This window comes from Mesorhizobium sp. P2_E9, assembly GCF_056403815.1.
Window position 1 is genome coordinate 341,627 of sequence record NZ_JBFUET010000002.1, and the last position, 56,670, is coordinate 398,296.

The following is a 56,670-nucleotide window of genomic DNA, read 5'->3' on the forward strand; positions in this document are numbered from 1 at the left end:
GATCTCGCAGATCGCCGAAACGGTGCTGCGGGATCTTGGCCAGCATCGATTGCTGCCATGCCTCATTGCTGTAGAACACATCCGTCATCGCCGTCCTGAAATAGCCCGGAGCGATGGCGTTGACCCTGATGCCGAGATCCGCCCATTCCGCGGCAAGAGCGCGCGTCATGCCGAGCAGGCCGGACTTCGACGAGCCATAGGGCACCGCGGTCGGAATGCCGACTTCGGAAGTCAGCGAGCAGAGGTTGATGATGGCGCCCGGCCGGCCGGCGTCGCGCATCTGCCGCGCCGCGGCCTGGGCACAGAAGAACGCCCCTTTGAGATTGGTGTCGACGATCCGGTCCCACAGCGCCTCGTCGACGTCGAGCGAAGGCCGAACCTCTTCCATCCCGGCATTGTTGACGAGGATGTCGAGACCGCCAAGCAGGCTCGCGGCCTCGGTGGTGGCAGTCCGGCACCGATCGACATCGGTGACGTCGAGCGCAACGGCATGCGCCACCCCGCCGGCCGCACGGATGGCCGCTGTCGTCTGCTCGAGGGAGACCAGGCTGCGCGCGGTGACCGCGACGTCGGCGCCGGCCGCGCTCAGCGCCTCGGCAATGCTGCGGCCTATGCCACGGCTGGCACCGGTGACAAGCGCTTTCCTGCCGGCAAGATCGAACAGAGAAGCATTGCGCATGTGATCCTCCTTGCCGGTGTCGGTTCCCGCTTCGATGCCGAAACTATCAGATCAGGTTACATATACAAGCATATACAAACCGTTTCGGCTACGCTACTCCTGACAGAAATTCGCCGCACCACCGCGCCCGCCGGTGACCTGGCTTGCCCCGGGACGATGCCGCGAAACCCGATGTTTGAGAACCCGGCCGAAGACGGAAGTTGCTTGGCCGACCGCAGAGGAGCCTGCTCGTGTCGAAAGCCTCAAATATGGTCCGAACCGAAGTCACGCGCCTGTCGCCTTACAATTCCGGACTGACCATCGCCGAGGTCATGCAGCGATACGCGCCAGTCAGGATCGCCAAGCTGGGCTCGAATGAAACCCGCTTGGCCCGAGCCCGACGCTCGCCACGATAATGCAGGCCGGTGCCGAGATGTTCCGGCTCTACCCGGATCCGGCCGGGCGCGAGCTGCGCCAGGCTATCGCCGCCAAATATGAAGTCGGCGAGGATCAGGTCATCCTCGGCAATGGCTCGGAGGATCTTCTCTCCGTCATCAGCCGCGCCGTGCTGCGGCCCGGCGATGCTGTCGTCACGCTCTATCCGTCGTTCCCGCTGCATGAGGACTATGCGACGCTGATGGGCGCGAGCGTCAAACGCGTGGCCGTCAACGACGATCTCACCATCGATGTCGACGCCCTGATCGAGGCGGTGCGCGAACGGCCCCGCATGCTGCTGTTTTCGAACCCGATGAACCCGGTCGGCAGTTGGCTCTCCGGCGGCGATCTGTCGAGGGTTCTGGATGCAGTCGGCGACGAGACGCTTGTTGTCGTCGACGAAGCCTATGCCGAATATGCCGAGGGCGAGGACTACACTTCGTCCCTGCCCGACCTCGGCAAGCGCGACCTGTCGTGGATCGTGCTGCGGACATTTTCCAAGGCGTTCGGGCTTGCCGGGTTGCGGATCGGCTTCGGCATCGTCGGCGACCCGGAATTGCGCGCGCTGCTCGACAGGGTGCGCACGCCGTTCAACGCCAATGGCGTTGCACAAGCCGCCGCGTTGGCGGCGCTCGTCGATGAGGAACACCTCGCCAAGGTTGTCGCTCTGGCCAAGACGGAGAGAACCCGTGTCGAGAATTTCCTTAGCAGCAAGGGCCTCGAAGTCGCCCCTTCGCGCGGCAACTTCCTGTTCTTCAACTGCCGGCACAATGCCAGCGCATTCGTCGAAGGCCTGCTGCGCGAAGGCGTCATTGTCAAACCCTGGAAGCAGGAAGGTTTCGACAGCTATGTGCGCGTCAGCATCGGCTCGCCAGCGGAGAACGACCACTTCATGGCCGCTCTGTCGCAACTGTTGTGATTTCCCGAAAGCCATGCTGAATTGCCTGGCGCGTCAGGCGCGATATTCGAGGGTCTGCCGTTTCCCTCATGGAGTTTCTTACAGGTGGCGCATTCGCTTTCGCCCAATGGCTTCAGCCCAGCCTCTCTGACCTCCCGGCCACTTTGACGATGTCCAATATGCTCGAAAGCAGCCCGCCCCGGAGCCTCTACCGCGAAACGGCCGGCGGCACCGGCAATTACCCTGCCCTTGCCGGCGCGCGGCGGACAAGGGTCGCCATTGTCGGCGGTGGCTTCACCGGCCTTTCGACCGCCTTGCATCTGGCGGAAGTCGGCGACGACGTTGCCGTGATCGAGGCCCAGCAGCCGGGCTGGGGCGCATCGGGCAGGAATGGCGGCCAGGTCAATCCCGGTCTGAAATATGACCCCGACACGATCGAGGCGATGTTCGGCCCTGAGCTTGGGCCGCGGATGATCGATTTCTCCTATGGCGCGCCGGATTTCACCTTCGGCCTCATCAAGCGCCTGTCGATCGCCTGCGAGGCACGGCAGAACGGCACCATACGCGCGGCGATCCGGCCGAAGCCGGAAACCGCGGTGCGGACCACGGCCGCGCAATGCGAACGGCGGGGCATGCCGGTCGAGATGCTGGATGCGCAGGCGATGGCGGTGCGCACCGGAACCGACAGATACATATCCGGCATGTTCGACGCCCGCGGCGGCGACCTCCATCCCCTAAAATACACACTTGGCCTGGCAGCCGCAGCCAAGAGCGCCGGCGCGCGGATTTTTGGTGGCAGCGAAGTCCTCTCGCTGAAGAGGGAGGCCGGACGATGGCTCCTCAAAACTGCCAATGGCTCGGTCAGCGCCGAGAAGGTGCTTATCGCGACCAACGGCTATACCGGCCCCCTTTGGCCGGGCCTCGAGCAGTCGCTGGTTCCGGTGTTCAGCGCGATCGCGGCGACCGAACCGCTTGCGCCGGCGGTCGCGGCCGCGATTCTCCCCGAAAGACCCGTCCTCTACGAAGCCGGCAACATCACCGTGTACTACCGCATTGACGCCCAGAACCGTCTGCTCATGGGCGGCCGCGGACCAATGAAACCCATCGGAGATGCTTCCGCCATCCGCTACCTCACCGACTATGCGCAGCGGCTGTGGCCGACACTTGCGGGAACACGCTGGACGCATGCATGGAACGGCCGGGTTGCGATCACCAAGGATCATCTCCTGCACATTCACGAGCCGGAAGGCGGCGTGCTGATCTGCCTTGGCTACAATGGCCGTGGCGTCGCCATGGCCTCGGCGATGGGCGCTGCCCTGGCGCAACGTCTGCAAGGTAACGAGGCGCCGCCGTTTCCCATGCCGATATCGCCGCTCAAGACAATCCGGTTTCACCGCTTCTGGCCGGTCGGGGTGAAGGCGGCGATCCTTTCGGGGCGGCTGAAGGACCGGTTCGGCATCTAACGCGAAGAGTTCGCCCAGCCCGACAACTCCGTGGGATCGCAGGCCTGGCCTTTCGGCCAGCGGTTTTGCGTCGACGCCTTTTCATACCCGAACGCGAAGCCGAGCCGTTTTCGCTCCCGGAACGCTCCCATCATGCCGATCAAATTATAGGCACACTTGCCGATTGACAAAAATCATAACAGGCGACCAAGATCATATGACCATCAACGATATTTGGTCCCGAGGTTGCCCCTCGGCATTGGCGAAAAGGAGAGCCAGATGCCCGTTCAGCAGAGAGTGACCCATCGTTCGAAACAAAGCCCCGCCAGCTCCATCCCTTGCCACCGCACTGCTAGGCCTCAGCCTGATCACACTGCCAGGCGTCGGCCATGCCGACGGGATCACGCTCAAGGTTTTCGGCGGCTCGGCCCTCGACGAACTCGCGCCGCGCCAAGCGCCGGACGAGCAGAAGAAAATCCAGCAGCAGGTCATCGACGGCTTCCTCAAGGCCAATCCCGACGTCACCGCGGTCGAGTGGGACGCCCAGGGGCCGCAGACCGATTCGATCCAGCGCCTGATGACCGCCAAGCTGGCAAACCAGGAAATAGACCTGATCGCCTGCCCGGCCTTCTACACCAATGGCGCCTATGTCAGGCGCAAGCTGGTGATGCCGATCACCGACAAGATCAAGCCTTTCCAGGATAGGATCGACGCCGCCGCACTCGGCGCCTTCACCATCAGCGGGCAGGTCTATGGCGTGCCGATCTCGACGCTCTCGACATCGACGATCTTCTACAATGTTGATCTGTTCCAGAAACTCGGCATCTCGGTTCCGCCGACCTATGACGACCTCAAGGCCGCCGTGCCGAAGTTCAAGACGGCGGGTGTGATCCCACTGCTGCATCAGGGCTCCAACACCGTGATGTGGCCGATGTGGTATTTCGAAACCTTCTCCCAGGCCTCGGGCGATGCCATCGGCAAGACGCAGAAGAACCTCGAAGGCACGGCCAAATTCACCGATGCGCCCGATGTCGAAGGCTTCAAGCTGATCAAGCAATGGGTCGACGACGGCATCCTGTCGAAGGATTCGCTGTCGGTCGACCAGGACGGCATGCGGGCAGCCTTCGCCGCCGGCAAGAGCGCCATGTACTATGGCGGCACCTGGGAAATCCCGTCGCTTCAGACCAGCGTCAAGGCGTTCAAATGGGGCGTCTTCGCCTTCCCGAAAATGGACGGCACGCCGGGTGCGCCGGGCCATGGCGGCGGCGCCGACAACGGCATGTGCGTCGCCTCGTCGATCCCGCCCGAAAAGCTCGAGGCGGCGGTCAAGTTCATCGAGTATCTGACACGGCCGGAGGTGGCGACGCTCTATCTCGCACCGGAGCAGCCGATCGCCGCTTCGATCAAGGGCGTGCCGCAGGTCGAGGACGCCTATGCCGTCGAGCTGCGCAAGCAAGCCTTCCCGAGCACGATCAAGTTCCTCGACTGGATCTGGCCTTCGGAAGTCGCGTCAGCCACGGCCTCGGCCATTGCCGGCATCGTCGGCGGCACGACGACGCCCGAGGATGCCGCCGCCTCGATCCAGACAACCTTCGACGACCTCAAGGCGCAAGGCAACTGGCCGCCGAAGTAAGAGCGGACTGAGCGAGCGCGCATCCAGCCGAGTGATGCGCCAAGCATGAAAACAGAGGTCGCCCGCTTCGGGGCAGCCTCATCAATCGGAGAGACCACATGACGCAAACCCGTGCCGAGCGGCAGCGCTTCTCGATCGGCCATCATCTGAACAGCTGGGACCTGACCGGCCTTCCGCTCCGACCAGCCATCAAGTTCCTGGCCGAACAGGGTTTCGGCTGGTTCGAGATCCTCGCCTTCACCAGCCTGTCGGACCAGTACGCCCGCAAATACATGCAGCTCGGCAACCAGGCGCCGATGGGGGTCACCACCGACACCGACATCCTGCGGCGTTACGCACTGCTCTCGGAAGGCCAGAGCGAGTATGGCATCAGGCTCTCCTCCTTCTACGTCAACGCCATCTTCACCAACCCTGTCGCCTGGCCTTACGAACGCGACGTGCTGGTGGCGCTGACCCGGATGCTGAAGGGGTTTGGCTCACCGGTCCTGGTTCTCGGCGGCGGTCCCTCGGAAGCGATCGCCGGCCCCCACACGGCCGACGACTACCGCGCCTTCTGCCGCGCACTCGAAGATATCGGCAGGCGGACAAAAGATCTTGGCATCGAGACGGTCTATCACCCGCATCTCGACACCTTCATCGAGCGCCGCGACCAGCTCGATCGCATGATGGACGAGCTCGACACCAATCTCGCCGGCCTCTGCATCGATCCGGCGCATCTTGCCCACACCAATTCCGATCCAGTCGACGCGGTCCGAACCTACATCTCGGCCGTACGCTACATGCATTTCAAGGACACCAGGGTGGACCCGGCGCTCAAGGGCTATGACCGCTATGGCGCCTTCTGCGAACTCGGCGCCGGTGTCGTCGATCTCACCGGCATCGTCGATGTGCTGCTGGACGCAGATTACGACGGTCTCGCCATCATCGAGCTCGATGCGTCGAAGAAGACGGCGGAGCAAAGCACGCTGGAAAGCATCGCCTATGTCAGGGACACGCTCGGCCTTGTGCTGACGCCGCAAGGCGCCAAGGCCGCATGACCGCGCGATCACAAGAAGCTGCTGCTTCTGGCCGCTCCGATCCCTGGCGCTTTCTTGCCGGGGACGGTGCGGTGGCCTTCTTGATGATCCTGCCTGCCGCTATCCTGTTTTGCCTTTTTTACCTCTGGCCCTTCGTCAATGGTTTCTGGCTCAGCCTGCACAATTGGGACGGGTTTTCCGACCCGACCTGGGCAGGCCTTTCCAACTATCAGCGCCTCCTGCACGACCGCATCTTCCTCGGCGCGCTGCGCAACAATTTGATCTTCGTCGTTGCCGTCGTCATCCTGAAGAATGTGCTCGGCCTCGGGCTGGCGCTGCTGCTCAATCGGGCGCTGGTCGGGCGTGCCTTCTTTCGCGCTGCTGCCTTCGTGCCGGTGACGATGTCCTTCGTCGCCGTCGGGCTGCTCTGGTCCTGGATCTACAATCCGGTCTTCGGCCTGCTCAACGGCGCGCTCGACCTGTTCGGCCTCGGCGGGTTGAAACAGTCCTGGCTTGGCGATGCCGACATAGCGCTCTATTCGATCATCGTCGTCGACGTCTGGAAATGGCTTGGCTTCCACGCCGTCATCTATCTCGCCGGGCTGCAGACAATCCCATCGGAACTCTATGAATCGGCCAAAATGGACGGCGCCGGTCCACTGCAACGTTTCCGGCACGTCACCGTGCCGATGATGATGCCGATCATCTTCATCAACACCATTCTCGGCCTGTCCGGCGCCTTCGTGCGCAACTTCGACATCGTCTACGTGCTGACGAAGGGCGGCCCGAACCACGCCACCGAAGTCGTTCTCACCTACATGATGAGCAAGGCCTTCCAGGACGGCGCCATGAGCTATGCCGCGGCGATCGGCTACGTGCTGTTCCTGATCGTCGGGCTGGCCAGCGTCGGCCTGCTCGCGCTGATGCGGCGGCAAAGGCTGGATGTCTGATGAGCGCCGCAGCCAAGCCTTCGCTCACCTTCGATAACGGCGCTGCCCGCCGGCCACGGCGCCTCGACGCGCGCGGCCTGCTCGAAGTCGCGGGCATCTACGCGGCCCTCGCTTTGGTGCTCATCGAGACACTCTATCCCCTGCTTTGGGTGCTGTTCGGCTCGCTCAAGACCAAGGAGGAGATGCTGAGCAACATCTGGGGCCCGCCGTCGAGCCTGGTGCTGCAGAACTATGCCGATGCCTGGCGCATAGCCGGCATGGGATCGCGCATCGTCAGCAGCGTGCTGGTCACCGGTTCAGCCCTGATCATCCTGGTCGTCGTGGCAACGCCCTGCGCCTATGCATTGGCGCGGCTGCGGTTTCCCGGACGCGGCCTGGTGTTGGGGATAGCGGTGGCGGCCATGCTGGTGCCGCCGCAGGTGATGGCCATCCCGCTGTTTATGGTTGCGCGCGACCTCGGCCTGATCAACAACCGGCTCGGCGTCGCCTTCGTCTATGCGGCGACATCGCTGCCGCTGTCGGTCTTCATCCTGCGCAGCTTCTTCGTCACGCTGCCCGCCGATCTCGAGGACGCCGCGCGCGTCGACGGTGCGAGCCGGCTCGAAATCCTGATCCACATCATGCTGCCGCTGGTGCGGCCGGGCGTCGCGCTGATCCTGATCTTCGGCTTCATCGAGATCTGGAATGATTTCTTCCTGGCCTTCCTGCTGCTGCGCGACCCTTCGGTGCAAACCATCCCGCTCGGCCTGGTCAGCTTCTTCCAGCAGTACGATTCGCTCTGGACACTCTATTTCGCCGCGTTGACGATCACGACACTGCCGGTAATCGTCGTCTTCCTCGCCATGCAACGGCAGTTCATTGCCGGCCTGACGGCCGGCGCCGTGAAGGGTTGATATGCAGGATCGGGTTATCGGCGTTGGCGTCATCGGTTGCGGCGAGATCGCCCAGCTGATGCATTTGCCCTATCTCATGGAATTGCCGGCGTTTCGCATCGCCGCTCTATGCGACATCTCGCCCGGCACCGTCAACAAGGTCGGCGAGCATTACGGTGTCGCCGCCCGCTATACGGACCATCGCGCTTTGCTTGCCGATCCCAATGTCGATGCGGTCGTGATCTGCACTTACGACCATGGCGAAATGGTCGCAGACGCGATCCGCGCCGGCAAGCACCTGATCGTCGAGAAGCCGCTGGCCTTCACACCGGAGGAAGCGCGCCCGCTGGTCGAGCAGGCCGAACGAAGCGGTCTCGTCGCGCTTGTCGGCTACATGAAATTCTACGATCCCGGCTACGAGACCGGGCTGGAGCGCATTGCCGCGATCGGCCGGCCGAAGTCGATCCATGTCCATGATTTCGCCGGCCGCTTCGACCGCTATGGCCAGCTCTACACGCAGACGCGCATCGCCGATGTCGCGGCCGAAATGCTGGCGGCGGGACGCGATGCGGTCGCCCGGCGCGTCGAGGCGGCACTCGGCGCCGATCATGCCGGCTATCGCGACCTCTATCTGCTGCTGCTCGGTCTCAGCAGCCATGACCTTGCCGTCATGCGCGGCGCCTTCGGCACGCCGGACCGCGTCGTTCATGCGCAACAGACCGGTCCGAACCAGTTGCTGGCCGTACTCGATTATGGCGGCGTACCTTGCCTCTTCGACATGGCACTCGCCCAGTATGAATGGTGGGACGAGTGGATCCATGTCCATGGCGAGCGCGACGAGGTGCGGATCGAATTCCAGAACCCCTATTTCCGCAACGCCTCGGCAATTGTTCGCGTGCGCGAGGCGACAGGCGAGGCCGCATCCGAGCGCATCATACCGGGTGTCCCCGACACCTCGTTCCGCCGCGAATGGCAGCATTTCGCCGACTGCATCCTGGCCGGAGCACAGCCGCGCACCCCCCTTTCAAGCGGCCTCGCCGATCTCGACCTTGCGGTCCAGATCATCAAGGCAATGCCGCCGAAAAGACTTTGAGACGCCAGCTGAGGCGTGAGATCAAGGTTAGCGAAATTTCGGAAACGCGTTGCCGGCCGGCGCGTTGGCCCAGCTCTGCAAGGTCTGGCCGCCGTCGATCAGCCAGTCGACGCCGGTGACGTGCCTTGCCTCGTCCGAAGCGAGGAACGCCACCGCGGCCGCGACATCGTCCGGCTGGCCGATGCGGCGCAACGGGATGCGGTCGGCGAAATGCTGGACGCTGCTCTTGAAATCGCCGTCGCCGGAAGCCGGCACGCCGAGCGTCGTCTCGATCACGCCGGGGCAGATGGCGTTGACGCGTATGCCGTAGGGCGCGGCATCGAGCGCCGCGACCCGCGTCAGCCCGACCACGCCATGTTTGGAGGCGACATAGCCGGCGCCGCCCGCAAGCACGTCCCAACCGGCCATGGACGAGCCCATATTGACGATCGAGCCGCCGGTCCCAGCCTTGATCATCGCCTGGAGCGATGCCTGCAGGATGAGGAAGACGCCGCGCAGATTGATGCGGATGATGGTGTCCCAATCCTCGACCGGCAGTTCGTGCACCGGAGCGACGGCGCCGGAAATGCCGGCATTGTTGAACACCACATCCAGCCCGCCAAATGCCTCGACGGCCGTTGCGACGGCGCCGCGCGCAGTCTTCTCGTCGGTGACGTCGGCTTCGATGGCGATGGTGTTGTTGCCGAGAGAGCGAGCCAGCTCACGGGCCGCCGCGCCATTGCGGTCGACAATGGCGACGCGCGCGCCTTCGTCGAGGAAACGCCGGACCGCGACACTGCCGATGGCGCCGGCGCCGCCGGTGACAAGGACCTTCTTCTGGTCGAACCGTTTCATCCCTCGGTCTCCGGCTGTGGATAGGAACGCCATGAATGCTCCGGCACGAAGCCGATCGTTTCGCGCGCATGGACCGTGTCGAGCACGGAACCGAAACCGGCGATCGGCCGCGACAGGGCAACGCCTGGATAGGCCCGGCGCACCAGCGCTTCGGTCTCCTCCTCCATGAAGGTGTCGGCAGCACTGAGCAGGACGCGCAGATGACCGTCGCCCTGCCATTCGAGCGCCCGCAGGAAGCCTTGCCCAGCGTCGCGCGCGTCGAGATAGGCCCACAGGTCGCGGGCGCTGTCGGCGGTGGCGCGGCGCGGACCGACGCCGGCGAAGAAGGATTGCGGGGTCTGGATCCATGGCATGCGGATGCTGACCGCCGAAAAGGCACTTCTGCGCACCGCCGCGTCGACGATTTCCTCGCCCAGCCATTTCGACAGGCCATAAGGGTCCTGCGCGCCGACTGGATGGTTCATGTCGACCGGCAGATAGGGCGGAACGACCGTCTTCTCGAAGAAAGGATAACCGAAGACGCTGAAGGACGAGGCATAGACGAAGCGGCTGATGCCAGCCATGGCGGCGGCCTCGACGACATTGTAGGCGGTCGCGACATTCGTCTTGAACACCTCGCCGCCGGCCCGCCCGGTCGGCCGCGGAATGGCGGCGACATGGACGACAGCATCGCAATCGCGCACCAGCTGCAGGGTCGACCCCAGATCGGTCAGGTCGGCGGTGGCATGCCGCCACGGTGCCGTACCCGGCGCCACGGCATCGATGCCCGTGACATCATGGCCGGCCGCGACCAGCGCCGCCGCAACATGGCGGCCAAGCAAGCCACTTGATCCGGTAACGATCGTCCTCATGTCTCAGCCCTCGGCCCGGCTCAGTCCGGATAATTGAATATCATTGATGGTCATACAAATCGAACACCTGATAAGTGTTTCTTGTCAACGTGATTTCATGGCAAAAAGCAATGTGGGCCTGTCTCGGAGCGGCTTGCGCAGGCTCGGCAACCAAGCTTTGCGTCGAACGGGATTGACTTGGCATCCGCCAGGGTTTTTTGTATGAGTATCAACGATCGACCAAAGGAGTCCGCCATGGCCGTGGACGTTTTTTCCTCACATCGGCACGATGACGCCATGCGCCTTGATCCGCAACGCGCAGCCATTATCGTCATCGATATGGTCAACGAGTTCTGCAAACCGGGCGGGGCCATGGTCCTGCCGGGATATGAGACGCTGGTGGCGCCGCAACTGGCGGTCATCGAAGCAGCGCGTGCGCGCGGCGTGCCGGTGATCTGGGTTCACGATGCGCACCGGCCCGGCATGCGCCGCGAGCGCGAATGGGTCAAGCGCACGCCACATTGCGTAGAAGGGAGCTGGGGGCCGGAGATCATCGACGACCTCGGCGCCCGCGATGACGAAATCCATGTCATCAAGCGGCGCTACTCGGCCTTCTTTCAGACTGATCTCGATCTGACGCTGAAGGATATGCAGGTCGACCAATTGGTCATCTTCGGCGTGGTCACCAACATTTGCGTGCGTTCGACCGTCCACGACGCCTTTTTCCAGGGCTATGAAGTGGTGGTGCCAAGCGATTGCTGCGCCGCGACCGGACCGCGTGAGCAGGACAGCTCGCTCTACGACATAGCGACGCATTTCGGCGTGGTCAGCGATTCGGCTGATGTCGTCGCGGCCCTTCGCGATGGCACATCGCTGCAACCGACCGAAGTCGCGGCTTGAGCTAGAGCCAGCGGCATCCAAGACAGGCAACAGGAGTGCGGTTTGACGACCGAAAAGAAATCCGAGAAAAGCGCGACACCGAAGCGACCGAGCGGCAACGCGGAACCATTGAGCCGCGAGCAGGTGCTGGAGCGGTACGCCGGGACCGGATACGCGTTGGACCAGCACCCGGCGCACGTCATCCGCAAGGCGCATCAGCGCGCGACGCTGCGTTTCCAGCAGGTCATGGCCGGCGAAGACTTGTCGCCGACCCAGTTCGCGGCCCTTGCCACGATCCTCAAACATGGCGAGGTCTCGCAGAACCATCTCGGCCGGCTGACGGCGATGGACCCGTCGACCATCAGCATCGTCATGCGCAAATTGCTCAAACACGGGCTGATCACGCGCAGCGCTTCCGACACCGACCAGCGCCTGTCGATGATCGCACTGACCGAAAAAGGCACCGAATACACGCTCGAGCGGCTCGCACGCAGCGTCGAGGTCGGACGGCGTTTCCTGTCGCCGCTGTCACCCGCCGAGCAGGTGACGCTGCTTCGCCTGCTCAAGCGCATCAATGACGACGACCCGTCGAATGGCGACGGCGGCAAGTAGGCCGCGTCCTTTTCCATACCAGCAGAAGTGAGAACCTATGTCGTCCGACCCCAAGTCGTCTGCCAACACGCTCGTCGTCCGCAATATCGGCCTCATGCTGAGCGGTGACCTCGGCCAGCCGATCCTCGACGCCGACACCATCGTCGTGACCGATGGGCGCATATCAGGCATTGGCAAGGCTGGTGATGTCGACGGCGGCAAGGCGGCGACCATCATCGATGCGATGGGCTGCGCGGTGGCGCCGGGGCTTATCGACAACCATGCTCATCCGGTGGCCGGCGACTGGACGCCGCGACAGAACCAGATCGGCTGGATGGATTCGACCGTGCATGGCGGCGTCACCACGATCATTTCGGCAGGAGAGGTCCACACGCCGGGCCGTCCGCGCGACCTGGTCGGGCTAAAGGCGCTGGCGATCGCGGCGCAGCGGACCTTCTCCAATTTCCGCCCCAACGGCATGAAGATCCTGGCCGGCGCCCCCATCCTGGAACACGGGCTGGTCGAGGATGACTTCCGATACCTCGCCGAGGCCGGCGTGACACTTGTCGGCGAGGTTGGTCTCGGCGGCGTCAAGGATGGTCCGACCGGCCGGCAGATGATCGCCTGGGCGCGCAAATACGGCATGACCTCGATGACCCACACAGGCGGACCATCGCTGCCCGGCTCCGGCCGCATCGGCGCCGATGTCGTGCTGGAGGTCGACGCCGATATCGTTGCCCACGTCAATGGCGGACCGACGGCGCTTCCCGAAGCCGAAATCCGGCAGATCTGCGAAAACGGCTCGCGGGCGCTTGAAATCGTCCACAACGGCAATCTGCGCACCGGGCTGTTCGTCCTCGACCTCGCCAGGCAGCGCGGCGAACTTTCGCGCGTCGTCCTCGGCACCGACAGCCCGGCCGGATCCGGCGTGCAGCCGCTCGGCATCCTGCGGACCCTAACTATGCTGGCTTCGCTGGGCGGCATCGCGCCGGAAGTGGCATTCTGTCTCGCCAGCGGCAACACGGCGCGCGTGCGCGGACTGGCGGACCGTGGCATCATCGAGGTCGGCCGCGCCGCCGACCTGATCTTCATCGATCAGGCGATGGGCGGTGCCGGCGACGGGCTGCTCGACAGCGTGGCGCTCGGCAATCTGCCGGGCATCGGCATGGTCGTCATCGACGGCGAGGTGCGAACCGGCCGGAGCCGCAACACCCCGCCGGCGATGCGGGTGCCGGAAGTTCGGGCGGCTTGATGGTCAGCTCACACCGTCAACCCCGACAATCTTGTCCTTGGTCAGCCCGCCGACGCGGGGGTGCGGCCTGCCGGAATCGGTGACGGCGATGGCGACGACGATCTCGTCGGCGCGCGGTGCGTCGGGAACGCGGACCTCCATGCCGTCGAAATGGCTGCGCACCTTCGCCGCGTCCTTGTGGCCGAGCGGAATGTCGAGCGGCACACCGAGGCCGCCGCGCTTCTTCGATGATGGAATGAGCGCCGCGCCCTTGCCCAGCACGTCGCGGAATGGGGCGCCGAGCGTTGGGTGAAGGATGGCGGCGGCATGTTCCAGCTCGCCGTCGGCGCCAACGGCGGCTGCCTTGCCGAAACTCTCGACCTCACCGCCGGCAATGCCGAGAGCAGGCTGGGCAAGATGTCGCCCAGGACTTCGCCGATCGCGCTCAACGCCGACAGATCCTCGACAAACGTGCCGGCATAAGGGTTGCGGATCACCGCGATCGCCGCGGCACGCCGGGTCGGCGGGTCGACGGGGCGGCCACCTTCGATCCGGGTTTCCTCGACGATGGTGATGATGCGGCGGATTTCCATGCTCATCGCAATCCGTCCTCGCCCTTGATGTCAGCCGCCGCCAGGCCGCCAACCCGCGCATGAACGCGCGCGCCGGTCGTCATCGCCAGGATGACCGCCATCTCGTCGCTGCGCGGCGCATCGCCAACGCCAATCTCGATCGCGTCGAAATGGCTGCGCACATAGGAGGCGTTGATGTGGGTGATCGGAATGTCGATGCGTGTCCCGGGGCCGCCGACCTTCTTGGTCGAGGGCACGATGGCCTTGGCGTCGCCAAGAAGTTCGCGCATCGCGTAGCCGCCCGGATTGTGCCACAGCGCGCCGTGTTCAAGTTCGCCGGCGGCGCCGACGATGGCACCCTTGCCATAGCCTTCGACAGCGGCGACGCCATCGCCCAAGGCATCGATCAGGCGCCGCGCCATTTCAAGGCCGAGCGGCTTCAGATCCTCCATGAAGCCGGTGATCTCTTCGACGTAGCGTCCGGCAAAAGGGTTGGCGATGACGGCGACGATCGCGCCGCGCTTGGGCGGCCGTGCCGCGGGCGGCCCGCCCTCATGGAAGATTTCCTCGACCTGGACCAGAAATTTCCTGACCACCACAGCTGGCATTGCGCGTATCCTTCGTCCCGTCATTTGCGAAAATTCGTTAGAGTATCAACAATTATGCATCGCCGATATTTGTCAAGCGGCGCGGTGGAGGACGCGGATGACAGGCCCAAGAAAACTGCATCGGATGACGATTGACAGCCTGTTTAGCCGCTCCTAAACTCATATGACCATCAACGAACTCGCCGACATTCCGGCGATATGTGGGGGATGGTCAAGGCGTGGCTTCAAAAGCTGAAAAAAGCTGAAGGGGAATAACATGACAAGGGCGCTCAAGAGTTTGTTTCTGGCCGGCACGATGCTGGCCGTTTCGTTGGGATCGGCCGCCGCACAGGCCAAGGTTTCGGTGGCCGCCATCTCGGGATATTTTGCACAGGGTTTTGGCGTTTCGATCGTCAACGGCCTCAACAAGGCCAAGACCGATTTCGGCATCGACCTCAAGCTGGTCGACACCGGCAATCGCGCGCTGGACTATGAGGAACAATTCGAAAACCTCGCCAAGGGCAAACAGTACGACCTCATCTTCGTCATGGGCTGGGAGCTGGTGGATTCGCTGCAGAAGGTCAGCAAGGAATACCCCGACCAGCGCTTCGTCTTCATCGATGGCGTGCTCGACAATCCCAAGATGATCTACGCCAATTTCGCCGAGGAGCAGGGCTCCTTCGTCGCCGGCGCGCTGGCCAGCATGATCGAGGCCAAGGGCAGCGAATTTCCCAAGATCGGGGACGGCAAGGCAATCGGCTTCGTCGGCGGCCGCGATATCCCGGTCATCCGCAACTTCCTCGGCGGTTACGAGCAAGGCGCCAAATACGCGGCGCCCGATGTCAAGGTAAACTCCGTCTTCGCCGGCACCTTCGACGATCCGGCCAAGGGCAGCGAGCTTGCCCAGGCGCTGTACGGCCAGGGCTCCGACATCGTCTACAACGTCGCCGGCCCGACCGGTGAAGGCGTCATGCAGGCCAGTGCCGCGGCCGACAAATACTCGATCGGCGTCGACATCGACATGTGCGGCACGGCCCCCGGAAATGTCCTCGGCAGCATGTTGAAGCGCGGCGACATCGCCGTCTACACGCTGATCAAGGACGAGGTCGGCGGCAACAAGGTCACCGCCGGCACCCGCACCTTCGACCTCGCCTCGGGCGGCGTCGAGTTCAAGGTCTGCGACGACATCGCGCCGAAGATCCCGGCCGACGTGACGGCCAAGCTGGACGAGATCAAGAAGGGCATCCTCGACGGCAAGATCGTGATCGCCAAGGCGAAATAAGCCAGCAACAGCGCATCCCTCCCAAGAAAGCGCTACACTGATCCGCCGCGGCTTGCCGCGGCGGATCAGTGTCCAATCTTCGAAAGCTCGCAATCTGCGAGAGCCCCAATCTGCGAGAGCAATGGTGTCGAACGCGCCGGGGTCACCGACCCTCCACAACACAGCCGCGATGGCCGTCGAGCTGACTGCCATCACCAAGCGTTTTGGCGCCTTCATTGCCAATGACGGCATCGATCTTGCCGTGCGCCGGGGCGAAATCCACGCCATTATCGGCGAGAACGGCGCCGGCAAGACGACGCTGATGAACATCCTGTTCGGTCTCCTGCAGCCCGACGAAGGCTCGATCCGGCTGAACGGCGAGGCGACGGTGGTCGCCGACCCGGCCGCGGCCATCAAGGCGGGCCTCGGCATGGTGCACCAGCATTTCAAGCTGGTGCCTTCGCTCTCGGTCGCCGACAATGTCTTTCTGGGCATGGAAATCCGCCGTCATGGGCTGATCGACCATGCCGCGCAGATCGCGCGCACCCACGAATTGTCGAAGCGCTTCGGATTGCATGTCGATCCGACCGAGCGCGTCGGGCTGCTCTCGGTCGGCATCGAGCAGCGCATCGAAATCCTGAAAGTCCTGGTGCGCGGCGCCCGCACCATCATCCTCGACGAGCCGACCGCGGTGCTGACGCCGCAGGAAAGCCGCGAACTGTTCCAGACGCTGCGCAGCTTTGTCGCCGAGGGCATGACGGTGATCTTCATCTCGCACCATCTGGAAGAGGTGATGGAGGTGTCCGACACGGTGACGGTGCTGCGCAACGGCCGCAAGGTCGCGACCCGCCCGACATCGGAACTCAACAAGGACGAGCTGGTGCGCATGATGGTCGGCCGCGAGGTCAGCTTCGACCGGCGCCCGCGCGCGGCGCTGCATGGCGATGTGGTCCTTGAGGTCAAGGATTTGTGGGCGCGTGATGATCGCCGCTTGCCGGCCCTTCGCAACGCCAGTTTCACTGTCCGCTCCGGCGAGGTGGTGGGGATTGCGGGCGTCGCCGGCAATGGGCAGACGGAACTGGCGGAAGTGCTTTCGGGCCTGCGGCCGGCAAGCCATGGTGAGGCCCGGCTGAAGGGCCAGGACCTCACCACGCTCTCCACCGCCGCAATCCGCGAGGCGGGCCTTGCCCATGTTCCGGGCGACCGCATGGTGCGCGGGGTCGATCGCAATGCGTCGATCGCGGCAAACACGCTGATGGGCCGCCAGCATCGCGCCCCGTGGAGCGGCAATGGCGTGCTCGACTGGAAGGCGATTGCCGGAAATGCCGGCGCGCTGATCAAGAGCTTCGACATTCGCGCGCAAGGAGCGGGCGATGCCGTCAAGCGGCTTTCGGGCGGCAACATCCAGAAGGTCGTGCTGGCACGCGAATTCACCAATGGCGCCGACTTCCTGCTGATCGATCAGCCGACGCGCGGCGTCGACATCGGCGCCCAGGAGGCCATCCATGACGAGATCATGCGCCAGCGTGCGGCGGGCCGTGCCATCCTGCTGATTTCCGTGCAGCTTGACGAACTGGCGGCGCTCGCCGACCGCATCCTGGTGATGTTCAACGGGCGGATCATGGGCGAAGTCGCCGGCGACGATGCCGACGAAGACAGGATCGGCATGATGATGGCGGGCGTGTCGCCGCAGCTGGAGCCCGCATGATGAGCGACCGTTTGCGCGCCTTTTCCGGCCAGATCATTGCAGTTGCCGTAGCCTTGCTCATGGGGGCGATCATCATCCTCCTGGTCGGCGAGAGCCCGGTGCGTGTCTTGATGACGCTGCTGCGCGGCGCTTTCGGCGACCAGGAAAAGATCGCCGGTACCCTGCTGCAGACGACGCCGATCCTGATCTGCGGCGTTGCGGCCTGCATCGGCCTGCGCGGCGGCATGTTCAATGTCGGGATCGAGGGCCAGCTCTTCCTCGGCGGTTTTGCCGCCGCCTGGGTCGGCTTCAGCTTTTCACTGCCCGCGGGCATTCATACGCTGGCGGCGCTGGCGCTCGCGGTCGTCGCCGGTGCGGCTTGGGTCGCCATCCCCGCCTATTTCCGCGCCCGCTACAACACCAACGAAGTCGTCTCGACGATCCTGTCGAACTACATCGCCGTGCTGCTCACCTCCTATTTCACCATCTTCCTGTTCAAGCGGCCCGGCGGCTGGTCGGAGACACCGCCGATCCTGGCGACAGCCTATCTGCCGGAGATCTTTTCCTTCTCGCGGCTGAACTGGGGACTGGTGATTGGCCTGCTGCTGGCTGTCGGTGTCGCGCTCGTCTTCCGCTACACCAGCTGGGGCTATGGCGTGACGATGGTCGGGTCAGCGCCGAAATTCGCCGAATATGGCGGCGTCAACGTGAAGCGGCAGGGCTTTGTCGTGCTCTTGCTTTCAGGCGCCGTCGGCGGCCTCGCCGGCGGCGTCGAGACGCTCGGCGTGCATCACCGGTTCATGGAGGGCTTTGCTCCAGGCTTCGGCTTCGACGGGCTGATCGCCGCCCTGCTCGCCAATGGCTCGCCGGTCGCGACCATCGTCACGGCGCTGTTCTTTGGCGCGCTGCGCAGCGGGTCGCTGCTGCTCGAGGTCGACACCAGCGCGTCGCGCGAAATCATCACCGTGATCCAGGCGCTGATCATCCTCAGCGTCTCGGCGCAGGTTCTGATCAAACGCCTCGGCGACAGCCAGGCGGGGGAGCGGCGATGGAAATTCTAGACAAGCTGATCAACGTCGCGCTGATCGCCGCGACGCTGCGTACCACCGCGCCAATTCTCCTGGTCGCGCTTGGCGGGTCGTTCACCACCAAGGCCGGCATCTTCAACATCGGCCTCGAGGGCCAGATGCTGGCCGGCGCTTTCTTCGCCGTCATCGGCTCGATCTGGACGGGTTCGGCATTCGCGGGAGTGGCCTGCGGCGTCGCCGCGGCCCTTGCCTTCGCGCTCGCCTTTGCGGTGCTGGTGGTGACCTTCCGGGCCAATGAAGTGGTCGTCGGGCTGGCGCTCAACATCCTTGCCGGCGGCATGACGATCTCGCTGATGAAAGCGATTTTCGGCACGCGCGGATCGATCGTCGGTCACGGCATCGTCGGCCTGCCCAAAGTGCAGATACCCGGCGCCCAGGCGGTGCTCGGCTCATGGGCACCGCTGATCTCCGGCTTCACGCCGATCGTCTATGTCGCCTTCATCGCCGTGCCGCTGCTGGTGCTGTTCTACAACCGCACCCGGCTCGGCCTCTATATCCGCGTCGTCGGCGAAAAGCCCGAAGCCGCCGAGGCGCTCGGCATTTCGATCACCCGCGTCCGCTACACCGCCTCGCTGCTGTGCGGATTGCTGGCGGGGCTGGCCGGCGCGCATCTGTCGCTCGGCTACATCACCATGTTCACCGAGAACATGTCCTCGGGCCGCGGTTTCATGGCGGTGGCGATCCTGATCTTCTCCAACGGCGACCCATTGAAGGTGCTGGCCGGCTGCCTGCTGTTCGGCTTCGCCGATGCCTTCTCGCTGCGCCTGCAGACGTTCGGCTTCCCGTCCTACCTCGTTCTCACCGTGCCCTATGTCGTCGCGCTGACGGCGCTGTTCGCGCTGTCCTACCGGGCGCGGCCAAGGATCATCAATGAGACGCTGGCGTCGATGCAGAAACTTCTGTCGGTGGACAGGAACAGCGCCTCGGTCGACAAAAATCCGCAATGAAGGAACTCTCATGGAACGCATAATCCTCGACGTGGATTCTGCCGGCGACGATATTCTCGCCGTGCTGTTTGCCGCGGCGAACCCGAATGTCCGGCTCGAAGGCGTCACCACCGTCACCGGTGCCGCCGGCCCGATCGAGCAGGTCACCAATGTCGTGCTCAACACGCTGACGCTTGCCGGGCGCGACGACATCCCCGTCCACGCCGGTGCGTGGCGGCCGATCGTCGGCAATTCCAAGGCCGACATGGAGGCGCCGGTCCATTTCGAAAAACGGCTGGTTGCCCGCTTCGGCGACCGGCTGAAGAAGTTCAATCCACCTGCACCGACCCCCTCCCGCCAGGCGACGCCGGGACACGCCGTCGACTTCATCATCGAGACGGTGATGGCCAACCCGGGTGAGATCACGCTGGTGACGACGGGGCCGCTGACCAATGCGGCGATGGCGCTGCTGCAGGAACCGCGCCTGACCGGCGCGCTCAAGCGGCTGCTGGTGCTTGGCGGCAATTTCCAGACGCCCGGCAACATGACGCCGCTGTCTGAGTATAACATCTGGGCCGATCCGGAGGCGTCGCGCATCGTGCTCAACGCCGATGTCGACAAGGTCCTGGTGCCGCTCGACATCTGCGAGGACAACCGCGTCGCCGCCTCGATGCTGACGCGCGACGACATTGCCGACATGCAGGCCGTTGCCCGGAAGAATGCCGTCTTCGAGATGATCGCCGACAGTTTCCCGATCTATATCGACATCTGGCGCGAGTTCTTCGACCTTGTCGGCTTCCCGATGGACGACGTCATCACCGTGGCGCTGGCCTTCGACCCGACGCTTGCCACCATGACCGAACCGCTCTTCGTCGATGTCGTGCTGGACGGGCGCCTCGCCCGTGGACAGACGGTTGCCCATCGCGGCCGACAGTTGCTGCCCGGCGGCGGACCGAAGACCACGCGCATCTGCACCGATCTCGACGGCCGCCGCTTCCTGAACATCTTCAAGCAAACCATCGCGCGCTACGAACAAGCGGCGTGAGGACCGATAAAATGACCATTGCAACTCCCATCCTGTTCGACTGCGACCCCGGCCACGACGACGCCATCGCGCTGGTCATGGCGCATCGCTCACCGGCCATCGAACTCATCGGTGTCACCACCACCTGCGGCAATGCCGAGGTCGAGAAGACCACGGCCAATGCGCTGCGTATCCTCGAATATATCGGCGCCGGCGACGTGCCTGTCGCTCAAGGGTGCCATCGTCCGCTGGCGCGGCCGCTGGTGCTCGGCACGGCCGACGGTCCGAGCGGCCTCGAAGGCTCGCCCTATCTGCCGCAGGCCACGATCAAGCCGGTCGACCAGCACGCCGTCGATTTCCTGGCCGACAAGCTGCGCGCCGCGCCCGAGCCGATCCTGGTCGTCGCCACCGGGCCGCTGTCCAATATCGGCCTGATGATCCTCAAGCATCGCGACGTGCTGCCCAAGATCAAGGAATTGATCTGGATGGGCGGCGTGTTCTACCGCAAGAGCGAGATCATCACGCCGACGGAGTTCAATGCCTTCTGCGATCCCGAAGCGCTGAAGATCGTGCTGGACAGCGGCGTGCCGATCCTGATGGTCGGGCTCGATGTCACCATGCAGGTGCTGATCGAGGCGCCGCAATATGCCGAGCTGGCGACCATCGACACGCCGCTCGGCAAGCTCGTCAACGACTGGCTGCTGTTCTACGAGAAGCTGCACCGCAACTCGATGGGTGTCGGCGGCGCCATGCACGATCCGCTGGCGCTGGCGCTGGCCATCGACCCGACACTGGTGCGCACGCGCCCGGCCCATATCGGCGTCGACTTGTCGGGCACCTATGCCTTTGGCGCGACGGTTGCCGATTTCTGGGGCGAGCGCGGCGAGAAGGACAATGCGCGTATCGCCCATGAGGTCGATGCGGACCGTTTCTTCAAGCTAATGTTCGACCTGCTGCGGGATTAGCCCGCTCGGGGATATTTCCCTGCTTCAGCGTGGCCCGGTGCCGAGGACCGAGTCAGACAATCTTTGGGCATGCCATCGCAGATGGTCGTCCATGAATGTCGAAATGAAGAAATACGAGTGGTCGTAGCCGTCCTGCATGCGCAGTGTCAGCGCAATGCCAGCCTTGGCGCAGGCCGCTTCCAGAAGCCAGGGCCTCAGCCCGTCCTTAAGAAATCCATCCGACGTCCCCTGATCGACGAACAGCTCGGGGAAGCGGTGGCCATCCTCGATGAGCAAGGTGGCATCGTAGCCCCGCCATGAGGTCTCGTCCGTGCCGAGATATTTTTCGAGGGCCGGCCGCGACCAACCGGCGGTGCTTGGCTGCACGATCGGCGCGAAGGCCGAGCAGCTTTTGAAGCACTCGGGGTTCTTGAGCGCTATCGTCAGGGCGCCGTGCCCGCCCATAGAGTGGCCAAAGATCGCCTGGCGCGTCATGTCGGCCGGAAATTCCTGGGCGATCAACGCCGGCAATTCCGCGGTGACATAGGAATACATCCGGTAGTTCCCAGCGTAGGGCGCTTGCGTCGCATCGACGTAGAAGCCGGCGCCGCTGCCGAACTGCCAATTGTCCTTCTCGTCGGGAATGTCGGCGCCGCGCGGGCTGGTGTCGGGACAGACGACGATCAGGCCAAGCTCGGCGGCCATCCGCCTGTACTCACCCTTGTCCATGACATTGGCATGGGTGCAGGTCAGGCCGGAGAGATACCATACGACCGGGCAAGGTTTTTCACGGGCCTGCGGCGGCACGAAGACAGCAAAAATCATGTCGCAGGAGCAGGCATCCGAAGCATGGGAATAGACGCCCTGCACGCCGCCATGCGACCTGGCCGAGGAGATGGTCTTCATCCGGTCCGACATGTTCTTCTCCACCTTCGGCAAACGTCCTTCAAGGCCGCCTGTCTAAGGACCATGGTTGCCAGGCGCAAGCCCCGCCTATTCCGCCGCCAGGGCCGTCACTTCCCGCCGGAACGGCAGCGAGTCACCGATGTCGTCTTCGTCCAGTTCGCGGGCGAAGCGGTGGCCGGCATAGGTCGCCCAGGCGATCGGACCTGGCGCCTCGGCATCGCCTATGACCTTGATCGAGCGAATGCCATTGTCGGCCCATTCGTCGCGCCGCGCTTTCAGGTCGCGCCAGACCTCGTCGTCCTGCTGGCGCGACGTCACCAGCACCACGGCGTCGGCGGCGATGTCGCGTTCGGCACCGGTGTAGGCGCAGGCGGTGGCAACGCCTGCCTTCACGACGCGCGTCACGGTCCGGTTCAGCACGATCTCGACGCCGAGCTCGGCCAGACGGCGGTGGATGGCGCCCTGCTCCAGCGTGTTGCGTGTCCAGTCCGAGACATAGGCGGACGGCGTCACCAGCGTCACCCGAGCGCCGTTGCGCGCCATCAGCTCGGCCAGAACGCCACCCATATAGTAGTGGTCGTCGTCGAACAGCACGACGTTGCCGGCAGGCACATTGCCGCCCATCAGATCGTCGGGCGTGTAGACCGGCATGGCCGGGTCGACCGGCATCGGCACGACATGGGCGCGCGCCACGCCGTCGCGGCGCCATGTCGAGCCGGTGGCAAGGGCGATGTTCTGAAAGCCGAAGGCCAGGATGTCTTCGGCCGACAAGCGGCTTTCGAAATAGACGTCGACATTGGACATCTGGCTGAGCTGGTACTGGCGATAGTCGCGCACGCGGCCCCAGGCCGAGAGCCCAGGCAGGCGGCATTCGCGCGCGACGCGGCCGCCGAGCTCGGTGCCGGCCTCGGCAATGGCCACCTGATAGCCGCGCAGGCCGAGTGCACGGGCGGCCTCCAGCCCGGCCGGGCCAGCGCCGACGATCAGCACGCTGTCGCTGTCGCCCTTGGCCTGCATGCGTTCGGGATGCCAACCCTTGCGCCACTCCTCCATGAAGGTCGGGTTCTGCGTGCAGCGCGAGATCGACATGGTCATGTCGCCAGTGATGCAGATGTTGCAGCCGATGCACTCGCGGATGTCCTCGATGCGCCCCTCCTCCACTTTCTTCGGCAGGAAGGGATCGGCGATCGACGGACGGGCGCAGCCGATGAAATCGAGCGTGCCGGACTTGATCATCCTGACCATCACATCCGGCGAGGTGAAGCGACCGACACCGACGACAGGCTTCGACGTCAGCGTCTTGATGCCGGAGACCAGGCTTTCCTGCGCGCCCTCCTCCTTGAAGCGCGACGGCCCCGAACAATCCTCCCAGGCGCCATGCGCCAGATCCCAGAGGTCGGGCAGCTCGGCATGCATCTCGATCATGTCGCGCACCTCGGAATTGGCGAAGCCAAGCTCGCCGATCATCTCGTCCAGCGACAGCCGCAGCGTCAGGCCGCAGGTGTCACCGATGGCGTCCCGCCCCTCTTCGATCAGCTCGCGCATCAGCCGCGAACGGTTTTCCAGCGGGCCGCCATATTCGTCGGTGCGCTGGTTGGTGGCGGGGGACAGGAAGTGCTGGATGATGCCGAAGCCATGTGCGCCGTAGAGACAGACCAGGTCGAAACCCGCCAGCTTGGCACGTTTGAAGGCATTGCGGTGCCAGCGCCTGAGGTCGCGTATATCCTCTCTGTCCATGGCGCGTGCCTGGACCGGATCGTTGGTGAAGGTGCGGATGGGCAAGGCCGACGGTCCGCGCGGCACTTCCTTGGTATAGAGGTTCGGGCCGTTGATGCCGGAATAGGCCAGCTGGATGCCGGCCAGCGCGCCATGCTGGTGCATGGCCTTGGCCATCTTCGCCAGCGCCGGGATGTCGGCGTCGTCCCACAGCCTGAGTTCGATGAAGGGCGTGATCTCCGAAGTGTGGTGCATCTCCGTCTGCTCGGTGAAGATGACGCCCCAGCCGCCTTCCGACTTGACGCGCCGCATCTCGGCCGCGGCGGACGGATCGCGATAGCCGCCGCCATTGCAGTGCGGCACCTGGTAGAAGCGGTTCTTGGCGGTCACCGGACCGATCTTCACGGGCTCGAACAGAATATCGTAGCGTGGATCACGCATGGTGCTTCCTTCCTGCCAGCGTCGCATCGCGGATGGTTTCAAACCTTGACGCAAGCCGGTCCGCCCGGTGGTAGATGCCGTGACCCTACTCATAAGTTGCGGCGCGTGCCGGAAAACTACAGATTTCTTCTGTGCCGATTAGGACGCGCCTAATCCGCCCTCGCCGCCTGGATTAGCATCCGGTGAATCCCGGCTGAGCCAAATGCGACTTCAAGGCCGCGGCCACGCGATGCTAGATAGCGCGCACGGTCAACGAGACACACGACGCATGGACAGCATCCAGATCCTTGAAAAGCTGATCGCCTTCCCGACGGTCAGCCGCGTTTCGAACCTCGACCTCATCGGCTACGTCACCGAGTTGCTGGGGACGCAGGGCATTGCCTGCCAGATCATCCGCAGCGCGGATGGCCACAAGGCGAACCTTTTCGCCACCGTCGGACCGGCCGACGCGCCTGGCGTCATGCTGTCCGGCCACACCGATGTCGTCCCCATCGACGGCCAGGACTGGACGCTGCCGCCCTTCGAGATGACCGCGCGCGACGGCAAGCTCTATGGCCGTGGCGCGGCCGACATGAAGGGTTTCGTCGCCTGCGCGCTTGCGGCCTGTCTCAAGGCCGCGAAAATGAGCCTGAAAACGCCCTTGCATCTGGCGCTTTCCTACGACGAGGAGGTCGGCTGCATCGGCGTGCACAGCCTGATCGACATGCTGCAGGCGGCGACGCACCGGCCATTGCTATGCATCGTCGGCGAGCCGACCAACATGCAGGTGGCGACCGGCCACAAGGGCAAGCTTGCGGCGCGCGCCCTCTGCAGGGGACGCGAAGGCCATTCGGCGCTGGCTCCGCTGGCGCTCAACGCCATTCATCTCGGCTGCGACTTCGTCTCGGCACTGCGCCTGGAACAGGATCGGCTGGCGCACGATGGCGCGCGCGACGGCGACTATGACATTCCCTACACCACCGTCCACGTCGGCAAGATGAATGCCGGCGTGGCGCTCAACATCGTGCCGAACCTCTGCCAGCTCGACTTCGAGATCCGCAACGTCGCGGCCGACAATCCCGACGAGATCCTCGACGGGCTGCGCGCGGCGGCGGCGCGCATTGCCGGTGCCGCTTCATCAATCGCCCCGGAGGCGGCCATCGACATCGACATCACCAACACCTATCCGGGCCTGGACACGCCGGCGAACTCGCAGGCTGTGGCCTTCGTCAAGTCTTTGACCGGCGCCAACGATACCATCAAGGTTGCCTTCGGCACCGAAGGCGGATTGTTCAGCCGCGACCTCGGCACGCCGACCATCGTGTGCGGACCGGGGTCGATGGCGCAAGGGCACAGGCCAGACGAATTCGTCAGCGTCGAACAGATGCGCCGCTGCGACGACATGCTGGACAATCTGCTGCGGCGGCTTACCGATCACCGGCTTCAGGTGGCGTGAAGCAAACGCCGTATCTCTTTGTTTTGACGCAATTCCGGACGGAAAACCGCTTCACACTTTTCCTGGAATTGCTTCTATTCCACGACCCGCCCGCTGCCGAACACGCCCTGTTCGACGACGAAACGGCGGCAATGATCGATGAATGCCTGCACCGTCTGGGTGCGGTGCTCGGCGTTGGGCAAGGCGACGCCCATGGTCAGCGGCCGCAAATCCCCCGCCAGGGGCACGAAGACCAGCGGCTTGCCATCCGGCGCCAGCGTGTTGAGCGGCCGCATGTTGGCGATGCCGTAGCCGAAGCCGTTGGCAACCATCGACCGCATCACCGCGATGTCGCCGGTGCGCTCGGCAATGTTCGGCCGGATGCCCCGCGACTGAAAGGCCGAAAGAAAGTATTCGCGGCTGTATGGCAGGTCGAGCAGCACCATCGGCTCGTCGGCCAGTTCTTCCGTCGTGATCGAAGCCTTGCCGGCGAAGCGGTGCCCCTGCGGCAGCATGACATAGGCCGGCACCAGCATCAGCGGTTCGAACGTCGTGTCCTGCGACAGTTCGAGATCGTAGGTCAGCGCCGCGTCGATTTCGCCTCGCTGCAACATTTCGAGCAACTGGCCCTGGTTGCGCTCGAACTGCCGGAACCGCACATCGGGATAGGCGCGCTCGAACTTCATGCGCAGGGTCGGCATGACGATCTGCGCGAAGGTCAGCAGGCATCCGACCGCCAGCGGCCCGCGCACTTTCTCGGCGATGTCGCCGGCAATGTCGTGCAGGGCGTCGGCGTCGGCCAGCAGCCTGGCAGCCTCCTTCAGGAAAACACGTCCACCAGCCGTGAGCGACAGGCCATGCGAATGCTTGCGTACAAAAAGCTGGACGCCGAATTCGGCCTCGAGCTGCGCGATCGACGCCGAGATCGAAGGCGGCGAAACATTGACCTGCTCTGCCGCCTTGGTAATGGAGCCGGCTTCGCCGACGGCGACGAAATATTCCAACTGTCTCAGGGTGAAGCGTAACGGCATGGGCTTCTATGTTGCCGGTTTGGGCGCTACGATCAAGCGATCGCTTTGCCTCAGTATTTGATCCATGTCGTTTTCAATGCGGTGTACTTGTCCAGCGCATGCAGCGACAGGTCGCGGCCGAAGCCGGATTGCTTGATGCCGCCGAACGGCGTCATCGGGCTCAACGCATCGACCGTGTTGACGGAAACCGTGCCGGCGCGCAGCCGGCCAGCAACGCAGTGCGCGCGCGAAAGGCTGTCGGTCCACAGCGATGCGGCCAGCCCGTACGGGCTGTCATTGGCGATGCGGACAGCCTGCTCTTCATCGTCGAAGGCAATGACCGAAAGCACCGGCCCGAATATCTCATCCCTGGCGATCGGGTCATCATGGGCAACATTGTCGAAGATGGTGGGCTGTATGAAGCTGCCGCGACCATTGACCGTGACCCGGTCGCCGCCGGCGACCAGGCGTGCGGTCTTCTTGCCGGCCTCGACGAAGCGCATGACCTTGGCGGCGTGGCGTGCGTCGACCATGGCGCCCATTTTCGAGGCCGGGTCGAGCGGGTCGCCGGGCTGGGCGGCCGCCGCGCGCTCAGCCAGTTTCTCCACGAAGGCATCCTTGATGGAGCGTTGCACGAGCAGGCGCGAATTGGCCGAACAGACCTCGCCCTGGTTGAAGAAGATGCCGAAGGCTGCCATGTCGGCCGCAGCATCGAGATCGCCGCAATCGGCGAAGACAAGGTTCGGGCTTTTGCCGCCTGTCTCAAGCCAGACCTGCTTCATGTTCGACTGGCCGGAATACTGCAGGAACATCTTGCCGACCGACGTCGATCCGGTGAAGGCAAGGCAATCGACATCCATGTGGCGGCCAAGCGCCTGGCCGGCCGTCTCGCCAAGGCCAGGCACGACATTGAGCACGCCGGCGGGCAAGCCCGCCTCCATGGCAAGTTCCGCCAGCCGGAGCGCCGAGAAGGGCGACTGCTCGGCGGGCTTCAGCACCACCGAATTGCCCGCCGCCAGCGCGGGCGCGCACTTCCAGGTCGCCATGTCGAGCGGGAAATTCCACGGCACCACGGCGCCGACCACGCCGAGCGGCTCGCGCCGCACCAGCACCAAATCGCTCGCGCCGGTCGGCGCGATCTCGTCGTAGATCTTGTCGATGGCCTCGCCATACCATTGGAAGATCGCCGCCGAGCCGGGGACATCAACGGTGGCGGCATCCGTGACCAGCTTGCCCATGTCGAGCGATTCGAGCAACGCAAGCTCCTGCAGGTTTTCGCGCAGCAGCCGCGCCAGCCGCAGCAGCACCTCCTTGCGGCGCGCCGGGCTCGCGCGAGACCAGACACCGGCCTCGAAACTGCGGCGCGCCGCGGCAACGGCCAGATCGATATCTTCCTCGCCGCAGGACGCCACCTCGGCCAGCGTTTCGCCCGTGGCCGGATTGATGCTGGCGAAGGTGCGGCCCGAACGCGCGGCAACCCACTTGCCGTCGATGAACGCCTTGTCGCGAAAGCGGATCGCGGATGCCTTGCCGATCCAGTCCTTGTGACTGAGTTCGCTCATGCGGATGCCTCCCCTATGTGCCGGCTACTCGTCGCCCGGCACGCCGTAGCTCGGTGCGTCGGACGGATTGATCGCGCGGGTCACATAGGCATCGAGCTGCGGCTTGTAGCGGTCCCACAACGCCGCCAGCTCCTCGATCGGACAGCCATCGCTCCAGTCGCAGCGCAGGTCCGCGACAGGCCATGCGACCTCGCGCACCAGCTTCATTCCAGCCGAATGGACCGGACCCGCCTCGCCACCCGCCTTCAGCGCGGCGCGCATGGTCGCGATCAGGCGGTCGCCGAGATGCCCTTCCGAGGCCAGGAAGGCCTCGACCATGGCTTGCGGCACGCCATCATGGGCCAGCATGTTGCCGCCGCAGGCGACATTGTCCGCACGCGCTTCCGCCCAGATGCCAAGCGCCCTGGGTCCGGAATGGATCGCTGTGGTTCCGGCGGCATCGACAGCCAGCACCTGCCGGTAGTCGCTGTAGGCGCCGGTGCGCTTCAGGATGGCGACCGCTTCGGCGGCCGAGGCACCGCGCGCCAGCAGTTCGAGCCCCCTTGTGCCGAGCGCCGGATCGGTGACGTTCTGGCTGGCGACCGCCCCCACGCCCGCCTGCGCATAAGCGCAACGCGCCGCCACCGCCGGAGAGGAGGACGATACCGCGACACCGAACATGCCGGTGCGGCTGCACCGCGCGACAATGGAAAAGGTCATTGGGATCAGTCCGGAATGACGGCGGTGCCGTCGATTTCGACCAGCCAGTCCGGCCGCGCCAGAGCCTGCACGACGAGGCCGGTCGAAACGGGATGCACGCCTTTGATATACTCGCCCATGGTGCGGTAGACCGCCTCGCGATGGCGCACATCGGTGATGTAGACGACCACCTTGACCAGATGCTCCATGGTGCCGCCACACTCCTCGATGAGCTGCCTGATGTTCTGCATCACCTTGTGCGTCTGCTCGGCCGGATCGTGGCTGTCGATATTCTTGGCGGTGTCGAGATCCTGCGGGCACTGACCACGCAGATAGACCGTCCGGCCGCCCCGCGTGACGACCGCCTGGCACAGATCATTGTCGAGCTTCTGCTCGGGATAGGTGTCCCTAGTGTTGAACTTGCGGATTCTCGTATGCGCCATCCTGGTCTCCATCAGATCGGGCTCGTGGCTGTTGTCAGGGTCGGTCAGGCGTCCACTGTCTCGCGCCGTGCTGCAGCGTGATAGGCCAGATATTTGCGCTGCGTCGAAATCCGGTCCGCGACATGCTTGGCGTCATGCCAGACACCCCAGATAAAACTCGACCCTCTTCGCGACTGCCAAGGCAATCCCAAGAAGTAGATTCCAGGCTCGGTCGAGACGCCGCGCTGATGCCTTGGCCGGCCCTTCTCGTCAAAGGCATCGACCTTCAACCAGCTGTAATCGACGGCAAAACCTGTCGCCCAGATGATCGCCGCTATCCCGGCTTCGGCCAGGTCGAGCTCACGAAGCGGGTTGGTCAGGCAGTCGGGGTCCGGGTCGATCCGACGGGCCGTGGGCTCCTCCGGAAGGTCAAGACCGTTGCGCGCGACATAGGCATCGGCCTCGTCCAGCAGCGACATCAGGTTGGCGTCACCGCGGGCAATGTTCTTCGCCAGATCAGGCGCGAAGGTCAGCACGCCATCCTGATATGTCTTGGTCATGCCGACCAGGGTAAGCCCCTGCGCGGCCAGCCGACGAAAATCAATCGTCTCGCCACCACGCGCGCCGCTCACCGCAATCGTGACATGTTCCGTGCCAGGCCCTGGAGTTTCGAGATCCCATTTGCCGAGAACGCCCAGCCACCAGCAGAAATCGCGCCCGCGATAGGCGCGCGGCGGGCGGTCGTGCGCGCCGACCGAGAGGTAGACGCGCCGCCCCGAGCGCTGAAGCTCGTCCGCAATCTGCACACCTGACGATCCCGCCCCGACCACCAGCACCGCACCCTTCGGCAATTGCCCGGGGTTGCGGTACGCGCTGGAATGAATCTGCGGAATGCCGGCATCGCCGGGGACAAGAGCGGGGATGACGGGGACCTGGAAAGGTCCGGTCGCCGCGACGATGCTGTTGGCTTCGATCACCCCATCCGACGTCTCGACGCGGAACCCGGGTCGACCGACATTTCTTTGCGCGAGCTTGACCTCGACGCCGCAGCGGATCGGCGCATTGATCTGCCTTGCATAGGCGGCGAAATAGTCCGCGACTTCCTCCTTGGAGGGGAAGCCGTCGGGACCCGTCACGGGAAATTCCATGCCCGGGAAACGGTCATGCCAGGCCGGGCCATTGGCAACGAGCGAGTCCCATCGCTGCGAACGCCAGCGCTCGGCGATCCGGCCACGCTCGAGAACGAGATGCGGCACCGCGCATTTGCTCAGATGCTCAGACATAGCCACCCCCGCCTGGCCACCGCCGACGACAAGCGTGTCTATTTTTTCCACCGACATTTCTGCGTCCTTTCCCCCCAAGAGTTTCTGCGATGCGAGGAGGTCAGATCGCTGGTGTACTGGAGGGACTGATTAGCGAAAATTACGATTTCACGTGGCAGTGGTTAGCTTGTCCCTAAATGCCGGGAGAGGCTGGCCAACACGAGACTAACGACAGCATCGCCCTGGCTGCTTTTTCGCCGATCATCATGGACGGCGCATTGGTGTTGCCGCCAATCAGCGTCGGCATGATCGAGGCGTCCGCCACACGCAGATTGTCGAAGCCGCGCACCTTGAGGCCGGCGGGATCGACCACCGCCATGGTGTCGGTGCCCATCTTGGCCGTGCCGACCGGATGATAGACGGTCAGGGCTTCGGCACGCAGATAGGCGAGGATCTCGTAATCGGTGACGACATCGGGGCCAGGCAGGATTTCCGGTCCGCGAATATCAGCAAAGACCGGCGAAGCGAGGATCGAGCGCGCCAGCTTGATGCCTTCGACAAGGGTCAGGGCATCCTGCCCGTCACTGAAGAAGCGGTGATCGATCAGTACGTTGCGGCGGGTGCCGTCGCGCTCGAGCGTGATTTCGCCGACGCTTCCGGGTCTCAGCACGCAGGTGTGCACGGCATAGCCGTGGCCATATTCGACGAGCCGGCCGCGATGGCTGCGATAGCCCGGAACAAAGTGGAATTGGACATCGGGAATATCGCCGGCATATTTCGTCCTGGCGAAGCCGCCGGCCTCGACGTAATTGGTCGTCAGCATGCCCTTGCGCCGGACGAAATACTGAAAGGGCGCCGCCAGCATCGCCGGCAGATTGGCAATCGACAGACCGAGCGTCCTGGTGCTGTTCGATCGCTGCGTGATCATGCCGTCGATATGGTCGCGCAGATTCTTGCCGACACCCGGCACGTTGATGACCGGTTCCACCCCCGCCGCCTTCAGCTCCTCGGCCGGGCCAATGCCGGAAGCAAGCAGGATGCGCGGCGATCCGATCGCGCCGGCGCTGAGCACGATTTCCGCGCGGCATGTCAGCCTCTGGGCCGCGCCGTCCTTGATCACATTGACGCCGGTGACGCGACCGCTTTCGACGGCCAGATCAAGCACCTCGACGCCTGACAGGACCTGGAGGTTCGGGCGCCTCAGAACCGGCCGAACGAAGGCGGTGTAGGCCGAGAAGCGTTCCCCCTTGTTCTGGGTGACATTGTAGATGCCGAGGCCGAGTTGGCCATCGCCGTTGAAGTCGCGGTTTTCGGGCAGGCCCACGCCCCGGCCCGCCTTGACCCACAGGCTGGATACGGCGTTGGGATCACGCGGATTGTCGACCAGCAGTTCGCCCTCAAAGCCGTGATAGGCCGGGCTTTGCGACAGGAGATTCCGCTCCAATCCCTTGAACACCGGCAGCACATCGGCATAGGACCATCCCGAGCAGCCAAGCGCTGCCCACTCGTCATAGTCCTGTGCTGCGCCGCGGATATAGACCATGGAATTGATCGAACTCGACCCGCCAAGAAGCTTGCCGCGGTTGACCGGTATGCGGCGGTTGTTGAGCAGCGGCTGCGGCACGCCCTTGTAGCCATAGTCGAAGTTCGGATTGCCGTAGAGCGAGAGAATGCCGGCCGGCACGCGAACCCTTGTGCGGTCGTCGCTGCCGCCGGCCTCGATCAGGCAGACGCGGCTGACAGGGTTGGCACTCAGCCTGTTGGCCAGGACACAACCGGCCGAGCCCGCACCGATGACGATATAGTCGAATTCCGCGGCCTCGATGCTCATGCCGTGCCTGTTTCGTGATCCACCTCGAAGACTGCCGATGTCACCCCTTAGTGCTCTTCGTCTTCGTCGTTCTTCAAGAGCTCGAGGATATCCCGCTTCATGGCGATGAAGTCCGGCTCCATGACCAGGTCCATGCTGCGCGGACGAGGGAGGCTGACGCGGATTTCCTTCTTGATCTGGCCGGGCCGGCCAGACATGACCAGCACCCGGTCCGCCAGCAGGATCGCCTCGTCAATGTCGTGGGTGACGAACAGGACCGTTTTCTTGGAATGGTCCCAGATCCTCAGCAAAAGCTTTTGCATTGAGTGGCGGGTCTGGCTGTCGAGCGCTCCGAAGGGCTCGTCCATCAGCAGCACCTGCGGATCGTTGGCCAGCGCACGGGCGATCGCCACGCGCTGCTTCATGCCGCCCGACAGCTGCGAGGGATAATGGTTGGCGAATTTTGCCAGGCCGACCTCATGCAGAAAATGCTCGACGATGGCCCTGCGCTCGGTCGCTGACATACCCTTGCGCTTGGGACCGTATTCGACGTTCTGCGCCACCGTCAGCCAGGGAAACAGCGTATAGGCCTGGAACACCATGCCGCGATCGGGACCGGGCTCGGTAACCGGCTTTCCGCCGACTGAGATCATGCCGCCGGTGCGCTCCTCGAGGCCAGCGATGAGATAGAGCAGGCTCGACTTGCCGCAGCCGGATGGACCGACGATCACGCAGAACTCATTGGGCACGACATGGAAGGAGATGCCATCCAGCGCCAGCACGGCATTATCGCCCTTGCCGTAGCGCAGGACGACATTGTCGATGGCGATGTCGGCACTCTTCAGTTTCGTCGCAAGTGTCAGAGCGTCCATGTCAGCGAATTCCTCAGTTGGCCCAGGGAGCGACGAGGCGGCGGATGCCCCGGAACAATTGGTCGGTGCAAAGACCAAGGATGCCGATCATGGCGATGGCCATGAAGATGACGTCGACCTGGAAGCCGCGCATCGCCTTGAGCGAGATGTAGCCAAGTCCGCTGCGGGCGGCGACGAGTTCGGCAACGACGAGATAGGTCCAGGCCCAACCCATGGTGACGCGCAGCACGTCGAGCACATTAGGAAGCGTGGCCGGGAAGACGATGTGGAAGACCGTGTCGCTGCGTTTGGTGCCGAGCGTATAGGCTGCGTTGACGAGGTCGCGCTGAACGCCGCGGGCGCTGTCGGCGATCATCACCAGCTGCTGGAAGAAGATGCCGAAGATGATGACGGCCACGCGCTGCTCGATGCCGATGCCGATCCACAGGATGAACAGCGGCACGAAGGACGTCACCGGCAAATAGCGGATGAAATTGACGAGCGGGTCGAGCGCGGCCTGAACGATGCGGTAGGTGCCCATCGTCAATCCGAGCGGCACCGCCACGATGCTCGAAATGACGAAGCCGATCAGCACCACCTGGACGCTGGCGAGCACGTGCTCCCACAACGACCCGTCAAGCGCCATATTGATGGTGGTGAACAAGACGGATTCGGGGCGCGGCAGGAACATTTCCTTGACCGCTCCGGAATAGGTCAAGGCGAACCAGCCGCCAATGACCGCGCCCCAGACCAGGACGCTGAGCGTGATGGAGAGAGGGCGCGACACGGCCTGAAAAGGTGTGGCGACAGCTTTCCAGGCGGATCGACCGGGCTGATTTTTATCCACGCTCGTGGTCACGATATGGCTGATGGGAGATGTTGCATTCGGTGCCAATGTCACAGGGAAACCCTTTGGGCTGACTGGACCGCAGTCGCGATGCGCGCCTGCGGTCCAGCGAACTCACTTCGCAAGGCCAGATCACTTCGCAAGGAAGGACGTATCGACGAGGTCGTCGTATTTGATGTCCATCTTGAGCTTGCCGAAGCCGCCCCAGATATCGCCGCCGAGCTTGATCAGCTTGCCGGCTTCACCACCCTCGCCACCGGCGAAAAATTGGGCATTGCGGTCCTTGCCGTAGAAGTTCACACCTGCGGCGGAGGAGGCGAAGTCCTTCGGATCCTTCAGCCAGCCGCCGACACCCTTGGCCATCACTTCATAGGCCTTCGCAGGATCTTCCTTGATCAACTCGTTGGCCTTGTAGAGGCCCTTTACCAGCGCCTCGACATCTTTGGGGTTCTTCGTGATGTAGTCGCAGTTGAGCGCCACCACATCGACGATCAAGCCGGGCGTTTTCGAGGAGTCGATCAGGACCTGCCCCTTGTTTTCCTTCTTGGCCAGCGTCAGATGCGGCTCCCAGGTGACGGCAACAGGAATGCGATCGGCCATGAAGGCGGCAGCCGCATCGTCCGCGGTCATGTTGGTGATCTTTACATCGGCCTGGCTGAGGCCGGCCTGCTTGAGCAGGATGTTGAACCAGAACTGCGACACCGAACCTTCGTTCAGCGCAACCTCCATGCCCTTGAGGTCGGCGACGCTCTTGACGCTGCTCGGCGCCAGAACGCCGTCGCCGCCATGGCTGTCGTCCAGGGCATAGACTGATTTGAAGCAGACGTCCTTGGAGCGGTACTTCATGATTTCGTCTATGGTCGAGGCGCTGCCGTCGAGCTCGCCGGCGGCGACGGCCGCCATGTACATCGATGCTTCCTCGATGATTTCGAGCGAGACATCGAGGCCGCCTTCCTTGAAGTAGCCCATGTCACGCGCAAGGAAGAGCGGGCCGTATCCGACCCAGGTCGTCATGCCCAGTTTCAAGGTGCCGGCTTCGGCGTGGAGGCTCACCGAAAGGGCGCTCAGGGCAATGCCGGCCGCAAGCGCGGCGTGGCGAAACTTCGAGAATATTGTCGTCATCACGTTCCCCTGTCTTTTTCTGAGGTCAGGCGCTGTCGGCGCCAAAACAACCCGCTTCGGACGCATCGCCGAAGGCCGCCGCCTGACGTTCTTTTTGTTCTCTTTCAGCCGGCGGATGGAGCAAAGCACGCTGTGTGCGATGCACAAATAATGATTTTCGATAATTCTGCTTAGGCTGGGCCTAACCAGGCCGGCGCTGATCGCGCTCGGGCCTTAGACGCATGCATGACGGCCTCAATGTCGAGGCGGCTGTGCGAAGAAGCGAGCGTTCGCAACAGGCCCTGGAGGCCGTGCCGACGGATCATTTCCGTGAGACGGCGGAGCGCTCCGGTCAGTGCTTCAAGATCTGGCTGAGGAACAATCTGGTTCGATCGTGGCGTGGCTGGCTGAAGAATTCGTCGGGCGTACCCGCCTCGACGATCTGCCCGGCGTCCATGAAGATGACGCGGTCGGCCACCGCACGGGCAAAGCCCATTTCATGCGTCACGCACACCATGGTCATGCCGTCACGGGCAAGTTCCGTCATGGTGTCCAGCACCTCCGAGACCATTTCCGGGTCAAGGGCGGAGGTCGGTTCGTCGAACAGCATGACAGCCGGCTCCATGCACAGGCTGCGGGCAATCGCCACACGCTGCTGCTGGCCGCCGGACAGCTGGATGGGGAACTTGTTCGCCTGCTCGGGAATGCGGACCCGCTCGAGGAACTTCAGCGCGGTCTTGCGCGCCTCCTTTTCCGGCACGCCCTTCACCCACATCGGGCCGGCCATGCAGTTCATCAGCACCGTCATGTGCGGAAACAGGTTGAAATGCTGAAACACCATGCCGACGTTGGAGCGCACGTCGGCGACATTGCCCATCTTGCCGTGCAGGGCAACGCCGTTGATGGTGATATCGCCCTCCTGATGCGCCTCCAGGCGATTGAAGCAGCGGATGAGCGTCGATTTGCCGGAACCCGAGGGCCCGCAGATGACGATCCGCTCGCCCTTGTGGACGGTCAGGTTGATGTCCTTCAGGACGTGAAAGGCGCCGTACCACTTCGATACGTTGCGCGCTTCGATGATGGCATGGGCGCTCATCTGACCTTGCTCCTGCGGTAATGCCGCTCGATCCGCGCCTGGATCAGTTCGAGGCAGATCGACAGCATCCAGTAGATCATGGCGGCCGAAATCAGCATCTCCATGTGCTGGAAGGTCTTCTGGCCGAGGGTGCGCGCCAGGAACATCAGCTCCCACACGCCGATGACCGAGACCAGCGAGGAATCCTTCAGCATCGAGATAAACTGATTGCCCGTCGGCGGAATGATGACCGGCAGCGCCTGCGGCAGGATGATGCGGCGCATGGTCAATGCGAAGCCGAAGCCCATGGAGCGCGACGCCTCCCACTGACCGCGATCGATGCTCTGTATGCCGGAGCGGAAAATCTCGGTCATATAGGCGCCGTAACAGAGCGAAAGCGCCAGGATGCCGGCAGGCACGGCATTGATGACGAAGCCGAGTTGCGGCAGGCCGAGATAGATCAGATAGACCTGCATGAGCAGCGGAAGGCCGCGGAAGAAGGAGGTGTAGAAGCTGGCGATGGCATAGGCGAAGCCATTGCTGGAAAGTTTGGCGACCGCGCCGGCGACCGCGATGATGGAAGCGATGACAATCGAGATCGCCGAGACATAGAGCGTGGTGACAACGCCCTGGCTGATCAGGAACGGCAGCTTCTCCCAGATAAAGGGCAGGCTGAGATGGAACGTCTCGAAGAAGGCAATGAACAGGAGCAGCAGTTCGAGCCAGACGATGCCGATCTGGAACTTGAGCGGCGCGAAACCGATCAGCACGACGTTCAAGGTGAAGATCACCGCTATGGCGAAGGCAATGGCAAAGCGGCCGTAGAAGCCACTCACCGACGGTTCGCCGATCACCGGGCGCATCAGTTCGGCGAAGCTGGTGCCCGACATGTTGAAAGCCATGAAAAGCAGCAGAACGACACCGAACATCGTCGCCACGAACCAGGGTTTGTGGACGAGGATTTCGGCTTCGACGGTATCCGGATAAAGCATCTTTGAGCACCGGCTGTTCGGCGACCTGCCCGGAGGCAGGCCGCCTTTGAAGGGGCTAGTTTGTCTTCGAATAATCCTGCCCGTACCATTTTTCGGAAAGCTTGCTCAGCGTGCCGTCCTCCTTCATCGCTTTCACGGCGTCGGCGATCTTGGCGGAGAGTTCGGGATCGCCGCGCTCGATGGCGATCGCCAGCGGCTCGTAGAAGACCGGATCGCCCAGCTGCTTGATCGGGTAGCCGGCCTTCTGCGCATCGAGGATCGACGGCAGCGAAGAAACCACCGCGTCCAGGCGCACGCCGTCTCCGAGGCGAAGGTCGTCAAAGGCGGTGGTCGAATTCTCGTAGGAGTGGACCTCCTTCGGGTTGAGCTTGTATTCGAATGGCGGCGCACCGGCGGCGTCGAGCGTCAGATCCTTCTTGGCATAGGCCTCGAAGGTGGAGGTGCTGGTGGCGCCGACCACTTTGCCGTCGAGATCGGCCAGCGTCTTGGCCTTGCTGTCCTTGTGCACGGCAATGGCCGCCGGTGTGTAATAGTAGACCGCCGGAAAATCGAAGATCTCGGCGCGCTTCTTGGTCGGCGTCATCGAGCCGGCATGCATATCCCAGCGCCCTGCCCAATGGCCGGCGGTGATGATGTCCCAGCCGGGCGTGATGAATTCGACCTTGACGCCGAGGTGCTTGCCGATCGCCTTGGCGACGTCGACATCGAAGCCGTCCAGTTCGTTGCTGGCATTCACGAAGGACTGCGGCGCCCAGTTGGCATCGGTCGCCACCTTGAGCGTACCGGCGGCCATCACGCGGTCGAGCACCGTGCCTGCATGAGCAGGATATGCGCCAAGCGCAAGCGCCACCGCGGCTATCGTCACTTGTCGTCTGTTCCAGATTGTCATGTGCGTATTCCCCTGTTGTTGTTCAGTCTCTTGCAGTCACGTCAGTTCAATCGGTCGTGACTTCGCAATTTCGTGCCGACCAGGTCGGCGTCCTTTCCCAAGGCTCGCGGATTTAGCGACGTCGCGTCCGGTCGGGTCTTCCGATGCCGCGGAGGATGTTTGCCGTCGCCATTCCCCCGATCACCGGGAAGAGGCCGGCCTGATGCCGGCAAAGTGTCGTGTGAAGCTTGGGGCCGGAGTCGCTCTCCCGCCTCGCGAAGGTTGCTATCCATGGGCCACCGCCCTCTTGCCATCTTGACCCAACAGAAAATCGCCCATCACGGCGGCAACCCGGGCCGGCGCCTCGATCAGGATCGAATGGCGAAGTCCGGGCAGTATGGCGAGTTGCGACCCCTGCACCTGTTCGTGCATCAGCCGTGCCATGCGCGGGCTGGAGCCCTGGTCGTCTTCGCCGGTCACGATCAGCGTCGGGCAGGTGATGCGGTCGAGGATGCCGCCGAAATCGGTCTCGGCCAGAACGCGATAGGCCGCCGCATAGCAGTCGCGGTCGTTCTCGGCGTCACGCCGGCGCAACTCGGCGATCACCTCCGGGTTCTTGTCCTGGAAGTCCTCCGTCAGCCAACGCGACAGCGAGGCGGCGTGATGCGCCGAAGCGTCGCTCGCCATCAGCGCCGCCAGCCGGCCGCGCACCGCGTGCCGTTCGTCGGGCGTGCGGCCGGCGACTGTCGACAGCAGCACCAGTTTTTGCAGGCGCTCGGCATGCGTCAAAGCCAGGCGCTGCGCGATCAGGCCACCCAGCGAAAAGCCGGCCAGATGGAAGGTGGCAAACCCGACATGGTCGGCAAGCGCCAAGGTCTCACCGACGAAATCGTCGATCTGGTAGCGGCCCTTGACCCGGCTGGAGCGGCCATGGCCGCGCAGGTCGAAGGTGAGGACAGCGAAGCGATCTTTCAGTTGCCCGGCCACGCCATTCCAGGCTTCGAGGTAGGAGCCGACCCCATGGATGCAGACCAGCGGCACGCCGCCCTCACCCTCAAGGCGCCAGTTGAGCAGCACGCCCTCGACATCGAGCTGGCCGGAGCGCGCCATGGTCACGCCCTCGCCGCCTGGCGCGCCCTGTCGCGCTCGCGCGCGGCGAAGACCGGCATCACCTCGTCGACCCACAGCTTGATCGTCTTCTTCTGCAGCTCGAACGGCAGGTTGAAGGTCAGGCCTAGGCAGTACTGGTCGACGCCCGCCGCTTCATAGTCGAGCAGCTTGTCGATCACCTCATCGGGCGTGCCGAACATCAGGTTGCGGCGGATGTTCTCGGGATTGTAATTGTCCTTGCCCTTGACGCTCTCGTAGGGGACGGCTTCGGGAAAGCCGTTTTGCACGGTGCCGATGTTCTGGAACAGGTTCTCGAAGGCGCGGCCATAGTCGATGGCATGCCCGACCGCGATCTCCCAGTCCTGCGCCCGTTCGTAGACGCAGGTGCGCCGCTGCATCATCAGGCGCGGGCGCGGCACTTCCGGATGATCGGCGACGGCCTTGCGGAATTTCTCGCCGAGCACAGCGATCTCGGCCGACGGCGCCGACAAGGGCGTCGACAGGATCGAGGCGCCGATGCCGACCGCCCAGTCGAAGGTGCCGGGATCACGCGCGGCCACCCAGATCGGCGGATGCGGCTTCTGCAGTGGCTTTGGGACACCGGCGGCGAGCGGGAACTTCCAGTAGTGGCCGTCATGGGCATAATCCTGCGCCCACAGCTTCTTCACCGCCGGCACCAGCTCCTTCAGATAGGCAACGCCTTCCTGCTGCGGCATGCCGCCGGCCATGCGGTCGAACTCGTACTGATAGGAGCCGCGCGCGATGCCGAACTCCAGCCGCCCGCCGGTCAGGTGATCGCAAAGTGCCGCCTCCCCTGCCAGCCGGATCGGGCTCCAGTAGGGCGCGACCAACGTCGAGGTGCCGAGCCGGATCTGCTCGGTATGCTGGGCAAGCCAGGTCAGCGTCATCAGCGGGTTCGGCGAGATCGTGCATTCGATCGTGTGATGCTCCGCCGTCCACAGCGTCTCGAAGCCACCCTCGTCGGCCAGGCGCGCAAGGTCGAGCAGATTGCTCTTCACCTTCGACATCGGCATGTCGGGCGAGAAGCGCTCCATGGTCAGCGAAACGGCGAATTTCATGTCGGTCTCCCCAGTGCGTCGGGTTTGGTCAGCGAAGGCGGATAATGAAGGGGTCCTGCATGGCGCCGGAGTAGTCGATGACGACGTTCTTCAGGCGCGAGAACTCCTCCATGGCGTCGAAGCCGCCGCGCCGCCCATAGCCGCTCTCCTTGAAGCCGCCATTGGCGGACATGAAGGAGGAAGCTCGGTAGGTGTTGATCCAGACCGTGCCGGCCTCGACATTCCTGGCGAAACGCAGCGCGCGGTTGATGTCCCGCGTCCAGATGCCCGAGGCGAGCCCATAGCGTGTGTCGTTGGCGAGCCGGATCATCTCGTCTTCCGACGAGAACGGCATGACACCGACGACAGGACCGAACAGTTCCTCCTGCATGAACTCCATGCCGTTATTGGCATCGGTCATCACGGTCGGCTCGAAATACCAGCCGCCGGCAAGCTCGGCTGCCTGTGGCCGCCTGCCACCGGCCGCGATGCTGGCGCCCTGGCGCACGCCCGAGGCGACGTAACCTTCCACCTTGGCAAGCTGCGCCGACAGCGCCAGCGGACCGATGTCGGTTTCCTCCAGCATCGGCAGCCCGACCCGCACGCGCCGCGTGCGCTCGACCAGCGCCTCGACGAAACGGTCGTAGACGCTGGCCTCGACGAAACAGCGCGAACCGGCAACGCAGGTCTGCCCCGCCGCCGCGAACACACCGGACACGACGCCGTTGACGGCATGGTCGATGTCGACATCGCCGAAGACGACATGCGGCGACTTGCCGCCGAGTTCCATCGAGCAAGGAATGAGATTCTGCGCCGCATTGGCGGCGATGCGGCGTCCCGTGACGGTCGAACCGGTGAAGACGAGTTTTGCAATGCCTGGATGCCGCGTCAGCGCGTCTCCCGACACGGCACCGGTGCCAGTGACGACATTGACGACGCCGGCCGGGAAGCCGGCCTCCATGATCAGCTCGGCCAGGGCGAGCGTGGACGCACTGGCATGCTCGGACGGCTTGACGACCACCGTGTTGCCGAGCGCAAGGCATGGTGCCAGCGTGCCGGTGAGCAGCATCAGCGGCGAGTTCCATGGCGTGATCATGCCGACGACGCCGATCGGCTCGCGCAGGTTGAAGTTGAGCATGTCGAGCTTGTTGACGGGGATGGTGTCGCCGAGCAGCTTGTCGGCCATCCCGGCGAAATAGGTGTAGCTGTCGGGCATGGCGCGCATCTGCGCCCGCATTTCCTTGAGCAGCTTGCCGTTGTCGCGTGTCTCGATCAGCGCCAGTTCGTCGGCGTGCTCCAGCACCAGTTCCGCCAGCCGGCGCACGAGCTTGCCGCGATCGGTCTGCGTCATCCGTCGCCAGGCAGGCGCCGCGAAAGCGGTACGCGCGGCCTCGACGGCCGCGCCGACATCCTCGGCGCCGGCCTCGGCGAACTGGTACCAGGGCTTGCCGGTGGTCGGGTCGAAACTGTCGATGTACTGCCCGTTTTTCGGCGCCACGAACGCACCGTTGATGAACAGGTTCTGGCGTGAGCCTTCGAGCGATCCGACCGTCGTTTTCATGCTGTCTGTCCTGCGTGGAGCATCATTCGGACGCGGCCTGCGTCCACGATTGCGACTGGCCGTCGATCATGGCGACGCGGCCGCCGTCACCGGTGTCGATGTAGATGCCAAAGCGCTTGTCCTGGCGCTCGCGGGCATAGCGGCGCAGCATGGCGCGCAATTCATGCGTGGCGATCCGCTCATAGGGCAGCGCGTCGACGGAAAAGAAGGCGTGGCCATCCGGCAGCGCGGCCTGCGCGCTCTCACGGCTCAGTTCGGCGCGGTAGATGAGATAGCCCGGGTCGCTGTCGGCGACGTCGAACACCGAATAAAGGAAGGTGTTTTCAGGAACGAGGCTCAGCGCCTCGCCGCCATCGAGGACGAGCTGGCTGTCGGCCTTGCGGCGCCGCGCCGTCGGCAGCACCCAGCTTCCCTTGCCATCGCTGCGCAAAAGGATGCGGTTCCCCGCTTCGACCAGATAGCCGATGATCATGTCCTGCGAGGCCAGCCAGCCGGCGGGCAGCGGATCCTTGACGCTGGCGTAACGGCCGCGGCAAAATCCGAGCGGCGCCGATGGGCTGGTGCCGAAAGCCTGGACCTGGCCGATCAGGATGATGTGGTCGCCGGCCTCGATGCGGTTGTGAACGGTGCAGTCGAACCATGTCAGGCTGTCGGTGAGGATCGGCGCGCCGGTGTGGGCGCGGTCATGGTTGACCGACTGGAACTTGTCCGCCGCTTTCGACGCGAACACCGAAGAAACATCGACCTGGCCTTCATGCAGGAAATTGACCGCGAAGGACCGTGTCTCGTTGAAGGCGGGAAAGCTCGCCGCCGCCTTGCCGACGCAGACCAGGAGCAATGGCGGGTCAAGCGAGACCGAGGTGAAGGAGTTGGCGGTCATGCCGCGCGGATGGCCGTCACTGTCGCGCGTGGTAATGATGGTGACGCCGGTGACGAAGGTGCCGAAGGCACGACGCAAGGCGATCGGGTCGATCGTCCTCTGTGCCACCGCGTCCGCCATTGCTTTCCTCCATAGTGTCGGACGGAAGCTAGGCAGGAGCCGGCCGGCGTTCTTCCTCCGGTCTGTAGGAAAGATGGCGCGGCATGCTGCTGTTATCCCGAGCAAGCGCGGGCGCGACAAGCCCGTGCTTGCGGCGGCTGCCGCATCGCAACAGTGGTGGCGAGGTCAAGAGAGTCTAGCGGGCTGCCGGCACGCGGCTGTCGATGATGCCGCTGAGACGGATCGCCAGTTCAACCGCGAAGCGCTGTTCGGGCGTGTCGAGACGGATCCCGAACAGTTCCTCCATGCGCGACAGGCGATAGCGCAAGGTGGTGACATGCAGGCCGATGGCGTCGGCGCAGGCCTGGCTGCGGCAGCCCTCGCGCAGATACGCAAACAGCGTATCGAGATAGGGCGTGCCGTGCTCGCGGTCGTGCGCGATCAGGGCGCCGACACTGTCCTCGACGAAGCCGCGCACGTCGGGAGCGTCGGCGGCGGCGACCAATATCGGCAGCGGACCGAAATCCTGGCCAGCAAAAACACCGGTGCGGCCGAAGGAACGGCCGATCCGGATCATGCGGCGGCACCGCTCCCAGGAGATGGGATAATCGGCCAGCGCAGCACAGGCCTCGGAAAGCACCACTACCGGCTCGCGCTCGAAATAGCGGCCAAGCTCGGCCGCGATCCTGTGCGGCAATTTCGCGAAGCGCGCGCCGTCCTGCCCGGCATCGGCCGGAACCAGGCAGACAAGCCCATCCTCCACCGCGATGGCCGTGCCGGCAATGCCGGCCTGCTGCAGCAGACGCACGAGCGCATGGTGCGGATCGGCAAGGCCGATGGCGCCATCCTTCACCTGCTCGGCGAGATCGACGACGATCATCTTCTGCGCAACGGTCAAGTCGAGCCCCAGCCGGCGGGCGCGATTGACGATGTCGGCCTCGTCGCGCCAGCGGCGCTCCGCCACCTCCAGGAAAAGCTCGGTCAGTGAACGCGTCTCGAAACGGAAGCGCACGAAGCTGCGCATCATCTGCACGCTGAGCGCGAATTTGGTGCTGTCGAGCAGCATCTGATCGAGCTGGCCCGATGCCTGCGGCGTCGGAAAAATCATCAGCGCGCCAACCACTTCGGCATCAATGGTCAGCGGCTCGATGCGCACCGAAAGCTTGAGCTGGCGCTTGCCGTCATCGACGAACAGCGTCTCGGTGTGGCGTCCGTCGGACGCGCCGCGCGCGATCTTGAAGATCTGCCGGCTCAGCGTTCCGCTCACCGCCTGCTGCCAGGAGGCGATGTCGAAATGCGCCTCGCTCGGGGACCGGCCGGCGACGACCAGATTGGCATGGAAATCGATCACCACCACCGGATTGGGCAGAAGCTCGCTGACCTTTTCGGCGAGCGAGACCACGGACCCGTCCGACAAGGCCTGCTGCAAGAGCGAGGTGTGCGCCGAAAGCGCGCGTTGCAGGCGTTCGCCGGCCTGCTTCTCCTGGCGCAGCCGATGCTGCTTCTCGACCGCGATCTCGCCCAGATGCACGATCATGCCGATGAAGGCGATATCCTCCGCCGTCACTTCGGTGATCTCGCGCGAGACGACGGTCAGCACCATCGGCCGGCCGTCCTCGTCGACGCAGTTCATCGGCATGACCAGCACGCTGCGGTAGTCGCGCTCGAAGGCCTCGCGGCGATAGCCCGGAAACTCCTCGGACACCCGCGCGTCCCTGATATAGACCGGCTCATTGCGGTTGAGCGCGACGATCGAAGGACTGGTGGCCAGTTCCCAGCGGTCCGGCAGCGTGCGGTGAATGAGCGTCGGGTCGTGGCGCACGATGACGTAGGCGTGGCCATGCGGGGCATCGATGCCCATGATCGAGCCCAGCGTCCATTTGGCATGACGGCAGGCCGCCAGCACGAGGTCGCGCAGCACGGACTGGAGATCGCCGCCCGAATTGATGAGGCTGGCGGCGTCCCGCAAGGAGAGAATTTGCGACTCGTGGTCCACGCCTGATCTTCCGCCACTCGCGAAGGGCGAATTTTAGCCGTCGCGGATATACGAACGCTACACCGCTTCCAAGCGGGGCGCACGCCGATTCTTCCTACGAACCGGAGGAATACCGGCCGATTGGCGCGCATTAGATTTGAGCTTCCACGTGGAGAGGCCAAATCATGGAATTGCGAAAGATCTGCACCTTCATCGAGGAAGTGCACCTTGAAGGCAGCAGGGCGGCCGCCAGGCCGGTGACATCGATCGTCGTCGCCGCCGTCTTGGGCAATCCATGGGCCGGGCGCGGCTTCGTCGACGATTTGCGGCCGGAGATTGTCGCCATCGCACCCCGGCTCGGGCAGGAACTCACGCGCCGCCTGATTGCGCTGATGCCGGCGGAACGCATCGAAAGCTACGGCAAGGCAGCCGCCGTCGGAACCGCCGGCGAGATTGAGCATGCCTCCGCCATGATCCACACGCTGCGCTTCGGCAATGTCTTCCGCGATGCCGTCGGCGGCACGACCTATCTCGAATTCTGCAACACACGCAACGCGCCTGGCGCGCTGCTGTCGCTGCCGATGATGCACAAGAGCGAGAATGGCCGCCGCTCGCATTTCATCACCGCCAACTTCCAGATCGCCGACGGCCCGGCCGCGGACGAGATCGTCGTCGCCATCGGCGCGGCGGATGGCGGCCGCATCCATCCCCGCATCGCCGACCGCTTCCAGGACATGGCCGAGATGGAGAAAGAGCGGCTCGCCGTTCAGGCCTGACAGTTTGCATAGCCGGGCTTGGCTGCGATCTTTTGCGTTGCCGGTATGGTCATTCCAGTTATTCTTGGGGGAAGAGCCGCGCAGACGTTGGTCCCTGCGAATGCCGGAGTGACAGGTGACGATACGGCCGATCGTGAGATTTCCCGATCTTCGTCTGCGCTCCGTCGCCGAGCCCGTATCGGTCTTTGACGAAGACCTGCGCCGGCTTGCCGGCGATCTCACCGACACGATGCGCGCCGCTCCAGGCATCGGAATCACCGCCCCTCACATCGGCATCCTGAAGCGGCTGGTGGTCATCGAACTGTCGCCCTCGGCGGGCCTGCGCAGCTACGTCAACCCCACCATTCTTTGGGCATCAGACGAAATGATCCGCCATGTCGAAGGCAGCGTATCCATGCCGGGTGTCACGGAAGAGATTGAACGGCATGCACGCGTTCGTATCGGCTACCAGACTTTGGATGGCGACGAAGCGGAGGATGACGCTGAAGGCCTGTTGGCTGTTTGTCACCAGCACGAGATTGACCAACTCAACGGGCTCTTCTGGATCGAGCGGCTCTCCCGCCTGAAGCGGGAGCGGCTTGTCAAACGATACCAGAAACAGCAGCGGGGCTTTTAGTCGACGGCACCCAAGCATCCGCCGCCGCCAGGCTGGGTAAAGTCCAGCGCTCCTCGCCTCAGATCACGGCTTCTTCCAGGAACGGTTCGTTGCGCGCAATGCGCTCGTAACAGAACGGCGACAGATCAAGCGTCTGGAAAGCGCCGTGAACGATGAGTTCTGAAACCGCGCGGCCCACGGCCGGCGACTGTTGCAGCCCATGCCCGGAAAAACCATTGGCGAACATGAAGTTGGTCACCTCGGGGTGGAAGCCGACAATGCCGTTGTGGTCGAGCATGTTGTATTCGTAGTGGCCGGTCCAGCTGGTCTGGACCTTCAGCGCATCGAAGGCCGGAATGCGGTGCCAGAGCGCCGGCCAGATGTAGTCGTCGAACTCCTCGAAATGCATTTCGAAGTCGTCATAGTCGGCCGGGCCGTCGCCCTGCGGCGTGTTGCCGGTGAGGAAAAGTTCGCCTTCCGGCCGCACGAAGGTGCCGGACAGGTCGATGACATTGGGCATGCGGCCGGGGATCGGAGTGGCGCTGGCGAAGACGAAGCTGTAGCGCTTGTAGGGAGCGACGGGGATGGACAGGCCGGCCATGGCGGCGACCTGCTGCGCGCGCGGGCCGGCGGCGTTGACCAAGGTTCCGCAGGCCACCGTCTCACCGGTTGCCAAGCGCGCCGAGACGACGCGCCCATCGGCGATATCCAGTCCGGTCACGGCGTTGTCGATATATTCGACGCCGCTGGCGCGCGCGGCGCGACGGAAGCCGTTGAGCAGGCCCATGGAATCGAACCAGCCCTCTTCACGCGAGCCCCAGGAGCCGCCGCCGAGATCCTCGACATTGAGCCAGTGGAAACGCTCCTTCAGCAGGCCCGGCTCGAGGAAGACGGTGTGGGCGCCGAGGCTGCGCTGCAGGTCGACGCGCTCACGCGCGGCTTCCACGCCCTCGGGTGAACAACAGTAGAGATAGCCATATTCCTTGAAGCCGAGATCAGGCGCCGGCTCGTCCTTGTAGAAGGGCGCCATCCGCTCCGGAAAATTGCGGATAATGTCGATGCCGAACTGGCTGATCTTCACATTGATCGGATTGGAATATTGCTGGCGGATGGCGCTGGTGGAGAGCGCAGTCGACGAGAAGGTGTAGCTCGAGTCGCGCTCGACCACGAGGATCGAGGCGCCATTGCCCAGCGCCTGGCTCAGCCAATAGGCAGTCGACGAACCGACGACCGCGCCGCCGACGATGACGATGTCGTAAGCAGTGCGCGACGGCGCCTTGTAAGGAGGAATTGCCACGGTTTGTCTCCGGTCTACTGGTTGAAGGAAGCGATCAGGGCATCCGAGCCCCGCGCCAAAAGGCCAAGGTCCGAGCCGACGGCGACCATGGTGAAACCGTCGGCGAGATAGCGGTCGGCATCGGCCTTTGCCGGCGCCAGGATGCCGCTGGCCTTGCCTGCCGCCGTTGCGGCCTTGCGCACGGAGGCGATCGCGCCCTGGACATGCGCGGCAGCCGGATTGCCCATCGCGCCCATATTGGCCGAGAGGTCGCCGGGCCCGACGAAGAGCACGTCGACGCCGTAGACGGCGGCGATCTCGGCGGCATTGGCCACGCCTGTCTCGCATTCGATCTGCACGGCGAGAAGCTGCTGCTCCCGCGCCTTGGCGTGGTAGCCGGCGATGCGGCCGAAGGCATTGGCGCGGTGACCGACGGAGAAGCCGCGGACGCCACCAGGCGCATAGGTCATCGCTGCAACAATGGCGCGGGCCTGATCGGCCGTGCGCACATTGGGGATCATCAAGCTGCGCGCACCGATATCTAGCGCCTGTTTGATCAGATTGGCATCGTCGGAAGGCAGTCTGACGACGGCCTCGCTGTCGAAGCCGCCCATGACCTGAAGCTGCGCCATGATGCTGCGCAAATCGTTGGGGCTATGCTCGCCATCGATCAGCACCCAGCCGGCTCCGGAGCCGGCGACGATCTCCGTGGTGAGCGCCGAAGCCAGCGAGCACCAGATGCCGATATGAGCCCGGCCGGCCGTCACGGCCGCCTTCAAAGTGTTGCGGCGCTCCTGCATTTTCGCGGTGATCTCCAGCCAAAGAAGGTGCATTGAAATTTGTATGATGTCCTATATCATATGGCTTTGACTCGATGCAAGATGCGCCCGACCGCTGAGCGACCATGAACTGTCAAACGGAAAGGAATAAATCGATGCGCGGAACCGGCAAGGCCGATGTCTTCGTCATGCTGGCCCACCCCGTGGGCCATGCCAAAAGCCCGGGCATGTTCAACGAGATCTTCGAGCAGAAGGGCCTCGACAGCCTGATGGTGCCGCTGAGCTGCCGGCCTGAGGATTTCGACACCTTTTGGGCCGGCATCACGGCGGCCGAGAACATCCGCGGCGTCATCATCTCGGTGCCGTACAAGGTCGCGGTCTACCACAAGTGCTCGGCCGCGCATGACCGCGCCGCGCGGGTTGAGAGCGCCAATTCCGTGCGCCGGCTGCCCGATGGAAGCTGGTACGCCGATAATTTCGACGGCGTCGGCTTCATCGACGGGCTGAAAGCGGGCGGGCACCAGATTGCCGGCCGCCGCATTCTCCAGGTCGGTGCCGGCGGCGCCGGTGCGTCGCTGACTTATTGCCTGGCCGAGGCAGGCGCGGCGGAGATCCGGCTGACCGACATCGACCGGGGACGCGCGGAGAAGCTGGCCGCGCTGGTCGGCAAGTCTTTTCCAAAATGCCGGATCGAGGTTGGCCAGCCCGATCCATCCGGCATGGACATGGCGATCAACGCCACGCCTTCCGGGCTGAAGGCCAGCGATCCGCTGCCCATGGACGTGAGCAAGCTGACCCCGGACATGACGGTCGTCGACATCATCATGGAACCGGCTGAGACGGCGCTGCTCAAGGCAGCCAAGGAGATCGGTTGCCGAGTCCAACCCGGACGCCCGATGATGGACTTCCAGGTTGAAGCCATGGCCGAATTTTTCGACATCGAGCGCAAGGATCGCAGCCATGGCTGAGCCACTGACCGCCGTCGTCATCGGCGGCACTTCCGGCATAGGCCGCGCGATTGCCTTGCGCTTCGCCGAGGACGGCTACCAGATCGTCGTCGCCGGCCGGGACGCGACACGAGGCAAGGAGGCGGCCAGCGCCTGCAAGGCAGCGGGCGCGCCGCGCGCGCTGTTCGTCCAGACAGATGTCGCCGAAGCTTCCTCGGTGGAGGCGCTGGCCGAGGCCGTCAGCGGCGCGTTCGGCACGCCTGAAGTCGTCGTCAACTGCGCTGGCATCCTGCAGAGCGGCAAGCATGTGCTCGACCAGGATCTGGACGAGGACGAGAAGATGTGGCGGGTGAACTATCGCGGCACGCTGCTGGGTTGCCAGGTGTTCGGCCGGCTGATGTCGGCTGCCGGACGCGGCGCGATCCTGAATGTCGGCTCGCTCGCCTCCTTCGCGCCGCTGTCGCTGCCGTCCTACACGCCCGGCAAGCACGCGGTTCTGGCCTTGACGCAGATCCTCGCGGCCGAACTTGGCCCACACGGGGTGCGCGTCAATGCGGTGGCGCCCGGCTACACACTGTCCGACGGGTTGAAGGCGAGGATCGCCAAGGGCGAGCGCAACCCCGAAGCGATCCAGGCGACCACGGCCTTGCGACGCTTCGTCGAGCCGCGCGACGTGGCAGAAGCGGCGCTGTTCCTCTGCTCGAACCGTGCCGCGTCGATAACCGGCGTCACCTTGCCTGTCGACGCCGGCTGGCTCGTTCATGCGCCTTACGCGCAGTACCTGCAAGGCAACCCCATCCGGCAGGCGCCGGCAATCTGACCCCATCCGGCGGACTCCGGAAATCTGACGAGGACAACCAGTGAGCGACATCCAGCGTTTCGACTTCGACACCCGCATCCACCACGGAGTCATCCACAATGGCACACTCTATCTCACCGGCCAGGTTGCAAGGCCGGGCCAATCCGCGGCCGACCAGATGCGCGAGGTGCTCGGGAAGATCGATGCGCTGCTGGCCAAGGCAGGCACGGACAAGACTCGCATCCTGCATGTGCAGATGTGGCTTGATGACGTCAGGGATTTCGACGAGGTCAACACCGTCTGGGACGCCTGGATGCCGAAAGAACATGCGCCGGCGCGTTCCACCGGCGAAGGACGGATGGCCAAGCCCGGAATGCTGGTCGAACTGATCGTCACCGCGGCGGTTTGAATGGTCCTGCCGGTTCGGGCATCATCGCGAATCTGGCGAGAGCAATTCCAGGAAAAGTGTGAGCGGTTTTCCGTCTGGAATTGCGTCAAAACAAAGAGTTAGAGCGGTTCGCCGTTTCCATGAAACGGTGAAACGCTCTAAGGGGAGACTGATGACGAAGCGCAAGCCGCTTTCCACCGTCGTGGCGGAAAGCCTGTCCGAAAAGATCCTTTCCGGAACGCTGCTTCCCGGGGCGCAATTGCCGACCGAGGCGGAGCTTTGCGCCGAATACGATGTCAGCCGCACCGTGGTGCGCGAGGCTGTGGCGCGGTTGCGCTCCGACGGCATGGTGGTGCCGCAGCAGGGGCGCGGCATGTTCGTCAGCGAAACACCAGTGCCGCGCAATTTCTCGATCCCGGACGAGGCGCTGAGGACCTTGCCGGAAACCATCGCCTTGCTCGAACTGCGGTTGAGTGTCGAGGTGGAGTCCGCCGGCCTTTGCGCGGAACGGCGAACCGAGGCGGAGGCGAACGGCATCCGCGCGCTGATGGAACAGGTCGACGCCCAGCAGGCGGATCCGGCAGTCGTCCAGATCCACTACGACTATGATTTCCACCTGGCGATCGCCAGAGCGGCACGCAATGAATTCATCCACGGCTTCCTCGCCTATCTCAGGCCGATGATCGTTCCGCGTTTTCAGCTCGGCTACGTGGTCACGCCAGAGCGCAAGGACAGCTATTACACGCGCATCCACAACGAGCACAAAGCCATCGTCGACGCCATTGAAAGGCAGGACGGCCGCGCAGCGCGCCAGGCCATGCGCAAGCACCTGCACAATAGCCTCGGGCGCGTGCGTGCGCTGGCCCGGGCTTCCGGCGTCGAGGCGACGGAGGCCGAGCAGAAGGCGGCAGCGGCCTCGCTGTTCACCGATATGAAGAGGCCCTCGCCGACCGGCGGATAAGGCTCGGCGGCATCGAGCGCATAGGCCTTCGGCGGCGACCAGATTAGCGACACATTGCGAAAGCCATGTTTTTGCGCCGCCGGATGACCGAAAGCGCTTTCAGCAGGGTTAAGCTGCCGTTTTTCCACCGTTTCCCGGGATTTTCAGCCTCGGCATCGGGGTGACCACCTGCCCGATTTTCGGACGCGATAAGAGAGTTCGAAAGTTTATCTTTCCTTTTTGCTGGTTTTCTTGGTTTCGCGGCGCCGGCCAGCGCCGCACATTGAAATGCAGGCAAACGGGGAAGCCCAGGTGACGACAGCCTTCATCACAGGAGCGACGAGCGGCATAGGGCGAGCCATGGCGATCGCGTTGAGCGATGCCGGCTACGAGGTCTATGCGGTCGGACGCAGCCAGGCCGCGCTCAAGGCGCTGCAGGCCGAGCGGCCCGGCATCGTGCCGATCGCCGTCGACATCACCGATCGCGAGGCGCTGGAGGCGGTTCTGGCGGATCTCACCATCGACGTGCTGATCAACAATGCCGGGATCATGCCGCCGCTCGGCAATTTCGCCGACATGAAGATATCAGACATCGACAGCACGCTGGAGATAAACCTCAGCGCGGCGATCCTGCTCACCCGCCTCGTCGTTCCGCAGATGCGCGAGCGGCAGTCCGGCCACATATTGTTCACCGGCTCCACGGCGGGCCACGCGGCCTATTCCAACATTGCCGTCTACTCAGCCACCAAGGCGGCGATATCGGGCTTTGCCGCAGCGCTGCGCGCCGACCTCTCGCCATCTGGCATACGCGTCACCGAGATCGTTGCCGGCCGTGTCGAGACGCAGCTCTACCAGGACATACTCGACGCCAAGGCGCGTGCCGCCATGTACGCCAGCAAAGTGGTGCAGCCGGATGACGTGGCCAGGATGGTCGTCGCGGTGCTTGCGCTGCCAGCATGGGCCGACGTCACCCGTTTCGACATCATGCCGACCTGGCCAACATCGCCGAGCGGCACCAAGTAAGGAAGACTTTAAATGAAGGATCTTTCCGTTCTGATCGTTGGCGGCGGCGCCGGCCTTGGCGCCCTCCTGGCTGAGATGGCCGTGGAGGCCGGGGCGGCGAAGATCGGCATCATCGACATCAATCAGGAGGCCGCAGAGTCCGCGCTCGCGCCGGCGAAGGCCAAGGGCCTGCCGACCGCGGCGGCTGCCTGCGACATCCAGGTCGGACCGCAATGCCATACCGCATTCGATGCCATCGTTTCGAAGCTCGGACGCGTCGACACGCTGATCAATTGCGCCGCGATCTACCCGCGCCGCCCGCTTCTGGAAATCAGCGACGCCGATTGGGACGCCTCCAACGGCATCAACATCAAGGGCACCTATCACATGATGGTGGCAGCGGTTCGCCACATGCAGTCGCAGGAGCCGAAGGCCCATGTGCGCGGCCGCATCGTCAACCTGACTTCCGTCGACGCCTTCAAGGCGCATCCGCAGAACGCCCATTACGCGGCAACCAAGGCCGCGGTCGTCAGCCTGACGCGTTCCTTCGCCCACCACGTAGCGAAGGACGGCATTCTGGTGAATTCGGTGGCGCCGGCCGGCATGGCCACGGAGAAGGCAAAAGCGCTCGGCTTCCTGGACGAACTGGCCAAGGCGAGCCCGCTCGGCCGCGGCGCCGAGCCGACTGAGATTGCCGAATGGGTGCTCATGACGGGTGGCCCGAAGAACACTTACATGACCGGCGAAAACGTCATTGTTTCAGGTGGTTACATCTACGCTTGAGGCGAGGTTTCGCAGCCGGCGGCGACTGACTACGGCAGTGCATGATCAACGGAGCCTCGAGCGGAAGGAGCGGAATTTTCGATGACCGGCAAGCTGCGCCTTCCCTCACTGAACGCGCTTCGCGTCTTCCACGCCGTGGCGCAGCACAAGAGCTTTCGGCAGGCCGCGGATGAATTGCTGGTCACACCGCAAGCGGTCGGCCAGCAGATCAAGCTGCTGGAAGACACGCTCCAGGTGACGCTGTTCGAGCGCAAGGGCCGGTCGATCGAATTGACCGAGTCCGCCATCCTGCTCTCGCACTACGTCAAGGCCGGCTTCGACGAGTTTTCGGAAGGTGTGCGCCGCGTCACCAAATCGACCTACCGCGACCGCATCAACCTCAATGCGAGCCCGTATTTCGCCACGCACTATCTGCTGCCCAGGCTCTCGCTGTTTCGGGAAATCCTGCCGGGCGCGGATCTACGCCTGACGACGATGGTCGACCTGCCGGATTTCGGGCGCGACGACATCGATATGACGGTGCAGTGGGGCTACGGCAACTGGCCCGACTACGAGACCACGCTGCTGGTGCCGGACCCGAAGATCATCTGCTGCACACCGGCGATCGGCGAAAAGATCAAGTCGGCGCATGAGCTGACGAAGTTCACACTGCTCGACACCGTCAAGTCGAAGCGTCTGTGGCCGGACATATTGCGCCACCTCGGCGTCGAGCTGACGGAAGGCGACCGCAGCATCAGCTTCGACGATGCGGCGACCATGCGCCGGGCGACCCTGCAAGGCATCGGCGTGGGCCTGGTCTCCGTCATCGACGCCGAGGAAGATTTTCGGGCGGGCACGCTGGTCGCGCCGATCGGCCGCGACGCCATCGCCGATATGCGGCCGGAGGAAGTTCCCGGCTTCTACCTTGTCGTCCCGCGCGGGCATCTGCGCGTGAAGGCTGTGGCCGCCCTGCATCGATGGCTGGCCCAGCAGGATTGGCGAAACGACCTCGCGATCTCCTTGCCGAAACCGACCCCGCTTTCCGACTAGGAAGCGGCTTCGAGACCGAACTGCGAAAGGTCCCTTTCGCGGCTCCAACAACAAGAAACGGAACAATTTCAACAGCGGAGACGACAACATGAAGACGATGAAATGGGGGGCTGCGGCCCTGGCCCTTGGCCTCGTGCATTTTTCAGCGCCGGCGCAAGCTGCCGGCGGCAAGACACTCGACACGGTCAAGGCACGCGGCGTGCTGAACTGCACCGGCCATGACGGCTCCTATCTCGGCTTTGCCGAGGTGGACGACAAGGGCAACTGGAAGGGCATGGACATCGACCTCTGCAAGGCGGTGGCCACGGCGGTGTTTGGCGATCCGACCAAGCTGAAGGTCGTTCCGATCAGCTGGGCGCAGCGCTGGCCGGCGTTGCAGTCGGGCGATGTCGACATCATCATCAAGGCATCCGGTGGCACGCTCAGCCGCGACACCGAACTCGGGCTGCAATTCTCGATGTCCTACTACCTCGGCACGACCAAGGTGATGGCGCACAAGGAACTCAATCTGAAGTCGCTGAAGGACGCCAACGGCGGCACGATCTGCATTCCCGCCGGCACCTCGCAGGAACAGCAGGTCGCGGCCTATTCTGCCAAGCTCGGCATCAAGCTCGAGCCTGTGCTCATCGAAAAGACCGAGGAACTCGAGCAGGCCTATTTCTCGGGGCGCTGCGATCTCTATGCGCAGTGGGGTCCGACGCTGGCCATCGCGCGCATCGCCAAGGGCAAGGTCGAAGACCATGTCATCCTGCCCGACGTGCTCGCGGTCGAGCCTGAAGTGATGATCATGCGGCAAGGCGACGACAATTGGGTCGACATCGCCAACTGGACGCTGAGCACCCTGATCTTCGCCGAGCAGGAAGGCATCACCTCTAAGAATGTCGACGAGATCAAGGCCAAGCCGACCTCGCCGCAGGTGGCAAAATTCCTCGGTGTGACGCCGGGCATGGGCAAGGGTCTCGGGCTCTCCGACGACTGGGCCTACAAGGTGATCAAGAATGTCGGCAATTACGGCGAGATCTTCGAGCGCGATCTCGGCAAGGATTCGCCCTACAAGATGGACCGTGAGCTGACCAATCTCTGGAACAATGGCGGTGTCCTGTTCCCGCTGGTCATCGACTGATAGGGTCTGAACGCATCCCGCTCCAGGCTCCGCCCGGCCTCTGCCGGGCGGAGCCGACGGCAATTTCGAGGAAGATTGATCGATGGTCAGCCTGCTGAGAAATCAGAAGGGCCGCAACACGCTGTTGCAGGTTCTCTATGTCGGCTCGATCACAGCCCTGGTGCTCGCCGGGGTCGTGATCGCGCGACGGAATCTGGCTGAGCAAGGCATCACCTCCGGCTTCGACTTCCTGTTCAAGTCGACGGGTTGGGATGTGAATTTCACGCTGCTGCCCGCCACCGCCAATGACCCCTATTGGTGGTTTTTCCTCATCGGCATCACCAACACGCTGTTCCTGGGGACCGTCGGCCTGATCCTGGCGACGATCGTCGGCACCATCGTCGGCCTGGCACGGACCTCCACCAACGAACTGGCGCAGCTGCTTGGCCGCACCTATGTCGACATCTTCCGCAACATCCCGCTGATCCTCCAGGTCTTCTTCTGGTACGCGCTGATCACGCACCTGCCGCCGCCGCGCGCCGCGCATGAAGCCTGGGGCTTTCTGCTCACCAGCCGCGGGCTCTACATCCCGTTCCCCAATGTCGGCGGTGTGACAATGGCGCTGGCCCTGTTTGCCTTGCTCGCGGCAATGGTGCTGCCGCTCTGGCTGGGCAGCACATCGCGGCTCAGCCAGGCAATCGGTCAGCGGCGTGGCATCCAATTCGCCACCGCTGCGGCAGCGCTTGCCTGTGCGGCGGTCGTCCTGGCGATCGGTCGCCTGCCCGACGCGCCGTTCATCGATTTTCCGGCACTGCAGGGCCTGAACCTCAGGGGTGGCCTGCGTATTCCGCCGGAGTTTTCCGCGCTCGCCATCGCCATCGCGATCTATGGCGGCTCCTACATCGCCGAGATCGTGCGCGGTGGCTTCAAGTCTGTCGGCAAGGGCCAGATGGAAGCGGCGCTCTCGCTGGGCCTGAGCCCCTGGCGGGTGTTCACGCTGGTGCGACTACCGCTGGCGCTGCGCGCCATGCTGCCGATCCTGGCCAACCAGTATGTCTGGCTGATGAAGGCGACCACGATGGGCATCGCGGTGGGCTTCACGGATTTCTTCATGATCGTGGCGCTGACGATCAACCATTCCGGCCAGACGCTCGAAGTGATCGGC

The 56,670-nt window shown here is 63.9% G+C and carries 52 protein-coding genes and 2 pseudogenes (2 of these 54 only partly in view); 28 read left to right on the forward strand and 26 right to left on the reverse strand.

Going from position 1 to position 56,670, the window contains the following annotated elements:
• Positions 1–679, reverse strand: partial view of an SDR family NAD(P)-dependent oxidoreductase gene (locus AC1D05_RS04845; protein WP_477438714.1) — the 5' portion only. It extends 95 nt beyond the left edge of the window; 679 of the gene's 774 nt are visible here — the first part of the coding sequence; the start codon lies at positions 677–679; the stop codon falls past the left edge of the window.
• 230 nt (positions 680–909) lie between these two features.
• On the opposite strand from AC1D05_RS04845, the pseudogene AC1D05_RS04850 reads away from it, so the two are divergent.
• The 7 genes and pseudogenes from AC1D05_RS04850 (at position 910) to AC1D05_RS04880 (ending at position 8,997) form a co-directional block, all read left to right on the forward strand.
• Positions 910–2,012: pseudogene (locus tag AC1D05_RS04850) on the forward strand (histidinol-phosphate transaminase).
• 158 nt (positions 2,013–2,170) lie between these two features.
• The gene (locus AC1D05_RS04855) at positions 2,171–3,454 is read left to right on the forward strand and encodes an NAD(P)/FAD-dependent oxidoreductase (RefSeq protein ID WP_477438716.1); all 1,284 of its coding nucleotides are present in this window, start codon (positions 2,171–2,173) and stop codon (positions 3,452–3,454) included.
• A 469-nt stretch (positions 3,455–3,923) separates the two neighbouring features.
• Positions 3,924–5,066, forward strand: a complete 1,143-nt coding sequence (locus AC1D05_RS04860; protein WP_477439115.1) for an extracellular solute-binding protein — start codon at positions 3,924–3,926, stop codon at positions 5,064–5,066.
• Positions 5,067–5,164: 98 nt separating this feature from the next.
• Positions 5,165–6,103 carry a sugar phosphate isomerase/epimerase family protein gene (locus tag AC1D05_RS04865; RefSeq protein ID WP_477438718.1) on the forward strand — a complete coding sequence of 313 codons (939 nt, stop codon included), beginning with the start codon at positions 5,165–5,167 and terminating at the stop codon, positions 6,101–6,103.
• Positions 6,100–7,032 (forward strand): carbohydrate ABC transporter permease, encoded by a 933-nt coding sequence (locus AC1D05_RS04870; protein WP_477438720.1) that lies wholly within the window; start codon positions 6,100–6,102, stop codon positions 7,030–7,032. The genes AC1D05_RS04865 and AC1D05_RS04870 overlap by 4 nt, the downstream gene beginning before the upstream one ends.
• Complete coding sequence (locus AC1D05_RS04875; RefSeq protein ID WP_477438722.1) at positions 7,032–7,925, forward strand: carbohydrate ABC transporter permease; 894 nt, start codon at positions 7,032–7,034, stop codon at positions 7,923–7,925. Before AC1D05_RS04870 ends, AC1D05_RS04875 begins: the two co-directional genes overlap by 1 nt.
• 1 nt (position 7,926) lies before the next feature.
• A complete protein-coding gene (locus tag AC1D05_RS04880) occupies positions 7,927–8,997 on the forward strand; it encodes a Gfo/Idh/MocA family oxidoreductase (protein WP_477438724.1) in 1,071 nt (356 codons plus the stop codon).
• A gap of 27 nt (positions 8,998–9,024) precedes the next feature.
• Here the strand turns inward: AC1D05_RS04880 and AC1D05_RS04885 are convergent, their stop codons facing one another.
• Positions 9,025–9,831 (reverse strand): SDR family NAD(P)-dependent oxidoreductase, encoded by an 807-nt coding sequence (locus tag AC1D05_RS04885; RefSeq protein WP_477438726.1) that lies wholly within the window; start codon positions 9,829–9,831, stop codon positions 9,025–9,027.
• Entirely contained in the window at positions 9,828–10,682 is an 855-nt protein-coding gene (locus tag AC1D05_RS04890; protein ID WP_477438728.1) for an NAD-dependent epimerase/dehydratase family protein, read from the reverse strand. Before AC1D05_RS04890 ends, AC1D05_RS04885 begins: the two co-directional genes overlap by 4 nt.
• 234 nt (positions 10,683–10,916) lie before the next feature.
• Here AC1D05_RS04890 and AC1D05_RS04895 point away from each other — a divergent pair, with 234 nt between their 5' ends.
• From AC1D05_RS04895 to AC1D05_RS04905, 3 genes are read left to right on the forward strand one after another with little or no spacing between them, the layout of a single operon-like run.
• Positions 10,917–11,561: a cysteine hydrolase family protein gene (locus AC1D05_RS04895; RefSeq protein WP_477438729.1), complete on the forward strand. Its 645-nt coding sequence runs from the start codon at positions 10,917–10,919 to the stop codon at positions 11,559–11,561.
• 42 nt (positions 11,562–11,603) lie between these two features.
• Positions 11,604–12,152, forward strand: coding sequence for a MarR family winged helix-turn-helix transcriptional regulator (locus AC1D05_RS04900; protein ID WP_477438731.1), 549 nt, complete (start codon positions 11,604–11,606; stop codon positions 12,150–12,152).
• Between the two features lie 37 nt (positions 12,153–12,189).
• Positions 12,190–13,383 carry an amidohydrolase family protein gene (locus tag AC1D05_RS04905; protein WP_477438732.1) on the forward strand — a complete coding sequence of 398 codons (1,194 nt, stop codon included), beginning with the start codon at positions 12,190–12,192 and terminating at the stop codon, positions 13,381–13,383.
• A gap of 3 nt (positions 13,384–13,386) precedes the next feature.
• Here AC1D05_RS04905 and AC1D05_RS04910 read toward each other — a convergent pair.
• Together AC1D05_RS04910 and AC1D05_RS04915 are read right to left on the reverse strand one after the other, a co-directional pair.
• Positions 13,387–13,961: pseudogene (locus tag AC1D05_RS04910) on the reverse strand (amino acid synthesis family protein).
• Positions 13,958–14,542 (reverse strand): amino acid synthesis family protein, encoded by a 585-nt coding sequence (locus AC1D05_RS04915; protein WP_477438734.1) that lies wholly within the window; start codon positions 14,540–14,542, stop codon positions 13,958–13,960. Before AC1D05_RS04915 ends, AC1D05_RS04910 begins: the two are co-directional and overlap by 4 nt.
• 256 nt (positions 14,543–14,798) lie before the next feature.
• Here AC1D05_RS04915 and AC1D05_RS04920 point away from each other — a divergent pair, with 256 nt between their 5' ends.
• From AC1D05_RS04920 to AC1D05_RS04945, 6 genes are all read left to right on the forward strand, one after another.
• Positions 14,799–15,803 carry a BMP family lipoprotein gene (locus AC1D05_RS04920; RefSeq protein ID WP_475452273.1) on the forward strand — a complete coding sequence of 335 codons (1,005 nt, stop codon included), beginning with the start codon at positions 14,799–14,801 and terminating at the stop codon, positions 15,801–15,803.
• A 121-nt stretch (positions 15,804–15,924) separates the two neighbouring features.
• Positions 15,925–17,490, forward strand: a complete 1,566-nt coding sequence (locus tag AC1D05_RS04925) for an ABC transporter ATP-binding protein (protein ID WP_477438736.1) — start codon at positions 15,925–15,927, stop codon at positions 17,488–17,490.
• Positions 17,490–18,530, forward strand: coding sequence for an ABC transporter permease (locus AC1D05_RS04930; protein WP_477439117.1), 1,041 nt, complete (start codon positions 17,490–17,492; stop codon positions 18,528–18,530). The genes AC1D05_RS04925 and AC1D05_RS04930 overlap by 1 nt, the downstream gene beginning before the upstream one ends.
• Complete coding sequence (locus tag AC1D05_RS04935) at positions 18,518–19,504, forward strand: ABC transporter permease (protein WP_477438738.1); 987 nt, start codon at positions 18,518–18,520, stop codon at positions 19,502–19,504. Before AC1D05_RS04930 ends, AC1D05_RS04935 begins: the two co-directional genes overlap by 13 nt.
• Positions 19,505–19,514: 10 nt before the next feature.
• Complete coding sequence (locus tag AC1D05_RS04940) at positions 19,515–20,528, forward strand: nucleoside hydrolase (protein ID WP_477438740.1); 1,014 nt, start codon at positions 19,515–19,517, stop codon at positions 20,526–20,528.
• Positions 20,529–20,539: 11 nt separating this feature from the next.
• Entirely contained in the window at positions 20,540–21,472 is a 933-nt protein-coding gene (locus tag AC1D05_RS04945) for a nucleoside hydrolase (protein WP_477438742.1), read from the forward strand.
• A 24-nt stretch (positions 21,473–21,496) separates the two neighbouring features.
• Here AC1D05_RS04945 and fghA read toward each other — a convergent pair whose 3' ends face one another.
• Positions 21,497–22,369 carry an S-formylglutathione hydrolase gene (gene fghA / locus AC1D05_RS04950; RefSeq protein ID WP_477438744.1) on the reverse strand — a complete coding sequence of 291 codons (873 nt, stop codon included), beginning with the start codon at positions 22,367–22,369 and terminating at the stop codon, positions 21,497–21,499.
• Between the two features lie 75 nt (positions 22,370–22,444).
• Positions 22,445–24,514: an oxidoreductase gene (locus AC1D05_RS04955; RefSeq protein ID WP_477438746.1), complete on the reverse strand. Its 2,070-nt coding sequence runs from the start codon at positions 24,512–24,514 to the stop codon at positions 22,445–22,447.
• 268 nt (positions 24,515–24,782) lie between these two features.
• Between AC1D05_RS04955 and argE the strand changes: the two genes are divergently transcribed.
• Positions 24,783–25,949 carry an acetylornithine deacetylase gene (gene argE, locus AC1D05_RS04960; RefSeq protein ID WP_477438748.1) on the forward strand — a complete coding sequence of 389 codons (1,167 nt, stop codon included), beginning with the start codon at positions 24,783–24,785 and terminating at the stop codon, positions 25,947–25,949.
• 74 nt (positions 25,950–26,023) lie between these two features.
• On the opposite strand, the gene AC1D05_RS04965 is transcribed toward argE, so the two are convergent.
• From AC1D05_RS04965 to AC1D05_RS05045, 17 genes are all read right to left on the reverse strand, one after another.
• Positions 26,024–26,959: a LysR family transcriptional regulator gene (locus AC1D05_RS04965; protein WP_477438750.1), complete on the reverse strand. Its 936-nt coding sequence runs from the start codon at positions 26,957–26,959 to the stop codon at positions 26,024–26,026.
• 50 nt (positions 26,960–27,009) lie between these two features.
• Positions 27,010–28,500 carry an aldehyde dehydrogenase gene (locus AC1D05_RS04970; protein ID WP_477438752.1) on the reverse strand — a complete coding sequence of 497 codons (1,491 nt, stop codon included), beginning with the start codon at positions 28,498–28,500 and terminating at the stop codon, positions 27,010–27,012.
• A gap of 24 nt (positions 28,501–28,524) precedes the next feature.
• Positions 28,525–29,199 (reverse strand): DUF1028 domain-containing protein, encoded by a 675-nt coding sequence (locus AC1D05_RS04975; RefSeq protein WP_477438754.1) that lies wholly within the window; start codon positions 29,197–29,199, stop codon positions 28,525–28,527.
• Between the two features lie 5 nt (positions 29,200–29,204).
• Entirely contained in the window at positions 29,205–29,621 is a 417-nt protein-coding gene (locus AC1D05_RS04980; RefSeq protein WP_477438756.1) for a RidA family protein, read from the reverse strand.
• A gap of 44 nt (positions 29,622–29,665) precedes the next feature.
• A complete protein-coding gene (locus tag AC1D05_RS04985; protein WP_477438758.1) occupies positions 29,666–30,940 on the reverse strand; it encodes a flavin-containing monooxygenase in 1,275 nt (424 codons plus the stop codon).
• 115 nt (positions 30,941–31,055) lie between these two features.
• Positions 31,056–32,693 (reverse strand): GMC family oxidoreductase, encoded by a 1,638-nt coding sequence (locus tag AC1D05_RS04990; RefSeq protein WP_477438760.1) that lies wholly within the window; start codon positions 32,691–32,693, stop codon positions 31,056–31,058.
• 47 nt (positions 32,694–32,740) lie between these two features.
• Positions 32,741–33,544, reverse strand: coding sequence for an ABC transporter ATP-binding protein (locus AC1D05_RS04995; protein WP_477438762.1), 804 nt, complete (start codon positions 33,542–33,544; stop codon positions 32,741–32,743).
• A gap of 13 nt (positions 33,545–33,557) precedes the next feature.
• Positions 33,558–34,370 carry an ABC transporter permease gene (locus tag AC1D05_RS05000; protein ID WP_477438763.1) on the reverse strand — a complete coding sequence of 271 codons (813 nt, stop codon included), beginning with the start codon at positions 34,368–34,370 and terminating at the stop codon, positions 33,558–33,560.
• Between the two features lie 132 nt (positions 34,371–34,502).
• On the reverse strand, positions 34,503–35,492 hold the full coding sequence (locus AC1D05_RS05005; RefSeq protein WP_477438765.1) for an ABC transporter substrate-binding protein: 990 nt from the start codon (positions 35,490–35,492) through the stop codon (positions 34,503–34,505).
• Between the two features lie 331 nt (positions 35,493–35,823).
• The gene (locus AC1D05_RS05010) at positions 35,824–36,567 is read right to left on the reverse strand and encodes an amino acid ABC transporter ATP-binding protein (protein ID WP_477438767.1); all 744 of its coding nucleotides are present in this window, start codon (positions 36,565–36,567) and stop codon (positions 35,824–35,826) included.
• Entirely contained in the window at positions 36,564–37,538 is a 975-nt protein-coding gene (locus AC1D05_RS05015) for an amino acid ABC transporter permease (protein WP_477438769.1), read from the reverse strand. The genes AC1D05_RS05010 and AC1D05_RS05015 overlap by 4 nt, the downstream gene beginning before the upstream one ends.
• 55 nt (positions 37,539–37,593) lie before the next feature.
• Positions 37,594–38,427 (reverse strand): transporter substrate-binding domain-containing protein, encoded by an 834-nt coding sequence (locus tag AC1D05_RS05020; RefSeq protein ID WP_477438771.1) that lies wholly within the window; start codon positions 38,425–38,427, stop codon positions 37,594–37,596.
• Between the two features lie 264 nt (positions 38,428–38,691).
• Positions 38,692–39,516, reverse strand: a complete 825-nt coding sequence (locus AC1D05_RS05025; protein ID WP_477439119.1) for an alpha/beta fold hydrolase — start codon at positions 39,514–39,516, stop codon at positions 38,692–38,694.
• A gap of 2 nt (positions 39,517–39,518) precedes the next feature.
• Positions 39,519–40,595, reverse strand: coding sequence for an LLM class flavin-dependent oxidoreductase (locus AC1D05_RS05030; protein ID WP_477438773.1), 1,077 nt, complete (start codon positions 40,593–40,595; stop codon positions 39,519–39,521).
• A 28-nt stretch (positions 40,596–40,623) separates the two neighbouring features.
• On the reverse strand, positions 40,624–42,135 hold the full coding sequence (locus AC1D05_RS05035; protein ID WP_477438775.1) for an aldehyde dehydrogenase: 1,512 nt from the start codon (positions 42,133–42,135) through the stop codon (positions 40,624–40,626).
• A 22-nt stretch (positions 42,136–42,157) separates the two neighbouring features.
• Entirely contained in the window at positions 42,158–43,135 is a 978-nt protein-coding gene (locus AC1D05_RS05040; protein WP_477438777.1) for a flavin reductase family protein, read from the reverse strand.
• Between the two features lie 175 nt (positions 43,136–43,310).
• Complete coding sequence (locus AC1D05_RS05045; protein WP_477438779.1) at positions 43,311–45,110, reverse strand: helix-turn-helix domain-containing protein; 1,800 nt, start codon at positions 45,108–45,110, stop codon at positions 43,311–43,313.
• Positions 45,111–45,274: 164 nt separating this feature from the next.
• On the opposite strand from AC1D05_RS05045, the gene AC1D05_RS05050 reads away from it, so the two are divergent.
• On the forward strand, positions 45,275–45,865 hold the full coding sequence (locus AC1D05_RS05050; RefSeq protein WP_477438781.1) for an amino acid synthesis family protein: 591 nt from the start codon (positions 45,275–45,277) through the stop codon (positions 45,863–45,865).
• A gap of 115 nt (positions 45,866–45,980) precedes the next feature.
• Positions 45,981–46,481, forward strand: a complete 501-nt coding sequence (locus AC1D05_RS05055) for a peptide deformylase (RefSeq protein WP_477438783.1) — start codon at positions 45,981–45,983, stop codon at positions 46,479–46,481.
• A 58-nt stretch (positions 46,482–46,539) separates the two neighbouring features.
• On the opposite strand, the gene AC1D05_RS05060 is transcribed toward AC1D05_RS05055, so the two are convergent.
• Both AC1D05_RS05060 and AC1D05_RS05065 read right to left on the reverse strand, forming a co-directional pair.
• The gene (locus AC1D05_RS05060) at positions 46,540–47,757 is read right to left on the reverse strand and encodes an NAD(P)/FAD-dependent oxidoreductase (RefSeq protein ID WP_477438784.1); all 1,218 of its coding nucleotides are present in this window, start codon (positions 47,755–47,757) and stop codon (positions 46,540–46,542) included.
• Positions 47,758–47,771: 14 nt separating this feature from the next.
• On the reverse strand, positions 47,772–48,536 hold the full coding sequence (locus tag AC1D05_RS05065; RefSeq protein ID WP_477439121.1) for an HpcH/HpaI aldolase family protein: 765 nt from the start codon (positions 48,534–48,536) through the stop codon (positions 47,772–47,774).
• Between the two features lie 134 nt (positions 48,537–48,670).
• Here AC1D05_RS05065 and AC1D05_RS05070 point away from each other — a divergent pair, with 134 nt between their 5' ends.
• The 9 genes from AC1D05_RS05070 to AC1D05_RS05110 form a co-directional block, all read left to right on the forward strand.
• Entirely contained in the window at positions 48,671–49,483 is an 813-nt protein-coding gene (locus tag AC1D05_RS05070) for a shikimate dehydrogenase family protein (protein WP_477438786.1), read from the forward strand.
• Entirely contained in the window at positions 49,476–50,282 is an 807-nt protein-coding gene (locus tag AC1D05_RS05075; RefSeq protein WP_477438788.1) for an SDR family NAD(P)-dependent oxidoreductase, read from the forward strand. The genes AC1D05_RS05070 and AC1D05_RS05075 overlap by 8 nt, the downstream gene beginning before the upstream one ends.
• A gap of 40 nt (positions 50,283–50,322) precedes the next feature.
• Entirely contained in the window at positions 50,323–50,670 is a 348-nt protein-coding gene (locus AC1D05_RS05080) for a RidA family protein (RefSeq protein ID WP_477438789.1), read from the forward strand.
• Positions 50,671–50,821: 151 nt separating this feature from the next.
• A complete protein-coding gene (locus AC1D05_RS05085; RefSeq protein ID WP_477438791.1) occupies positions 50,822–51,610 on the forward strand; it encodes a FadR/GntR family transcriptional regulator in 789 nt (262 codons plus the stop codon).
• A 291-nt stretch (positions 51,611–51,901) separates the two neighbouring features.
• Positions 51,902–52,612: an SDR family oxidoreductase gene (locus AC1D05_RS05090; protein WP_477438793.1), complete on the forward strand. Its 711-nt coding sequence runs from the start codon at positions 51,902–51,904 to the stop codon at positions 52,610–52,612.
• A gap of 12 nt (positions 52,613–52,624) precedes the next feature.
• On the forward strand, positions 52,625–53,374 hold the full coding sequence (locus AC1D05_RS05095) for an SDR family NAD(P)-dependent oxidoreductase (RefSeq protein ID WP_477438795.1): 750 nt from the start codon (positions 52,625–52,627) through the stop codon (positions 53,372–53,374).
• An 81-nt stretch (positions 53,375–53,455) separates the two neighbouring features.
• Positions 53,456–54,403 (forward strand): LysR substrate-binding domain-containing protein, encoded by a 948-nt coding sequence (locus AC1D05_RS05100; RefSeq protein WP_477438797.1) that lies wholly within the window; start codon positions 53,456–53,458, stop codon positions 54,401–54,403.
• An 88-nt stretch (positions 54,404–54,491) separates the two neighbouring features.
• Positions 54,492–55,526, forward strand: coding sequence for an amino acid ABC transporter substrate-binding protein (locus AC1D05_RS05105; protein WP_477438798.1), 1,035 nt, complete (start codon positions 54,492–54,494; stop codon positions 55,524–55,526).
• An 82-nt stretch (positions 55,527–55,608) separates the two neighbouring features.
• Positions 55,609–56,670, forward strand: the 5' portion of a protein-coding gene (locus AC1D05_RS05110) for an ABC transporter permease subunit (RefSeq protein ID WP_477438800.1). The gene runs 102 nt beyond the window's last position; 1,062 of the gene's 1,164 nt are visible here — the first part of the coding sequence; the start codon lies at positions 55,609–55,611; its stop codon lies off the right edge, out of view.

What these genes read in the sequence shown, in the direction of transcription:
- AC1D05_RS04905 (WP_477438732.1), top strand. Translation starts at nt 12,190, where the DNA reads ATGTCGTCCGACCCCAAGTCGTCTGCCAACACGCTCGTCGTCCGCAAT.
- AC1D05_RS04980 (WP_477438756.1), bottom strand. Translation starts at nt 29,621, where the DNA reads ATGGCGCATACGAGAATCCGCAAGTTCAACACTAGGGACACCTATCCC.
- argE (WP_477438748.1), top strand. Translation starts at nt 24,783, where the DNA reads ATGGACAGCATCCAGATCCTTGAAAAGCTGATCGCCTTCCCGACGGTC.
- AC1D05_RS04985 (WP_477438758.1), bottom strand. Translation starts at nt 30,940, where the DNA reads ATGTCGGTGGAAAAAATAGACACGCTTGTCGTCGGCGGTGGCCAGGCG.
- AC1D05_RS05005 (WP_477438765.1), bottom strand. Translation starts at nt 35,492, where the DNA reads ATGACGACAATATTCTCGAAGTTTCGCCACGCCGCGCTTGCGGCCGGC.
- AC1D05_RS04895 (WP_477438729.1), top strand. Translation starts at nt 10,917, where the DNA reads ATGGCCGTGGACGTTTTTTCCTCACATCGGCACGATGACGCCATGCGC.
- AC1D05_RS04865 (WP_477438718.1), top strand. Translation starts at nt 5,165, where the DNA reads ATGACGCAAACCCGTGCCGAGCGGCAGCGCTTCTCGATCGGCCATCAT.
- AC1D05_RS05075 (WP_477438788.1), top strand. Translation starts at nt 49,476, where the DNA reads ATGGCTGAGCCACTGACCGCCGTCGTCATCGGCGGCACTTCCGGCATA.
- AC1D05_RS04920 (WP_475452273.1), top strand. Translation starts at nt 14,799, where the DNA reads ATGACAAGGGCGCTCAAGAGTTTGTTTCTGGCCGGCACGATGCTGGCC.
- AC1D05_RS05100 (WP_477438797.1), top strand. Translation starts at nt 53,456, where the DNA reads ATGACCGGCAAGCTGCGCCTTCCCTCACTGAACGCGCTTCGCGTCTTC.
- AC1D05_RS04945 (WP_477438742.1), top strand. Translation starts at nt 20,540, where the DNA reads ATGACCATTGCAACTCCCATCCTGTTCGACTGCGACCCCGGCCACGAC.
- AC1D05_RS05070 (WP_477438786.1), top strand. Translation starts at nt 48,671, where the DNA reads ATGCGCGGAACCGGCAAGGCCGATGTCTTCGTCATGCTGGCCCACCCC.
- AC1D05_RS05095 (WP_477438795.1), top strand. Translation starts at nt 52,625, where the DNA reads ATGAAGGATCTTTCCGTTCTGATCGTTGGCGGCGGCGCCGGCCTTGGC.
- AC1D05_RS04970 (WP_477438752.1), bottom strand. Translation starts at nt 28,500, where the DNA reads ATGAGCGAACTCAGTCACAAGGACTGGATCGGCAAGGCATCCGCGATC.
- AC1D05_RS04930 (WP_477439117.1), top strand. Translation starts at nt 17,490, where the DNA reads ATGAGCGACCGTTTGCGCGCCTTTTCCGGCCAGATCATTGCAGTTGCC.
- AC1D05_RS05010 (WP_477438767.1), bottom strand. Translation starts at nt 36,567, where the DNA reads ATGAGCGCCCATGCCATCATCGAAGCGCGCAACGTATCGAAGTGGTAC.
- fghA (WP_477438744.1), bottom strand. Translation starts at nt 22,369, where the DNA reads ATGTCGGACCGGATGAAGACCATCTCCTCGGCCAGGTCGCATGGCGGC.
- AC1D05_RS05040 (WP_477438777.1), bottom strand. Translation starts at nt 43,135, where the DNA reads ATGGCGGACGCGGTGGCACAGAGGACGATCGACCCGATCGCCTTGCGT.
- AC1D05_RS04855 (WP_477438716.1), top strand. Translation starts at nt 2,171, where the DNA reads ATGCTCGAAAGCAGCCCGCCCCGGAGCCTCTACCGCGAAACGGCCGGC.
- AC1D05_RS05065 (WP_477439121.1), bottom strand. Translation starts at nt 48,536, where the DNA reads ATGCAGGAGCGCCGCAACACTTTGAAGGCGGCCGTGACGGCCGGCCGG.
- AC1D05_RS04935 (WP_477438738.1), top strand. Translation starts at nt 18,518, where the DNA reads ATGGAAATTCTAGACAAGCTGATCAACGTCGCGCTGATCGCCGCGACG.
- AC1D05_RS04925 (WP_477438736.1), top strand. Translation starts at nt 15,925, where the DNA reads ATGGTGTCGAACGCGCCGGGGTCACCGACCCTCCACAACACAGCCGCG.
- AC1D05_RS04880 (WP_477438724.1), top strand. Translation starts at nt 7,927, where the DNA reads ATGCAGGATCGGGTTATCGGCGTTGGCGTCATCGGTTGCGGCGAGATC.
- AC1D05_RS05025 (WP_477439119.1), bottom strand. Translation starts at nt 39,516, where the DNA reads ATGGCGCGCTCCGGCCAGCTCGATGTCGAGGGCGTGCTGCTCAACTGG.
- AC1D05_RS04890 (WP_477438728.1), bottom strand. Translation starts at nt 10,682, where the DNA reads ATGAGGACGATCGTTACCGGATCAAGTGGCTTGCTTGGCCGCCATGTT.
- AC1D05_RS04975 (WP_477438754.1), bottom strand. Translation starts at nt 29,199, where the DNA reads ATGACCTTTTCCATTGTCGCGCGGTGCAGCCGCACCGGCATGTTCGGT.
- AC1D05_RS05015 (WP_477438769.1), bottom strand. Translation starts at nt 37,538, where the DNA reads ATGCTTTATCCGGATACCGTCGAAGCCGAAATCCTCGTCCACAAACCC.
- AC1D05_RS04875 (WP_477438722.1), top strand. Translation starts at nt 7,032, where the DNA reads ATGAGCGCCGCAGCCAAGCCTTCGCTCACCTTCGATAACGGCGCTGCC.
- AC1D05_RS04965 (WP_477438750.1), bottom strand. Translation starts at nt 26,959, where the DNA reads ATGCCGTTACGCTTCACCCTGAGACAGTTGGAATATTTCGTCGCCGTC.
- AC1D05_RS05105 (WP_477438798.1), top strand. Translation starts at nt 54,492, where the DNA reads ATGAAGACGATGAAATGGGGGGCTGCGGCCCTGGCCCTTGGCCTCGTG.
- AC1D05_RS05020 (WP_477438771.1), bottom strand. Translation starts at nt 38,427, where the DNA reads ATGACAATCTGGAACAGACGACAAGTGACGATAGCCGCGGTGGCGCTT.
- AC1D05_RS04885 (WP_477438726.1), bottom strand. Translation starts at nt 9,831, where the DNA reads ATGAAACGGTTCGACCAGAAGAAGGTCCTTGTCACCGGCGGCGCCGGC.
- AC1D05_RS04990 (WP_477438760.1), bottom strand. Translation starts at nt 32,693, where the DNA reads ATGAGCATCGAGGCCGCGGAATTCGACTATATCGTCATCGGTGCGGGC.
- AC1D05_RS05050 (WP_477438781.1), top strand. Translation starts at nt 45,275, where the DNA reads ATGGAATTGCGAAAGATCTGCACCTTCATCGAGGAAGTGCACCTTGAA.
- AC1D05_RS05085 (WP_477438791.1), top strand. Translation starts at nt 50,822, where the DNA reads ATGACGAAGCGCAAGCCGCTTTCCACCGTCGTGGCGGAAAGCCTGTCC.
- AC1D05_RS05030 (WP_477438773.1), bottom strand. Translation starts at nt 40,595, where the DNA reads ATGAAATTCGCCGTTTCGCTGACCATGGAGCGCTTCTCGCCCGACATG.
- AC1D05_RS04915 (WP_477438734.1), bottom strand. Translation starts at nt 14,542, where the DNA reads ATGCCAGCTGTGGTGGTCAGGAAATTTCTGGTCCAGGTCGAGGAAATC.
- AC1D05_RS04940 (WP_477438740.1), top strand. Translation starts at nt 19,515, where the DNA reads ATGGAACGCATAATCCTCGACGTGGATTCTGCCGGCGACGATATTCTC.
- AC1D05_RS04955 (WP_477438746.1), bottom strand. Translation starts at nt 24,514, where the DNA reads ATGCGTGATCCACGCTACGATATTCTGTTCGAGCCCGTGAAGATCGGT.
- AC1D05_RS05035 (WP_477438775.1), bottom strand. Translation starts at nt 42,135, where the DNA reads ATGAAAACGACGGTCGGATCGCTCGAAGGCTCACGCCAGAACCTGTTC.
- AC1D05_RS04995 (WP_477438762.1), bottom strand. Translation starts at nt 33,544, where the DNA reads ATGGACGCTCTGACACTTGCGACGAAACTGAAGAGTGCCGACATCGCC.
- AC1D05_RS04870 (WP_477438720.1), top strand. Translation starts at nt 6,100, where the DNA reads ATGACCGCGCGATCACAAGAAGCTGCTGCTTCTGGCCGCTCCGATCCC.